The organism is Rhodococcus sp. KRD175, from assembly GCF_017168275.1.
Lineage (GTDB): Bacteria > Actinomycetota > Actinomycetes > Mycobacteriales > Mycobacteriaceae > Rhodococcoides > Rhodococcoides fascians.
Genome location: NZ_JABFAQ010000005.1, coordinates 656,813 through 702,253, shown reverse-complemented (window position 1 = coordinate 702,253; position 45,441 = coordinate 656,813). Strand labels below are relative to the sequence as shown.

The window sequence follows — 45,441 nt, the reverse complement described above, 5'->3', positions numbered from 1 at the left end:
GGTGGGGTACGTCCGAGCGGCGTCGGAGGCGGGCATGGTGGGCGCGCTGGCGGACTGGTTCGCAGTGACGGCCCTGTTCAAGCATCCGCTGGGCATTCCGATTCCGCACACGGCCCTGATCAAGAAGAAGAAGGACCAGCTCGGTGCCAGCCTGAGCTCGTTCGTCGGTAGCAACTTCCTCGCGCCCGAGGTCGTCTCGGAGAAGGTCGCGTCGGCTCAGGTGCCGTTGCGGCTCGGCACCTGGCTCGCCCAACCCGACAATGCGGAACGGGTGGCGGCCGAGGCGGCAACGGTGCTGCACGGCGTGGTCGACGTGCTCAACGACGAGGACATCACCGCCGTCATCGACAGCACCATCGTGCGCCGACTGGCCGATCCGCAATGGGGGCCGCCGATCGGCCGCATCCTCGACGAGCTGCTTCGCGAGAACCGTCAGCTTCCGCTGATCGACATGCTGGCCGAGCGGGCTCATCAGTGGGCATTGGGCAGCCAGGAAATGATCGATCGTGTGGTCGCCCGGGACTCGCCCAACTGGTCGCCGAAGTTCGTCGACACACTGCTGGGGGAGAAGGTCTACAAGGAACTCGTCGAGTTCACGTGGAAGATCCGCTCCAATCCCGAACACGAGGTGCGCCTGGCGGCGAACAAGTTCCTCGTCGACTACGCCAACGATCTGCAGAACGATCCGGCCACCATCGAGAAGGCCGAGAAGCTCAAGGCACAGATCATGGGCCGCGAGGAGATCACCGGGCTCGCCGCGTCGACGTGGAAGGTGGCCAAGCGTCTGATCACCGAGTCGGTGGACGATCCGACGAGTACTTTGCGCAACAAGATCAAGGAGAACACGGCCAACTTCGGCATTCGACTGCGCGACGACGACGAACTGCGCGGAAAAGCCGACGGATGGCTGCTGGGTGGGGCCCGTTACATCGCTGCCAACTACGCGGACGAGATCACGACGATCATCGGCGACACCGTCGCGCGCTGGGACGCCGAGGAAGCGAGCAGGAAGATCGAACTGCAGGTCGGACGGGATCTCCAGTTCATCCGGATCAACGGCACCGTCGTCGGTTCCATCGCAGGCCTGGCGATCTACACCGTCTCCGATCTGATCTTCGGGCACTAGTGCTAGCAGAGTGCTTGCAATAGTTAGCACCCTTCGGTACCGTCCAGTAGGACACCGAAACCAGGAGGCCGAGATGGCCGAGAACGAGGGGGATCTGGTCGCCAAAGCGACCGAGGCGACGCAGGTGGTCGCCGAGGCCGGAGACCTTGTCGCCGCAGTCGTCACGACTGCAGCCCAGGACATCGGAAGCTACATCCGGTCTCAGCGAGAAGCCGCACAAGTATCCATGCGGCAGCTCGCGAGCAGGGCCGGAGTGAGCAACCCGTATCTGAGCCAGATCGAACGCGGACTACGCAATCCGTCCGCAGAAGTGCTTGCGCAGATAGCCAAGGGTCTGCGCGTCTCCTCCGAGGTGCTGTACGTCCGGGCCGGGATCTTGGAAGCGCGTCCCCACGGTCCGGTGCGCGAAGCTCTGCTCGGCGATGAGCACATCACCGAACGGCAGAAGCAAGTGCTGATCGAGATCTACGACTCGTTCTGTCGTGAGAACGAGTCGACGCAAGAGCCCGAAACCGACGAACAGGAGACACCAGATGTCTGATTCCAAGAACTTCGAGAACGTCAAGACTCCGATTTACGCAGCTGTCGGTGCCGGCGACGCAGTCGTCCAGGCCGTCGCAGATGTCGTGGCACAGGTGCGCTCGCGCGCCGAGAGCCGGACCAGCGAGGTCAACGCCCGCATCGCAGACCTCTCCGACGAGGTCACCGAGGGCGTCGAGTCGCTCCGCGAGCGCCTGACGAACCTGCCCGCAGAGCTGCCCGACGAGATCGCCGAGCTCCGCGAGCGCTTCACCCCGGACGAGCTTCGCAAGGTAGCCGAGGCGTACCTCAAGGTCGCGTCCGACCTCTACACCTCGCTCGCCGAGCGCGGCGAAGAGACCGTCGAGCGCATCCGCCGCACCCCGGCAGTCGAAGAAGGCTTCGAACGCGCCAACTCCGCCGCCAACGACGTCGTCGACCTCACCGAGCACGCTCTCGGAACTGTCGCATCGCAGACCCGCGCGGTCGGCGAGCGCGCCGCAGCTTTGGCCGGCATCGCGTCGGACAAGGTTCGTGAAGGTGCCGACGAGATCTCCGAGGCCGCCGACGAGCTCGCCGAGAACATCGACGAAGCCGGCGACGAAGCCAAGGACAAGGCCGTCGAGGCGTCCGACAAGGTGAGCGGCGTGGCAGGCAAGGTCGAATCCAAGACCCGCGGCACCGCCGACGCACCCATCAAGAAGGCTGCTCCGGCACCGGCCAAGAAGACGGCACCGGCACCGGCCGCCAAGAAGACCGCACCGGCACCGGCTGCCAAGAAGGCTCCGGCCAAGAAGACCACCAGCTAAAGCACTCGTAAAGAAAACGACCCCTGCACCGCACGGTGCAGGGGTCGTTTCTCGTACACTGGGCGACGTGATTGCGAGCAGCTTCTCCCAGACGATCTTCCTGATCCTGCAAATCATCTCGATTGCAGGGGCTGCGTACGCAATCTTCCACGCGCTACGCCAACGTGCCGACGCTTTTCCGGCCACCGGCAAGCTGACCAAGAACGCCTGGCTGGGCATTCTGGCCGTCGGGCTGCTGCTGACGCTGATCGGCCCGATCGTCATCATGTTCTGGATCATCGGAGTCGTCGCGATCGCGGTGTACCTGGTGGACGTGCGTCCCAAGATCGACGGAATTCAGCGCGGACCGCGCTGGTAGAGGGGCTTGAAGCACCCGTTCGGCGCTGGGCGTAACCTCTACCGCACCCGCTCGGGGGTCACAGGTAGAGGGGAATATCAGTGGTTTCACGCAAGGTAATCGAACGTTCGCTGCTCGGAGTCGGAGGCATCGCCGCTGCCGCGAGCATCGGGGCCTTCGTCGTTCGGCGACGTCGACTGCATTCGTTCACCAAGACCACGGACGTGCAGCCGGACGAGTTGCTGCAGCATCCCACGGCCGAGCCGACCGTCACCGAAGTCGTCACCGACGACGGCGCACACCTGCACGTGCGCAGCTACGGTGACCCCGATGCCGAACCCGTCCTGTTCAGTCACGGTTGGACCTGCTCGGCCGATTATTGGTTTCCGCAGATCAATGCGCTCGCAGGTCGCTACCGCGTCATCGTCTACGACCAGCGCGGACACGGGCGCAGCGACGTCGGAACGCGTCCGCTGAGCCCTGACGTACTGGCCGACGACCTGTCGGCCGTTCTCTCGGCCACCGTCACCGAGGACAACAAGACCGTCCTGGTGGGGCACAGCATGGGCGGCATGTCGATCATGGCGTGGGCCGGAAATTACCCCGATCAGGTCGACCGCCTGGTCAGCGCCGTGCTGCTCGCCAGCACGGCGACGGATTCCCTCGTCCGAGAGACCACCGTCATCCCGTTGCCGCAGCGCTTCCCCCGGGTGCCCGCCCCCGTGGGACGCGCTGTGCTGAGTTCCGCGCTACCGCTACGGCCGTCCCCGGTGACCCGCCAAGCCATCAAGTACATTTCGATGGCCCCCGGTGCCACGCCCGCCGAGGTAGCGTTCTGCGAGAAGATCGTGCTCGAGTGCGCGCCGCGTACCCGGGGTATCTGGGGCGCTGCGCTGAGCGACCTCGACATCCGCGAGGCGCTCGAGAACATGTCCGTGCCCACCAGCGTGCTCGTCGGATCTGCGGATCGACTGACCCCGCCCGTGCATGCGCGCAAGCTCGCCCGAGCACTCGACGACCACGACCACCTGAGCCGACTGATCGTGATCCCCGGAATCGGCCACATGAGCTCGGTGGAAGCGATCGACGACTTCAACGCCGAAGTGGTTCGTCTGCGGAACCTGTGACCCGAACGGTCTAGCTGAACACCACGGTCTTGCGTCCGTGCACCAGGACGCGATCCTCGAGGTGCCAGCGCAGGCCGCGGGAGAGCACCAGCTTCTCGATGTCGCGCCCCTGACGCACCATGTCGGTCACCTCGTCGGAGTGGTCGACGCGGATGACGTCCTGCTCGATGATCGGACCTGCGTCGAGCTCGGCCGTCACGTAATGGCACGTCGCGCCGATGAGCTTGACGCCACGGGCGAACGCCTGGTGGTACGGCCGAGCACCGACGAACGACGGCAGGAAGCTGTGGTGGATGTTGATGGCGCGACCGGCCCAGTGCTCGCACAGCGACTCGGGCAACACCTGCATGAAACGCGCCAACACGACCGCGTGCGGGTCGTAGGAGTCGACGAGCGACCGAACTTCCTCGAAGGCCGGTCCGCGCTCGGACGGGTCCTTCGCGAACTCGACGTGATGGAAGGGTGTTCCGTGCGCCGCAGCGACGGGCTCGAGCGACCTGTGGTTGCCGATCACCGCCGAGATCTGAGCGGGTAGCTCCCCGCCGGCCGCGCGGCCCAGGAGATCGTGCAAGCAATGCGCTTCCTTGCTCACCAGCAGTACGACTCGCTTGGGTGCGCCCGAATCATGCAGTGCCCATTCGGTTTCCGGGCCGAGCTCGGCAGCCACCTCGGCGAAGCGGGCACGCAGATCCTCGACACTCATGCTCACCGACGAGGCCCGCACGGCCTGACGCGTGAAGAACCAACCGGTATCGGGATCGGCGTGATAGGCGGCCTCGACGATCCAGCCGCCGACCTCGGCGAGAAACGTGGAGATACGGGCGACGATGCCCGTCTTGTCTGGGCAACCGAGGGACAGAACGTAGCGGCGATCCTCGGACACGGAAGAACTCATGAGGGCAATTCTCTCAGGGCGCTCGCAACCCGGTTGCCACCAGTGTCCCGAGATCGATCGAATCGATGCCGCGCTCGGTCAGCGACGCGAACAAGTCCGCTCGAATCCGCCCGACGGCTGCCTCGTCGAACGGGGTGAGGGCACCGCGCAGAGCACTGCCCAACACGAAGCTCCACACGAACGACTCCGTGGCGGGTACATGATTGCTCAGCTCGGCCACCCGGACGTCCGTCGTACCCGCCGCCGCAAGCCACTCACCGAGCAGATCGGCCGTCTCCATCCGCCGGATCGGGTGCTTGTCGTACCCCTCCTGCGCGAGGCGGCCCACCTGCTCGGTGGACGGTGAATGTGCTGCGATCACCTCGAAGTACGCACGGGAGAACGCCTCGATTGCGCCCTGACGCCACACCGTCACCCCGACGCCGCCACCAGGCCGGACCAGCGACACCAGACGCGAGAAGTCCCGCTCGGGATTCGGCAGGAAGAAGATGCCGTACGAACACGTCAGGGCGTCGTATCCGGCGTCGGGAACGGTCGACGGCGGTTCCCAGGCCGTGGCGTCGGCGACGACGAAGTCGATGTTGCGCAGGGCGCGCTCGGTGGCGTTCACCCGGCCCACCTCCAGCAGGTCGTCGGCGAGGTCGACGGCATGGACCAGGCCGTCCGGGCCGACGGCTGCCGCGGCGGGGAGCGCGGACGCCCCCGTGCCGGAACACACGTCCAGTACGGCGTCGCCGGATCGCAGCCCGAGAGCGAACGTCAGCGACTGCCCGGCCGGGCCCCAGACCAGCGGCGTCACCGCGTCGAACTCCCTGCTGGTGGCGTTGAACGTGTCGGCGAGCGAGGCTGCGTCCATAGCCGAGAATGGTAGACCGACAGGGCCGCGACATGCGGTGCTGTGTAAAGCTGGGTTCATGACACTCACCCGCGCCGCCCTCGCCGGAATGGTCGATCACACCCTGCTCAAGCCGGAGGCCACGGCCGCCGATGTGGAGGCCCTCATCGAGGAAGGCCGCGAGCTGGGAGTGCTCGCCGTGTGCGTCTCCCCGTCGATGCTGCCGATTCGCGCCGAGGGAATGCTCACCGCTGTGGTGGCCGGATTCCCGTCGGGTAAGCATCATTCGTTGATCAAGGGATCCGAGGCGCGACTGGCGGTGCAGCAGGGGGCCGACGAGGTCGACATGGTGATCGACGTCGGCGCGGCCATTGCCGGGGACTACAACGCCGTTCTGGCCGACATCGTGACCGTTCGCGAAGGCATCGGCGACGCGGTACTCAAGGTGATCATCGAATCGGCAGCGCTGTCCGACGAGGCGATCGTCGAAGTGTGCCGCGCCGCGGAGAAGGCCGGAGCTCACTTCGTCAAGACATCCACCGGATTCCATCCCGCTGGCGGCGCGAGCGTCGAGGCGGTGCGGCTGATGGCCGAGACCGTCGGCGGACGTTTGGGCGTCAAAGCCAGCGGCGGCATCCGCACCACGGACGATGCCCTGGCCATGATCGACGCCGGTGCCACGCGGTTGGGGCTATCGGGTACCCGCGCGGTACTCGACGGTTTGAACTAGAGCGACTGCGTCGCACGTGCACGGAAACTCGTAGTGGGCTACGAGTTTCCGCTCAGGTGGGTTACGCGACCAGGGAGCAACCCTCAGGCGTCTGCTGATTCTGGTTCTGCTGGGTGGCCGGGATGGTGTACTGGCCACCTTCGAGGGCGAGCTCGATGCCGGAGTCGGTGACGGTCAGCGACGTCGGAGCCATGTCCAGCGGGTACGCCTGCAGGCTGTCGGTGAGCACGCCGACGACGGAATCGACCAGATCGGTGGGGATTCCCAGGCCCAGAATCGATGCGTCGACGGTTTGGACGTCGACCTTGCCGCCTGTGACCTGGGGCTTGACGGTCAGCTTCGCAAGCGCGCCGACGGCGAACTCCAGGGTGCCCGCCGACGCGTCGGACGTGACCCCGGAGACGATGGCACCGATGCCCTGGCTCTGCAGGGTGCGGGTGATGCCGTCGGTCGACCACGAGATGTCGGCACTCGAGCTACCGATGGTGCCGCCGGAGTCGGCGCTCTGGGTCAGATTCAGATCGTTCGCCTCGGCGTGCACGACCATGCCCTCGGCAGGGCCGAATCGAGCATCGTCGCTGTCGACGGTCACCGACGAAACCTTCTTGTCGACCAAGGACAGCAAGACCGGCTTGAAGCCGAGACCCACCTCCACCTGGCTGCCCAGCTCGGACTCGAGCTGGCCGGCGAGGCAGGATTTGATCTGCTGCCGAACGAACAGTTCTCCGCCGATGACGGCAACGAGGAGGACGACAACAACGGAGACTGCGATCAGCGGTACTGTGCTGCGCCTGGCTGAGGATGTCATTCCCGGCAGTCTTCCCGAAGTTTCTGAGCAAGCTCTGTGAAACTCGCCGAGTCCGGGGATTCGATTCGAAAGTTTGTGATGTGTAACACATTCTGACGTACTCTTGCTGAATGAGCACGATAGGACCGAGTGTGCAGGAGCTGCACTCGCTCGCTACCCGGCAGGACGGCTACTTCACCGCCGAACAGGCCGGTGAACTCGGCTTCGACTCTGCGATGGTGCGCGTCAACCTGGCCACGTCCACGTGGACTCGCGTCGAGCGCAATCTGTTTCGGCTCGGGCAGTGGCCGCACAGCGAACTCGAAGTGTTCGCCATGTGGTGCGCGTGGTTCGGCGGCGAGGCAGTGATCTCACACCAGAGCGCCGCCGAATTGCACGGTTTCGGACACCTGCACCCGCAGTTCGTACATCTCTGCGCGTTCGGAGACCTACGACTCACCGACACTCGCCTGGCAGTGCATCGACTGCGGCTCGAGCCGCGTGACGTCGAATCGGCCGGCACGTTCAACATCACCACTCCCGTACGCACGGTCCTCGACCTCGCCGCAGGTGGCATCTCGCAGATCACCCTCGACGAGGTGGTGGGCGACGCCGTGGCCATCGGTCGCGTCGACCCGCAGGCGCTGTACTCCGAGGCCGGCAGCAGCACCGATCGAGTGGCCGAACGCGTCGAACTGGCGCTGTCCGCCTGTACGTGATCGCTAGCCCGCGTGCACGATGCGGGTGCGGGTGACGACGAAGCCTGCGCGCTCGAAGGCTGCTCGCATGGGTGCGTTTGCTGCATCGGTGGTTCCGACTATGCGGTGCTGCCCGTCGTCGTGGTGTATCCGGACCATCTCGGACAGTAGATCGTCGACATAGCCCTGACCACGATGCTCGGGGAGCACCCCGAGATAGCTGATGGCCGCGTCGTAGGCATTTCTCGTCGGCACGACGAAGCCCACCGTCGTGCCGTCCAGTCGGCCCGCGATCTGCCAGGACTCCCGCCGCCCCGGTAGCGAACCGTAGAAGGCGAGATCGTCCGCGGCGAGTGCGGCGACGCCGTGCTCGGCGACCATCTCTCGAGTGTGGGAGTCCAGGCTTCCGGCTGCGACGGCCTCGAACACTTCGAGGAACTCTGCATCGGTGCCCGCCGAGAAGCGCAGGCGGGTCGACGTCTCGGGCCGCGGGTTGTCGGCCGTCCGGGCGAACGAAACGCGTTCGGTCGTGCGGGTGAAACCGCCCCTGTGTGCAGCCGATGCGCGCCACTCCAACGCCCGGGACAGAGAGTGGTCCATCGAGTTCCCCACCGGCACATCGACATTGAACTCCAGTGCGGTGCTGTGATCGAACGCTGCACGGGCGGCACCGACCAGGGCAGCGCCGACGTCGTCCGGTCTCTCCTCGTTCGGGGCGACCGACAGGCAGTCGAGGGTGACCGGGCTGGTTGCGTCGGAACGGCCCCACCACACCGCGCGCCCGACCGGACGGCCGGCGCGTTCGGCCAGCCATATCCACTCGAACCGGTAATTGCCCGATGCCATGTCCGCGCGGAGGCGAGCTGAATCGACCCACTCGACTGGTTCCGCAGTGCGCCACTGCTCGAGGACCTCGAGGTCGCCGGGCTCGCACGGCCTCACAGTGAGAAGATCAGGGACGTCCATGCGGATCTCCTTCGCAGCAGGATCGGTCACGTCGGGGCGACCGTGGACCAGGGCACCGTGAGCACGTTGTCTCGCATGCGGCGGCGGGGGAGTGCAACCGGGAGTCCTTGCTCGGCAAGCACTTTCAAGGCCGCCCGCCACCGCAGTCGGGGTCCGAACGGTGCCAGTGGTGCCGAGACCGACCACGCGCGGTCGGCGCGGCGGAGCACATCGTGGATCAGCTCGCCCTCGATGTTGCGGTGTATCAACACTTTCGGAAGCCGCTCCGCGATGTCCGACGGCATCTCGACATCGAACGGGTCCCAGGCCAGAGTCAGAGATCGCGGCCCGTCGGCGTCGAGCAGCACCCATGCGCAGCGTCGACCGAGTTCGTCGCACGTGCCGTCGACCAGCAGGCCGCCGGGTGCCAGGCCCGACAGAATGCGGTGCCAGGCACCAGGAACCGCGTCCTCGGGATATTGCCGCAGCACGTTGAAGGCCCGCACCAGATTCGGTCGCAGTCCGGCCAACTCGAAACCGCCACGGGCGAATTCGACGCCGTCGCTTCCTTCGACGACCCGCGCGGGATCGATTTCGAGACCGGTGACGCGAACATCGGGCCGAATCGTGCGGAGGCGTCCGGCGAGTTCGAGGGTGGTGTTCGGCATCGCCCCGTACCCGAGGTCGACGACGAGGGGATCCGGTGACTCGAGCAGGACGCGTCGCACATCGGGATCGTGCATCAACCACCGGTCGCTGCGACGCAACCGGTTGATGCCGGTGGTGCCGCGAGTGATGACGCCTTCAGCAGGAGTGGAGCCTGCGGAACGACCCGGATGGGGAGTGGAGCCTGCGGAACGACCCCGGTGAGGAGGCTTCAGTGGGCTAGGCGTTCTTCTCGAGCCAGGTCGCGGTCACTTCGCCCTCGCCGCGCCACAGGTCGATGAGGTTGACGAGCATCAGCTGTTCGAGTTTGCCGCCGATGAACGGCAGGAACACCTTGGCCTCGGAGGACGTGCGCAGCGTCGAGCCACCGTTGGTGGGGAACAGCGAGGTGGTGCCCTTGAGTGAGCCGGGTCCGGCCGGAATCGACGCGTCGTAGTGCCCCGCCGTGGTTTCCCCGTACGCGTCGAAATGCACGTTGCGGGTGATGACCATGTCTTTCTTCATTACCGTCTGTGCGATGTCGGGCAGTTCGGTACGGGGGATGACGTGGTGCATCACGATGTCGATTCCGGCGTCGGACACCTCGAAGCTCTTCAGCTCGTTCTCCGAATACTTACGCATCTCCTCGATGCGCGCGTCCCAGTGCTCGCGACTGGACAGCGCTGCATAGACCTGCTGCGTCGAGTGGGTGAACCGGGCGGAGTAGTTCATTCGGCGAGCCATAGTGCGCCAGGTTACCCAGGAGTGGAGCCTGCGGAACGACCAGGCTCAGCTGCTTGCTTGCGCGGCGATCCAGTTACCGGTGAAGTCCTGCTCGTTGTCGATGAGCGAGAGGACCTGCTCGCTGATCATCGCTTCGATCTTCCCGCCGAAGATGGGGACCTTGACCTCGGTGGTGCCGGCCAGAGCGACGGTGGTCGTCTCGCCCTTGCCGTCGAGGGTGGTGGTGCCGGTGATGCGTGCGGGTGCTCCTTCGACGGTGGCTCCGAAAGTGCCCGCGGCGTGGGTGCCGTCGAACTGTCCCCAGCTCTCGGTGCGTTCGATGATGAGGTCGCCCTTCTTGAAGGCGGTGACCGCGGACGGCAGCTCTTCTTCGGGGACCGACTGGGTCATGACGACGTCGATGGTGCCGTCGCCGACGGTGACGCTCTTCAAGCTGGCACCGGGGCCGCCGATCTGCTCGATGCGGTCCTTCCAGTACTGCTCGGACGTCAGCGCTGCGTGGACCTTGTCGGCGGAGGCGGGCACAGTCGAGCTGTGCTCAATAGGGCGAGGCATCCCCGCAGGTTACCGGGTGACTGAGGACGTTCGTGCGCGACCGGTAGCGTGAGAGTCCGTGCCTACTGCAATTTCCGAACTCACCACCATCCGGGTGGGCGGCCCAGCCCGTGAATTCACCGTCGCGACGAACGCTGACGAGTTGGTCTCCCTGGTGCGTGACGCGGACCGTGCAGGGACGGATGTGCTGGTCATCGGCGGCGGATCCAACCTGGTCGTCGGCGACGACGGGTTCGACGGCCGGGTGGTTCGGGTGACTGGCTCGCGGTTGGAGATCGACGGCGAGCGGGTGACCGTGGACGCCGGTGTCGAGTGGGATGCCGTCGTACAGGCGACGATAGATGCCGGGCTGTCCGGGATGGAAGCGCTGTCGGGGATTCCTGGAACGACGGGCGCGACGCCCATTCAGAACGTCGGGGCCTACGGCGCGTCGACGTCGGAATTGCTGCACAGCCTCACCGTCTACGACCGGCAGACGCAAGAGACGGCAGTGTGGACGCCGGAGCAGTGCGGATTCGGAACGCATCGGTCGTCGGTGTTCAAGCGATCGTCGCGCTACGTGATTCTGGACGTGACGTTCGCGCTGAAGAAGACCACCGAATCGCTGCCGGTGCGCTACGCGGCGTTGTCGGAGCGGCTCGATGTGCAGATCGGCGACGTCGTTCCGGTACCGGACGTACGTGCAGCAGTGCTCGCGCTGCGCGGTGAACGTGGGATGGTGCTCGACGCGGCCGATCACGACACGTGGAGCGTGGGGTCGTTCTTCCTCAACCCGGTGTTGCCGGAGGTGCCGGAGCAGGCAACCCACGCGCCGAGCTTCCCCGATCCGGCCGGCACGAAGATTCCGGCCGCCTGGCTCATTCAGAACTCGGGATTCCCTCGGGGCTACGGCACCGAGTTCGGCCGCGGTACTGCGGCCCTGTCGACCAAACATGTACTCGCGATCACCAACCGGGGTGGGGCCACCGCGTCGGACATCATGGCTCTTGCCGCGCACGTCCGAGACGGTGTGCGAGAGAAGTTCGGGGTCACGCTGACCCCCGAGTGTGACCTCGTCAACTGCGCTCCGGGTTAGGGACGCTCGAAACGGCGCATACGATGGAGATTCGAGAGTTCGGCTCGTAGGAGGTAAGTCAGTGCAGGTCACCAGCGTGGGGCACGCGGGATTCCATATTCGGACCGAGGCGGGGAGCATCCTGTGCGATCCGTGGGTGAACCCGTCCTTCTACGCGTCGTGGTTCCCTTTCCCCGACAACTCGGGCCTGGACTGGGACGAGTTGGGTGATTGCGATTACCTCTACGTCTCGCACCTGCACAAGGATCACTTCGATCCCCGCAACCTGGCCGAACACGTCAACAAGGACGCGACGGTCCTGCTGCCGGACTACCCGGTGCTCGATCTCAAGCACGAGCTGGAGAAGCTCGGCTTCCACAAGTTCTACGAGACCACCGACTCGGTCAAGCACACGCTGACCGGGCCCAAGGGCGATCTCGACATCATGATCATCGCGCTCCGCGCGCCTGCCGACGGCCCGATCGGCGACTCCGGCCTGGTGGTGTCCGACGGGAAGACCGTCGCGTTCAACATGAACGACGCGCGGCCGGTGGACCTGGACATGATGACCGAGCAATTCGGTCCGGTCGACGTCCACATGCTGCAGTATTCGGGCGCGATCTGGTACCCGATGGTCTACGACATGGTCTCGCGTGCGAAGCGGAACTTCGGTATCCAGAAGCGTCAGCGACAGATGGATCGTGCGCGTCAGTACATCGAGCAGGTCGGCTCCACGTGGGTCATTCCGTCGGCGGGCCCGCCGTGTTTTCTCGATGACGAACTGCGCTCGCTCAACGACGTCTACGGCGACCCGGCCAACGTGTTCCCGGACCAGATGGTGTTTCTCGAGCAGATGCGCCTGCACGGTCACGACAAGGGTCTGCTGATGATTCCGGGCACGACGGCCACGTTCGAGGGTTCGGATCTGAAGTCCCACGAGCATCCCATCCCCACGGCCGACGCCGAAGCCATCTTCACCACCGGCAAAGCCGACTACATCGAGGCCTACGCCCAGCGTCAGGCGTCGGTGATCGCAGCCGAGAAGGCCGGCTGGGCACCGGCCGAGGGCGAGCCGCTGCTCGAGCCGCTGCGCGGACTGTTCGAGCCGATCATGGCGCAGACGGATCTGATCTGTGATGGCATCGGCTACCCCGTCGGGATCACGATGGGTGACGAGACGGTTGTGCTGGACTTCCCGAAAAGGATTGTCCGAGAGCCTATCTCGAACGAGAAATTCCGTTACAGCTTCACCATCCCGCCGGAACTCGTACGCACCGCAGTGCGTGATCAGGAGCCGGACTGGGTCAACTCGATCTTCCTGTCCACGCGGTTCCGTGCTCGACGGGTCGGCGGGTACAACGAGTTCCTGTACACGTTTTTCAAGTGCCTCACCGACGAACGCATCGCCTACGCCGACGGCTGGTTCTCCGAGGCGCACGACGACACGGCCACCATCACGATGGGCGGCTACGAAATTCAACGTCGCTGCCCGCACCTGAAGGCGGACCTGACGAAGTTCGGCATCGTCGAGGGCAACAAGCTCACCTGCAACCTGCACGGCTGGGACTGGAACCTGGACTCGGGCCGCTGCCTGACGTCGAAGGGACACGAGCTGCGCTCGCAGAAGCTCTGACTCGTCGTCGACGGTTCGCTGTGAGACTGCCCCCAAAAACAGTGGGAAAAGTGGGGTAGTTCGCAGACGCAGGTACGTTGGACAACGTGCATGAGCAGGTAGAACAGACAAAACGGACGCGCATGGTGTGGTTGGTCACCGTGCTCGTCGCACTGGTTGCGCTCGTGGCGGGCTGCACCGTCGGATCGGGCGACAAGAGCCCCGGTGCTTCGGCACCGACGACCGAGGCAGCGCCCGTCGCGCAGATCACGCAGAACCCGGCCGAAGGTGCCACCGACGTCAGCCCGGTGGCACCGATCTCGGTGTCGGTGACGAACGGAACGCTCACCCAGGTCGAGTTGACGAACCCGGACGGCAAGGTCGTTCAGGGGGCACTGGCACCCGACAAGGCGTCCTACGCCGTCACCGAGCCACTCGGGTACGGGGTGAAATACACGTGGTCCGGTTCCGCCGTCGGCGCGGACAACAAGACCGTGCCGATCGAGGGCAGCTTCACCACCGTCGAACCGGACAGCCGCACCTCGGTGAGCACCAACATCGGCGACGGCCAGGAAGTCGGCATTGCAGCGCCGATCATCCTGCAGTTCGACTCGGCGATCGAGGACAAGGCAGCCGTCGAGAAGGCGCTGACCGTCACCACCAACCCGCCGACGCCCGGTGCCTGGGCGTGGTTCCCCGACGACAACGGCTCGCGCATCCACTGGCGTCCCACCAACTACTGGACGCCCGGCACGACGGTCTCGGTGAACGCCAAGCTCTACGGCGTGAACTACGGCGACGGTGCCTACGGGGCCGACGACGTCACCCTCAACTTCAGCATCGGACGCAGCCAGGTCGTCGTCGCCGACGCCACCAGCCACCGCATGCAGGTGGTGCGCGACGGCGCGACGATCATGGACATTCCCGTCAGCTACGGCGAGGGCAACGAGGATCGCAACGTCACCCGCAGCGGCATCCACGTCGTCACCGAGAAGCACGAGGACTTCCTGATGTCGAACCCGCCGTTCTACGAGAACGTGCGCGAACGCTGGGCGGTGCGCATCTCCAACAATGGCGAGTTCATCCACGCCAACCCACTGACCACCGGCGTGCAGGGTGCATCGAACGTCACGAACGGATGTATCAACCTCTCGACCGAGGACGCGCAGCAGTACTTCGGCACGGCGATGTACGGCGACCCGGTGGAGGTCACCGGCACCCGCATCGACCTCTCCGCAGCGGACGGTGACCTGTACGACTGGGCCATCGACTGGCCGACGTGGGAGTCGATGTCGGCGCTCCCTGCCGGCGGGGCACCAGCTACGACGACGCCTGCGACAACGGCACCCGCGACGACAACGGCACCTGCGCCCGCTGGGTAGAGCGCTGCGCATGTGAGTGGAACCTCGTAGCCCACTACGAAGTTCCACTCACATGGGTTACTTACGGGAGAAGCGCCCCGGACCGGCCTGATCGCGTGGCTTGATGATGATCTGGTCGAGATTGACGTGCGACGGGCGGGAGGCGACGAAGCCGATCACTTCGGCGATGTCGCTTGCGACCAACGGCGTGATGCCCTGGTAGACCGCGTCGGCCTTGGCCGCGTCGCCGTCGAAGCGGACGAGTGAGAATTCGGTTTCCACGGCACCCGGTGCGACCTCGGTCAACCGCACCGGTTTGCCGAGCAGCTCGCCGCGCAGCGTCCGATGCAGTACGGCCTGAGCATGTTTGGCGGAGGTGTATCCCGAGCCGTTGTCGTAGGCCTCGAATGCCGCGACGGAGGTGATGGTGACGATCAGGCCGTCGCCGGAATCGATCAGCTTGGGCAGCAACGCTTTCGTGACGCGGAGTGTGCCGAGAACGTTGGTCTCCCACATCCAGCGCCAGTCGTCGAGGTCGGCGTCGATCACCGGGGCCAATCCCTTTGCGCCACCGGCATTGTTGATCAGGACGTCGACGCGGGGGATGACGGCGGTGAAGGCGGCCACCGAATCCTCGTCCGTCACATCGAGTTCCAGGGCGGTGCCGCCGATCTCCGAGGCCAGTTCTTCGAGTCGGTCGAGCCTGCGTGCGCCGATGACGACGTGGAATCCGTCGGCGGCGAGCTGGCGCGCAGTGGCCGCGCCGATGCCGGAACTCGCTCCGGTGACGACGGCGATGCGGGTATCGGGTGCGATGTGTTCGGGCGAGGTCATGGAGAAATTCTAGTTCGGGAGAAACAGCGCATCCGGACGGGCCCGACTGGACAATCGGGCTTCGAGTGCTAATTTTGGGTTCATGTCCGCCAGCGAGACCACCGCGATGCGGGTCACCTATGTGACCGCGTCCCTCGGGTCTCGCCTCCCGCTTCCTCGGGAATCGTGTTGTCTCGGCCAAGGAACCTGTCTCTAGCCTTCTCGCGCTACGGGCAGTCGATTCGCGTGACGTGGACCTCCCCGGTCTGCCTCACCCCTTGACCTGCATCACTTCGCTCTTTCGTCGACGTTGCACACGAGACGAAGGTTTTCACTGCTGAGGAACACGACGGATGTCCGTATCCACGCTGCACCACCACTCTCGCCCCACCGCGCTGCGCTCGCCGGCGCGGTCCACCTCCCACACCCCGCTGCGATCGCGAGTCCAGCTCGTCGCGCCCGATCTTCGGATTGCCGACAGTCCCGCGGCGTCGGTACTGCGGGTCGCATGCGTCGAGGGCCCGATCTCGCGTGACAGTGCCGCACGCACAACGGGTTTGAGCATTGCCACGGTCAATCGTCAGGTCTCTGCTCTGCTCGGCGTCGGATTGCTGCGCGAGCGCGCGGACCTCACGGCCGCCGGTGCGATCGGACGCCCCCGCGTGCCGTTCGAGGTCAATCACGAGCCGTTCTCGACCATCGGGATCCATATCGGTGCCGTCGTCACCGGGATCATCGTCAGCGACCCGCGCGGAAAGATCCTGGGGGCTGTGGAGATTCCCACGCCCAGCGGGTCCGCCGATGCGGCGCTAGCCTCGATCACCCGCAGCGCCGGGGCCTTCGCCGGCAGATGGCATCGGCGCACCCCACTGTGGGTGGGGGTTGCCCTCGGCGGCCGTGTCGACACGACGACCGGCACCGTTGATCATCCGCGTCTGGGCTGGGAGAACGCCCAGGTGGCGGGCGTCATCGGCGGTGGGTTGGGGCTACCGATCTCTGTTTCCGGCCACGTCGAAGCGATGGCGGCGTCGGAACTTCTGCTCGCGCCCCGCGTATTGGACGCCGCTGCTCCGCCGAGCAGCACCGGCACCTCGCTCTACTTCTATGCACGCGAAAGCGCAGGCATGGCGCTGACGATCGACGGCCGCGTGCACACTCCGTCCAGCGGACCCGGGTCGATCGCTCACCTGCCCACCGGCTCGTCGGTGCTGTGCAGCTGCGGCAACCGGGGCTGCCTCGAAGCGGCCGTCAGCGATCGCGCGATCGTGACCGCGGCGATCGACCGCAAAATTTTCGCGAGCGTAGCCCGCGGAGCGACCCATACGACTGCCCCGCAACCCCGGCCGACTATCTCCGCTGTGTACCGAGCCGCGACCGACGGCTCGGAGGCGGCCCGGGAATTGCTCGTCGAACGGGCCGTCACGTTGGGTCGGACGGTCGCCCTGTTACGCGACATGTTCAATCCGGATCGAGTGGTACTTGGTGGCCAGGCGTTCACGGCGTATCCCGCCGGGATTCCGCACGTGGGGGAGGCCTTCGCGGCCAATTCGACGTTGCCGCGCAGGGACATTCGGGTCACCGGATTCGGCGACCGGGTGCAGGAATTCGCCGCAACGGTGGTTTCGCTCAGTTCCCTGTACTCGGATCCACTGGCCTCGATGCGCCGAGCAGCCGCGTAAGTTGACCCCACATGAGCACCCCTGCAGCAGGACCGGTTCGGCAGGCCACCGGCATCGACGGAACGAACATCGTCTACCGGGTCACCGGTGACCCGGCGGCGAGACCGCTGGTTTTGCTGCACGGGTGGGCGCAGAGTTCGGCGTGCTGGGGCGACGGGCTGCTGGCCGATCTGTCCTCGCGCTACCGCGTCGTTGCTGTCGACCTGCGTGGCCACGGTTACTCCGATGCCCCCGAGGCCGGATACGACGACTCGAAGGTCTGGGCCGGGGACGTGGCCGCGGTGCTCGACGCCGAGAACATCACGGCAGGCGCAGTGCTGCTGGGGTGGTCATACGGCGGGCTGGTGATCTGCGATTATCTCGCGACCCACGGCTCGGACGCGATCGCGGGCATCGTGCTCGTCGGCGCGATCACGAGTATCGGCAGAGGCGAGGCAGGCGGACGGGTGGGTACGGCCATGCGGGCGGCGATCCCCGGGGCGATGGCCGAAGAACCGCGTATCGCGATCAAGGCACTGGGTAGTTTCGGTAACGCGTTGACGGGTCCTGTGGAAGGAAAAGGCACCGAGGCGCAGGCCCTGTTCGGGTTGACCCTGTCCACCCGGCCGCGGGTTCGCGCCGCGTTGTTCGATCGCACCGTCGGCCACGACGAGCTGCTGCGCAACCTCGATATCCCCGCCTTCGTGCTGCACGGAACCGACGACACCGTCGTCGATGTCTCGGCCGGTCGGCACGCCGCGGACCTCATTCCCGGAGCCGGCGCGTCGTACTGGGACGGCGTCGACCACGGCCCGTTCGTCGCCGATCCTGAGCGCTTTCTCGGCGAGGTGAGCGAATTCGTCGACGGTCTGGACGGGTGAGCAAAAGCGCAGGCCGTGCGAAGCGGCAGACGTGGCGACGTAATGTGGAGGCGTGCACGCTGAAGAAGTGACTGGACGCCGGCTGAACAGGGTCGCTGTGTTGTCCTTGCATACCTCCCCGCTGGCGCAGCCCGGAACGGGCGATGCCGGGGGAATGAACGTCTACGTACTGCAGAGCGCCAAGCAGTTGGCCGAACGCGGCGTCGAGGTCGAGATATTCACCCGCGCGACGTCGTCGAGCGATGCGCCGGTCGTCGAGGCCGCTCCCGGGGTGCTGGTACGCAACATCGTCGCGGGGCCGTTCGAGGGTCTGGACAAACACGACCTGCCCACTCAACTGTGTGCGTTCGCGGCCGGGGTGCTCCGCGAGGAAGCTCGGCACGAGCCCGGCTACTACGACCTGGTTCATTCGCACTACTGGCTGTCGGGTCAGGTGGGGTGGTTGGCGCGTGATCGCTGGGGAGTGCCGTTGGTGCACACGGCGCACACCCTCGCCGCCGTCAAGAACGCGTCCCTGGCTCAGGGCGATGCACCCGAGCCCGCGGCCCGTCAGATCGGTGAGCAGCAGGTGGTCGCCGAGGCCGATCGATTGATCGCCAACACCACCGAGGAAGCGAAATCGCTCGTCGAGATCTACGGGGCTCGGCAGGAGTCGATCGACGTGGTTGCCCCGGGAGCCGATCTGGCGCAATACAATCCGGGAGACAAGCGGGCTGCACGTGCCGCACTCGGACTCTCGCAGGACGAGGCCGTAGTCGCGTTCGTCGGGCGGATCCAACCGCTCAAGGCCCCCGACGTTCTGGTCGCTGCGGCTGCCGAAGTGCTGCAACGACATCGGAGCATGCCGCTGCGGATCCTGATCGTCGGCGGACCGTCCGGCAGCGGGTTGGACCGACCCGACAGTCTGATCGATCTGGCCGATACGCTCGGGATCACCCCGCACGTGACGTTCATGCCGCCGCAGCCGTCCGCTCGCCTGGCGCAGGTGTACCGAGCCGCCGATCTCGTGGCGGTGCCGAGCTACAACGAATCGTTCGGCCTGGTGGCGATCGAAGCCCAGGCCTGTGGAACACCGGTCGTCGCAGCAGATGTCGGCGGGCTCGGTGTCGCTGTGCGATCCGGTGAAACCGGGCGACTGGTGCAGGGACACCGCATCACGGACTGGGCCGACGCATTGGCGTCGATGCTCGTCGATCGAGCGGCGTTGTCCGAGATGGCAATTGCCGCACCGCTCCATGCGCGAAACTTCTCGTGGGAACACACCGCGGACGGCCTGATCGAGAGCTACCGGCAGGCCCGATTCCACTTCGATCGAGGCGAGGCACCGAGTGAATTCTCACCGCGACGAGTCCGAGGATTGTCGAAATTGCGCAGATCGGGAGCAGTGACCGCATGAGCGAAACCGCCGAACTGATCGACCGGGTCCTGAAGGATCGCGAACTGGACTACACGCGGCGCGGCGAGGTGTTCACCGTCGAACTGCCCGGCGAACGCAAACTGAAGACGACGACGATGTTGACCGTCGGACACCACGGGGTGCGCATCGAGGCGTTCGTCTGCCGCAAGCCCGACGAGAACTTCGAGGGCGTCTACAAATACCTGCTGCGTCGCAACCGCCGGCTGTACGGAGTGCATTACACGATCGACAAGGTCGGTGACATCTACTTGGTGGGCCGAATGTCGTTGCGCGCCGTCGACGGTGACGAACTCGATCGGATCTTCGGTCAGACCCTCGAGGCCGCCGACGGCGACTTCAACGTGTTGCTCGAGCTGGGTTTCGCGGAGTCGATCAAGCGCGAATGGGCCTGGCGTGTGTCACGCGGTGAATCGCTCGCGAATCTGAAGGCGTTCGAGCACCTGGTGGCCAGTGGCAGCAGCGACGAGCCGGAACATCCGTAACTCGCCGGAAACGGCTGGGTATTGCCCTTGGTAACGTCCGGTTCCTAGCCTGAGGTCATGACCAGGCCCGAGGACACTCGCCCGCCGCTGCTGCAGATGTTCGGTTACGGCATGCAGCACATCCTGTCCATGTTCGGCGGTGTCATCGCCGTCCCGATCATCGTGGGCGGAGCAGCGGGACTGTCCGGGGCCGATCAAGCGCTGCTCATCTCGTGCGCGCTGTTCGTCAGTGGCGTCGCGACCGTGCTGCAGACCGTCGGAGTGCCCTTCTTCGGCTCGCAACTGCCGCTGGTGCAAGGCATCTCGTTTGCATCGGTGTCGACGGTGCTGACCATCATCGGCAGCGCGGAGGACGGTAGAACCGGGCTCCGCACGGTCCTCGGGGCCGTCCTGGTGGCCGCGCTGATCGGTTTGGCCATCGCCCCGTTCTTCTCGAAGATCGTCCGCTTCTTCCCACCCCTGGTGACCGGAAGCATCATCACCGTCATCGGGCTGTCGCTGATGCCGGTCGCCGCACGCTGGATCACCGGCCAGGAAATGGTGGGCGGTGCGCCGAACCCCCAGTACCTGGACCCCGGCAACATCGGACTGGCGATGTTCACCCTGCTCGCGGTGCTGGTGATGACCAAGATCAAGGTGCTCTCGCGCCTGTCCATCCTGCTCGGGCTCGTCGTCGGGACGATCGCAGCACTGATCGTGGGCAAGACGGACTTCGGCGGCGTCGGGGATGCCGCGGTGGTCGCGGTGCCCACCCCGTTCGCCTTCGGCTCGCCGATCTTCGCCGTCGGCGCGATCGTGTCGATGACGATCGTGATCCTGGTGGTGATGGTGGAGACCACGGCCGACATCCTGGCCGTGGGAGAGGTCGTCGGAACCGACGTCGACTCCCGACGTGTAGGCGACGGATTGCGCGCAGACATGGTCTCCTCGGCCGTCGCCCCCATCTTCAACACGTTCCCGGCGACGGCGTTCGCGCAGAACGTGGGTCTGGTGGCGATGACCGGTATCAAGAGCCGCTTCGTCGTGGCCCTGGGCGGCGGCGTGCTTGCGCTGCTGGGCCTTTCGCCGATTCTCGCGGCGGTCATCGGTGTCGTGCCGCTGCCGGTACTCGGAGGTGCCGGCATCGCGTTGTTCGGAACGGTCGCCGCCAGTGGAATCCGCACTCTCGGCAAGGTGAACTACGACAACAACTCCAACGTGGTGATCGTGGCGGTGACCTTGGCGTTCGGCCTGATTCCCGTTGTTGCGAGCGATTTCTGGGACGAATTCCCGGACTGGTTCGTCACCGTGTTCCACTCCGGAATCAGTGCCGCAAGCATTGTGGCAGTGGTGCTCAACGTATTCTTCAACGTATTCAAGCCCGGTGCGCCGTCGAATCCATCGGTGGTGGCAGCGGGCCCAGCAGTGATGGTGCGCGAGGACGAGGCCCGGGTACTCGGCGACGGCGGGACCTTGCCCGGCAAGGCCGCGCCCGACGAGAACACCTGAGTGAAATCCTGCGCACCCAGGTTCGCGCGGGTACCGTCCCGAAACAGACGAAACACATCGATATTGGAGGACATCTTGTCATTCGTTACCCGCACGAGTACGCGGAAGGCAGCACTCGGCGGCGTCGCGTCGCTCGGTGCCATCGCCCTCATCGCAGGCTGTGGATCCGCACCCGAGAACGAAGGATCGGGCGGGAGCGGCTCGAGTGACTTCCTGCCCTGCATGGTCTCCGACAGTGGCGGATTCGACGACAAATCCTTCAACCAGCTCGGATTCGAGGGACTGACCGAGGCCGCAAGCGAGCTCGGCGTCGAGCCGCGCACCGTCGAGTCCGCGTCGCCCACCGACTACGCCCCCAACATCAACAATCTCGTGGATCAGGGCTGCAACCTGATCGTCACCGTCGGATTCGACCTCGCCGACGCCACCAAGGTCGCGGCCGAGGCCAACTCCGACATCGATTTCGCGATCATCGACGACTCCACGATCGACCTCCCGAACGTCAAGCCGCTGACCTACGACGCGTCGCAGTCGGCATTCCTGGCCGGCTACGCCGCCGCCAGCTACAGCAAGACCGGAGTGGTCGGCACCTTCGGCGGCTCACAACTGCCGACCGTCACCATCTTCATGGACGGTTTCGCCGACGGCGTGAACTACTTCAACGAGCAGAAGGGCAAGGCGGTCCGGGTCATCGGCTGGGACGTGCCGTCCCAGAACGGCTCGTTCACCGGTGGATTCACCGCCAACGAGGTCGCCAAGAACACCGCCCAGGGCCTGATCGACCAAAATGCAGACGTTATCTTCCCGGTCGGTGGACCCATCTACCAGAGTGCGGCACAGGCCATTCGGGATTCCTCGCGTCCGGTGGCACTCATCGGTGCCGACGCGGACGTGTTCGAGTCGGACCCGTCGGTCGGCGATCTGCTGCTCACCTCGGTGACCAAGGGCCTCAAGACCAGTGTCGACGAGGTAGTGGCCAACTCCGGTGCAGACAAGTTCGACAACAGCCCGTACGTGGGCACGCTCGAGAACGACGGCGTCGGCATCGCGCCGTTCCACGACTTCGAGTCCCAGGTCGACCCCGCGCTGCAGGGCGAACTGGACACGATCAAGGCCGGCATCGTCGACGGGTCCATCACCGTCGAATCGCCGTCGGCACCCAAGTAGCCTCGGTCGTAAAGGGATATGAAGCTCGAACTTCGCGGTATAACCAAACGATTCGGCTCGTTGATCGCCAACGATCACATCGATCTGACGGTCGAATCCGGCGAGATCCACTGCCTCCTCGGTGAGAACGGTGCAGGCAAGTCCACGTTGATGAACGTGCTCAGCGGCCTGTACCGCGCCGAGGAGGGCCAGATCCTGCTCGACGACGTCGAGCAGAACTTCGCCGGACCGGGCGAGGCGATGACTGCAGGAATCGGCATGGTGCATCAGCACTTCATGCTCATTCCGGTGTTCACCGTGGCCGAGAACATCGTGCTCGGCAACGAAACCACCTCGCTCGGTGGACGACTTGACCTCGTGGCAGCACGAAAGCTGGTACGAGAAATATCCGCGAGGTTCGGCTTCGACCTCGACCCCGATGCTCTCGTCGACGATCTCCCCGTCGGCGTGCAGCAGCGGGTCGAGATCGTCAAGGCGCTCTCTCGAGAAGCCAAGGTGCTCGTGTTCGACGAGCCGACGGCCGTGCTGACGCCGCAGGAAACCGACGATCTGATGCGGATCATGCGGGAACTTGCGGCGTCGGGCACCACCATCGTGTTCATCACCCACAAGCTCCGTGAAGTACGCGAAGTAGCAGACAAGATCACCGTCATCCGGCTCGGCAAGGTCGTCGGCGAAGCGAAGCCGACGGCAGGCAACACCGAACTCGCCGCGTTGATGGTGGGACGTGATGTGCAGCTGACCGTTTCGAAGGAACCGGCCGAGCCGGGTGCTGCAGCATTGGTCGTCGAGAACCTGTCGGTGTTCGACGCCCAGGGCAACAAGACCGTCGACGACATCAGTCTCGAGGTCGCCGCGGGAGAAATCCTCGCCATTGCCGGCGTGCAGGGCAACGGGCAGACCGAATTCGTCGAGGCGCTACTCGGCTTGCAGGAGAACGTATCCGGAAAGATCGCCCTCGACGGTCGCTCTCTCGTCGGGGCGACAGTTCAGCAGGTGCTCGACGCCGGCGTCGGGTTCGTGCCCGAGGACCGGACCGTCGACGGCCTGGTGGGGGAGTTCTCGATTGCCGAGAACCTGATGCTCGACCGCTCCATCAGCGAGCCGTTCGTGCGGCGCGGAGCGGTACAGCGGGACTATCTCGACACGTTCGCGTCGGAGAAACTGACCGAATTCGACGTGCGGGCACCGGGAATCGGAACCGCCGTCGGACGCCTGTCCGGTGGTAACCAGCAGAAGGTGGTACTCGCACGCGAACTGAGCCGCGATCTGCGACTGTTCGTCGCCGCGCAGCCCACTCGCGGAATCGATGTGGGATCCATCGAATTCGTACACAAGCGCATCGTCGCCACCCGGGATTCGGGGATCCCGGTCATCGTGGTGTCGAGCGAACTGGACGAGGTCGCCGCACTGGCCGACCGCATAGCCGTCATGTATCGAGGAGCAATCGTGGGAATCGTCCCCGGGGATACGTCCCGCGAAACACTCGGATTGATGATGGGCGGCGAGCGCGGTGAGTGAGACCGAGCAGCCGTCGAAAGCTCATGTCGTACTTCGGCAGATCTTCACCGGCAGTGCCATCATCTCGGTTCTCGCGGTCCTGCTTGCGCTGATCGTCGGTGCCGTCCTCATTGCCGCGACCAATTCCGGCGTCCAGGAATCGGCAGGCTACTTCTTCTCCCGTCCGTCGGACATGCTGACGGCGATCTGGGATTCGGTGTCCGGCGCGTATTCGTCGCTGTTCCAGGGGTCGGTGTACAACTTCCGTCGTCCCGGGTTCGAGAACGGCATCCGGCCGTTGACCGAGACGTTGACGTTCGCGACACCGCTCATCGTCGCCGGACTCGGTGTGGCCCTTGCCTTTCGGGTCGGTATGTTCAACATCGGTGGTCGTGGCCAGATGCTGATCGCCGCCGCATGTGCGGGCTGGGTCGGTTTCGGGGTGAGCCTGCCCGCCGGCATCCATCTGCTGGTGGCCGTTGTCGCAGGCGTTGTCGGCGGCGCGGTCTGGGGTGGCATCGCCGGATTTCTCAAGGCCCGCACCGGTGCCCACGAGGTGATCGTCACGATCATGCTCAATTACGTTGCGTTCTATCTCATCTCGTACCTCCTGCGTACTCCCGGTGCGCTGCAGGCTCCGGGATCGAACAACCCCAAGACGGCCCCCATCGAATCGACGGCCGTGTTCCCGAAGCTGTTCGGCGACAAGTACAACCTGCATCTCGGATTCGTGCTGGTGATCCTCGTGACGGTCGCGGTGTGGTGGCTGCTCGAACGATCGAGCCTCGGATTCCGGTTCCGTGCCGTCGGTGAGAACCCGCACGCGTCACGCGTCGCCGGAATGAACGTCAACCGCATCTACCTCTACGCGATGATCCTGTCCGGAGCTCTCGTCGGCCTGGCCGGTGTCGCTCAGGTGCTCGGTACGGTCACCACCGGCTTCAGTGCCGACATCGACGCCGGTATCGGATTCGACGCCATCACCGTGGCCCTGCTCGGGCGATCCAAACCGTGGGGCGTCTTCTTCGCGGGAATCCTGTTCGGCGCGTTCAAGGCCGGCGGGTTCGCCATGCAGGCGGCCGAGGGCGTACCCATCGACATCGTGCTCGTCGTGCAGTCGGTGATCGTGCTGTTCATCGCCGCACCGCCGTTGGTGCGAGCGGTGTTCCGATTGCCCAAACCCGGTGAAGAGAAACTCGCCAAAGCCGAGACCGCGAAGGTGGGTGCACTGTGACCACCTCCGTCGACTCACCCGCAGAGACGGTCCTCGGTCGTAGTTGGAAGGTGCCCACGATCCTCGGGGTCGTGACACTGCTGGCGTTGGTGCTGTTCGTGGTCCGAAAAGGCTCAGGAACCAGTACATTCGCGCTGGCCTCGGAAGACGACTTCTTCGCCCTGCCCGCCGTCGGCGTACCGTCGTACGGTGCAGGCCTGGTCGTGGTCGTATTGCTGGCCGTCATCACCGGCTACGCGGCCCTGTTGGCGTCGCGTTACCGGTCGACGCCGCTGTGGCTGCTCGCCGTGTTCGCAGTGTTGTTCGTGTTCGGATTTCTCGCGTGGGCCGCGGACGGGGAGACGATCCCCGTACCCGGATTGCTCATCGGCGCAGTCGCTTTGAGCACACCGCTGATCTTCGGTGCGATGGGCGGAGTGATCTCCGAGCGTGTCGGCGTCATCAACATCGCCATCGAGGGGCAGCTGCTGGCAGGGGCTTTCGTCAGCGCCGTCGTCGCGTCGATCACCGGTTCGACCTACGTGGCCTTGCTCGCCGCTCTGGTCGCAGGCGCACTGACGGCGTCTCTGCTGGCCGTGTTCTCGATTCGCTACTTCGTCAATCAGGTCATCGTCGGTGTGGTGCTCAACGTGCTTGTCGTCGGACTGACGAGCTTCCTGTACTCGGTGGTGCTCACCAAGAACGCCGAGACGCTGAATTCGCCACCGCGCTTCGCGCGCATCGACATTCCGGTGCTCTCGCAGATTCCGATCCTCGGTCCGGTGCTGTTTCGACAGACACTGATCGTCTATTTGATGTACATCGCCGTGGCCCTGGTGTTCTTCGGTCTGTTCCATACCAAGTGGGGTCTGCGACTACGTGCCGTCGGTGAGCATCCGCAAGCCGCCGACACCGTCGGAATCAACGTGGCCCGAACGCGGTTCTGGAACGTCTGCCTCGCCGGTGCCATCGCCGGGCTCGGCGGTGCGTATTTCACGCTCGGGTCCGTCGGAGCCTTCGGCAAGGAGATGACCGCAGGTGCCGGCTACATCGCACTCGCCGCGGTCATCTTCGGCCGATGGGATCCGGTGCGCGCCACCCTGGCCGCATTGCTGTTCGGATTCGCGTCGAATCTGCAGAACGTACTGGGCATCATCGGGTCCCCGGTGCCGAGCGAGTTCATGCTGATGCTGCCGTACGTGGTCACCATTTTCGCCGTCGCCGGCCTGGTGGGCCACGTGCGAGGACCGGCCGCGGCGGGCAAACCGTACGCGTCCAGGAGTTGACGGTTTCGCCATCTGACTCAGCGGTAGGGTCGTAAGTCTGATGTGACCGCTTTCACTGTAAGGTTCGATCATTGTTGCCGCAGTTTTTCGAAGGAGAGCCATGAGCTTCCGCAGTCCCTTTCCCGACGTCGAGATCCCGAATCTGAGCGTCTACGACTTCCTGTTCGGGTCCATCGCCGAGTCCGATCTGGACAAGCCTGCGCTCATCGACGGCACGTCGGGTGACGTCACCACCTACAAGAGCCTGATCGGCCAGGTCGACGCGATCGCCGGGGCGCTCGCTGCCCGTGGGCTCGAGGTCGGCGACGTCGTCGGACTGCATTCGCCGAACGTCCCCGCATTCGCGTCGGTGCTGCACGGCATTCTGCGTGCCGGCGGAACTGCGACGACGATCAATGCGCTCTACACCGCCGAGGACATCGCCAAGCAGCTCACCGGCTCGGGCGCGAAGTTCCTGTTCACCGTCTCCCCGCTGTACCCGCAGGCCAAGGCCGCCGCGGATAAGGTGGGCATCGACGCCGATCACGTCATCGTGCTCGACGGCGCCGCGGGCCACCCGAGCCTGCGCGACCTGCTCACCCAGGGCGCACCTGCTCCCGAGGTCTCGTTCGATCCGGCCACGCACGTTGCCGTGCTGCCGTACTCGTCCGGCACGACGGGTGTGCCCAAGGGCGTCATCCTCACGCACCGCAACCTCGTCGCCAACGTGGCCCAGATGGAACCGCGCGTGGGCATCGACAGCAACGACGCGATCCTGGCGCTGCTGCCGTTCTTCCATATCTACGGCCTGACGGTGCTGCTCAACATCGCCCTCAAGCTGCGCGCGCACCTGGTGACGATGCCGAAGTTCGACCTCGTCGAGTTCCTGCGCATCATCCAGGACCAGAAGCTGACCTACCTGTTCATCGCCCCGCCGGTGGCCGTCGCGCTCGCCAAGCACCCGATGATCGATCAGTACGACCTCTCGAGCGTGCACACCATCTTCTCCGGCGCGGCCCCGTTGGACGAGGAGCTCGGCAAGGCCGTCGCCAAGCGCTTGAACACGCGGGTGCGTCAGGGCTACGGCATGAGCGAGCTCAGCCCGGTCAGCCACGCGATCCCGTTCGATCGCGACGACATGCCGCTCAGCTCGGTGGGCCAGCCACTGGCCAACACCGAGAACAAGCTCGTCGACCCGGGCACGCTCGAGGAAATCGAGCTGCCCACAGAGGGATTGAGCAAGCCGGGCGAGCTGTGGGTCAAGGGACCGAACGTGATGGCGGGATACCTGAACAATCCCTCCGCCACCGCGGAGACCCTCGACTCCGACGGTTACCTGCACACCGGCGACATCGCCGTCGCCGACCACGAGGGCGTCGTCTACATCGTCGACCGCCTCAAGGAACTGATCAAGTACAAGGGCTACCAGGTGCCCCCGGCGGAGCTCGAGGCGCTGCTGCTCACGCACGAGGAAATCGCCGACGCGGCCGTCATCGGTGTTCTCGACGACGAGGGCGAGGAAATCCCCAAGGCGTTCGTCGTCCGCCAGCAGGGTGCCACGATCGACGAAGAGGGCATCATCGCGTTCGTCGCCGAGCGCGTCTCCCCGCACAAGAAGGTTCGACGCGTCGAGTTCATCGACATCGTGCCGAAGTCTGCGGCCGGCAAGATTCTTCGTAAGGATCTGCGGGCAGCGGAGGCTGGAAAGTAAAACTCCGTTCCACGACAACACCCCGTCTCACACTCAGTGGGGCGGGGTGTTGTGTTGTGGCGCAGGGGTTTCGATAGTGCACACCCCTTTTTCCGACCGCGCGACCCTCCTCGGGCGCAAACATGGGCGCTCAGTCGGTAGCAGGGGCGTGAGGTTGTCGTGAAACCGCGCTCGAATCAGCCGGGTGCACTCATCGCCGGGCATCGGGTGAGGCGGTTGTATTCGTCCAGGGTGGTCAGTGGGGGACGGTCGACGAGAGACAACGGTGCCACGCTCATCGAGAGCTGAGTTCCGGTGGTGGAGAACGTGGTGAACCCGGCTCCGGAATCGCTCAGACCCAGGCGCGAGAACATCGTGGCGATGATCTGCCGACTCATGACAGCCAACTCCGACGTCGGCCGATTTCGATGCCGTCGGGTTCCCAGTCCGACCTGGCCGATCGCGCCGATACCCAACCGGTCGCACGTATCGAGCAGTACACCGATCTCGACTCCGTAGCCGGGGGCGAACGGAAGTGCTTCCAGGAGGCGACGAGTCGCGGCGTATTCCCCGCCCAAGGGTTGGAAGACGCCGGCGAGTTCGGGCCGAAGCGCCGTCAGCAGAGGACGTACCGTCAGCTGCGTGACGCGGCCGCCGCCGTCCTCATCGGTGGTGTCACCGATCGTCAGCGGCCGACGGTAGAAGCCTTTGACCAACTCGACGTCGTCGGACATGACCAGTGGACCGACGAGGGAGGGAACGAAGTGCGAACCGGGATCGACCAGATCGGAGTCGACGAACACCACGAGGTCGCCCGAGGTGGCGGCCACTCCGCGCCACAGCGCTTCACCCTTGCCGCGAACCACGGGTGTGCCGGGTAGGGCGTCCTCCCTGGAGACGACGGTGGCACCGGCGCAGCGGGCCCGCGCCGCGGTGCGGTCGGTCGATCCCGAATCCAGCACCACCAGCTCGTCGATCAGGCTGCCCAGATGGGGAGTCATCGAGGCGATGACGCCGGCGACGGTCTCTTCCTCGTCGAGAGCGGGCAGCACGACCGAGACGGTCCGGCCACGTTGGGCCCGGATGATGTCTGCCAGTGGCCACGGTGAGCGGGCCCAGGTGGCAGCCAGAGCCGGAGTGCCCGCAACGTCGGTTCGGTTCATCGCTTTTCCTTCGTCATCGCTCGAGGAGTGCACGGCTCAGGACGGGCCGGTCGGCAGCCCCAACGACGGTGCGATCACCGACCACGAATCGTGCAGATCCTGTTGCCAGTAGGCCCAGGAATGGGTCCCGTTGGGTCGGAAGTTGTAGGTGGCCTCGATGTTCAACTCCTGCAACCGTTTCTGCATCTGTTGCGAGCACACATCGGTCGTCGCTTCGATCACTGCGCCGACGGCGAGTTGTTGGGCGAGCTTGCCGTAATCGCTGCCGATACCGGGGCCGCCCGGCACGTCGAACGCACCGGGCGCTCCCGTTCCGGACGAGATGTAGACGGCCATGCCGCGCAGCCCCTCGGCATTGACGTAGGGGTCGTTGGCAATCCAGTCGGCGCTGCCCTGTGGTCCCCACATGTTGGCGGTCGACCCACCGCCGCGGGCCTCGACGACGGACCTGACGTACATGGCACCCACCGGGTCGCTGGTGCGTGCGCATCCACTGAACGCGGCGACGGATCGATACACCGAGGGATGGGCGATGGCCAACTGCAGAACGGACGTGCCTGCCATCGATATACCGGCGACCGCATTGGCCCCGTTGCCGTCGAGCAGAGCATCCATCACCGGAGGAAGTTCGCGACCGAGAAAGGTGGACCACATGTTTCGGCCCAGTACCGGATCGTCGTGCAACCAGTCGGTGTAATAGCTCGCAGCGCCGCCCCGCGGAACCACCACGTTGACGTTCTTGTCTCCGAAGAAGCCGGCGATGTCGGTCTGATCGAACCAGCTGCTTCCCCCGTCACCGCCCGCCGCTCCGTTGAGTAGATAGAGCGTGGGTGAACCGGGCTGCGCCGACCGAAATACGTCGAGCTGGATATCGCGGTCCATGGCTGCCGAATGCACCCATACGATGTCTCGTCGGTCGGCAACTCCCTCGACGCCGACCACCGACGAGACGGTGTCGGCGGAAGCCGACCCCGCCGTAGTCGATAGGAGAACGACGACGGTAGCGAGCACACTCAGCGCCGACAAGGTCGCCTGACCGAGGCGAAATCGACTGGGCATCAACGGTTCCTGACATTGTGGGAGCCACGCACGACTAACCTCCGGCGAGCGCGATGTGCCTTTGGACGGTAATGCGAATCACTGGTGCCGACAACAATGTTGACGATCCTTCAGTTCTGACACAGATATCCCGCGAATCGTTGTCAATTTTCCAAAATGCTCGTCGACGGGGTTTCTCGGCCTCTGCCCGGGTGATGCACTGGCCCCTCCGACGCACCTCGCCGCGTCGAATCGCTCTGTCTCCTTCGAAAGGTTGTGTCGTGGTCGCATTCGGACTCATCGACGAGTGGAAGCCCGCTCCAGGACCGCTCACCACGTGGTCACCCACCGTCGCCTCACGAGCTGCTGCCGCGGCTGCGCCCGTTCACCCGGCACCGCCCTCGCACATCCAGCAGGCGTATCTCGAAGCCGCCTACCGCAACCGGGGATCGTCGTTCCGATTCTCCCGGCTGTGCCTGGTGACGTTCGAGATCGAAGGCGCACTGGACCGCACCGCGATGGGACGAGCATTCAACACGTTCGTCACCCGACACGATTCGTTCCGCAGCTGGTTCTCGACGACGGCCGAGGGTTCGACGCGCCACCTTGTCGACGTCGCCGACATCGCGCTCGAAGCGACCGATTTCGGAACGCCTGCGGACTCCGAGGCCATTCGGCGTCACGTGCAGGACAGCACGCCCGGTCCCGAGAGCTGGGACTGCTTCTCGTTCGGAACGATCGAACACGACGATCACTTCGTGGTGTACGCGGCGGTCGATCACCTCGACACCGACGGCATCTCGCAGGCCCTGACCTACTACGAACTGCGCCAACTATATCGCAACGCGGTGACGGGGGAGTCCGACGGCCTGTTCACCCCGGGCAGCTACCTCGAGTACTGCCAGCGTGAACGTCTCGAGAGCGACGCGACGACTCTCGAGAGCCCTGCGGTTCGGACGTGGATCGACTTGGTCACCGACAACGGGGGAGATCTGCCGACGTTCCCACTTCCGTTGGGACGCAACAGCGCCGACTACACGCGGACCTCGCACAGCTCGTTCCCGTTGTTCGACGGTGCCACCGCGCAGGCAGTCGACGAGGCGTGTGCAGCCGTGGGAGTCAAGTTCATCGGCGGAATCTTCGCCGCCGCAGCGCTGGCGGAGTACGAGCTCGCCGGCCGGGGCAGCTACCTCGGTCTGACGCCCAAGAGCACGCGGGCGACCCCGGGCGAATTCGCGTCGATCGGGTGGTATTCGAGCCTGATTCCGGTGCAATTCGACCTCGGTGAGCAGCCGACGTTCCGTACCCTCGCAGTGCTCGCACAGGCAGCATTCGACTCCGGAAAGTTGCTGGCGAACACCTCGTACCACCGGGTGCTCGAGCTGGCCTTGCCGGACCACGGAATCACGACCCAGCCGGGATGGACCGCGCCGATGATCTCGTACGTCGACGTTCGCAAGTTGCCGGGCGAAGCCGAATTGGATGCGGCGGGAGCGGGTCTCTACGGCAACCGCGGCAGTTCCGAGGAAGTCTTCATGTGGATCAACCGCTTCGAGGACCACACCGGCGTCGAGTTCCTGTACCCGGGCACGGACGAGGCCGATCGTTCGATCGACCTGTACTTCTCCAAGATTTCCGAAATCTACGCTGCCGTGGTCGACAAGGGCGACTACATCCCACAGCCACCCGAGGCTCACGTGTTGGCCCACGAGCTTCCGGACGTCAGCAGGGTATGACGCTCCCTCGCCGCGGGTCGTGGCTGACGCTGGGTGCCTGCCTGCTGGCCGTCACGATGCAGATGATCGACGTCACCGCCGTCACCGTGGCGTTACCGACGATCGCGCGTGACCTCGACGCGTCGGGCACCCAGCAGGTCTGGATCCCGACGGCGTATCTGCTCGCCTTCGCCTGCGCGCTGCTCACGATGGCGCGCGCAGGTGAGGTGTTCGGGCGCAGAACGGTATTCGTCACCGGCACTGCGCTGTTCGCCGTGACATCGGTGCTCTGCGCCTACGCGCCCACGGTCGAACTGCTCGTCCTCGCTCGCGTGCTGCAGGGGCTCGGGGGAGCGGCGATGTCGGCGCAGACGGTGGCGATCGTGACAGCGGCCTACTCCGGCACGCGGCGCACCACCGCGTTCGCGCTGTACGGTGGCACCGCGGGGCTGGCTGGACTCGCCGGGCCGTCCATCGGCGCAGCGCTGCTGCACCTCGACATCCTCGGAGCCGGTTGGCGAGCACTGTTTCTGATCAACGTCCCGATCGCGGCGGCGGCGATCGTTCTCGGCCGTAGGTTCGTGGCACCGGGTACCGAGCAGGTCCCGGCCGGACACGGCGGGCGGTTCGACCCGGTCGGTGCCGTCCTGTGGTCGATCGCGGCCCTGCTGATCGTCTGTCCCGTCATGATCAGCTCGAGTGTCGCCGCAGCGTTGCCCGCGGTTGCGCTCGGTCTGACGACACTGGCCGGGTTCGCGATGTGGGAGCGTCGCCGACGTGCTGCAGGAGCACACGTCATGGTGAACATCGGCGTCTTCGGTGAGCGAGGATTCTCCGTGGGATGCGCCGTATCGGCTCTCGTGTACGGGACCTTCACCGGGTTCGTTCTGACGATGTCGGTGACACTGCAATCCGGACTGGGTGAGAGCGCGTCGACGGTGGGAGTGATCACTGTTCCCTTCGCGCTCGGGGCGGTGCTCGCTTCGGTGGCCGCGCCGATCTCGTTCCACCACTGGGATTCTCGCGTCGTTGCGGCCGGCGCGGCTGCCATGGGAATGGCTCTGCTCGTTCTCGGCGTCACCACCGGAAATCTGGGCCGTGCCGGCTTTCCCTGGTGGGCGGTCGTGCCGCTCGGGGTACTGGGAGCGGGTCTCGGGTCGGTGATCGCGCCGTTGCAGAGCACCATCGTCGCGGGGGTAGCCCCGCACGCTATCGGCTCGGCCTCGGGAATTCTGCCGACCGTCCAACAAGTGGGATCGGCTGTGGGAACCGCGGTGACCGGGGCCCTGTACTTCGGTCTGCTTCCTGCGGAGCCGGTTGCCGCGGACTATCTGGCGTCTCAGCGGACGGTGTTGTTCGGGCTGGCCGCGACCATGGTGGTGGCCACCGCAGTCGCGGCCGCGCTGCCCCGCGGCGTCGTCGAACGCAGCTCGTCGATGGTCTCCCAGGGTGTGCCGTGAATATTTCTAAGTGATTGTCCCGCAACAGCATCCGTCAATATCTCACCCGGACCAGGAGTTCGGGCCGATCGAAATCGAGAAGAGTTACACCATGCTTCGCACCCTCGTGACCTCGACACTCGTCGTCGGGCTGATGTCGCTGTTGTTCGTAGCTGCTCCCCATGCGTCGGCCGCGCCCGGTGATCCGGCCCCGGTACCCGGCACGTTGTATGCGGCGGCTGCGGACCTGAACGGGAAGAACAACGGCGATGTCGTTGCCAGTCGGCGGTTTTCGAGCCCCCTGTATCCCGGTGCCGACATCTGGCAGCTCCAGTACCGGTCGTCCGATTCCCGAGGCGACGCCATCGCCGCAGTGACAACCGTTCTGGCACCGACGAACCGCGCACCCGGTGGGCCTCTACTGTCGTATCAGCCGTTCGTCAATGCGCTCGGATTGCAGTGCGCACCGTCGGAGTCCCTGTTCGGTGCCGACCCGACGACCGGTGTGCAGGAACGTGAATTTCTCAACCTCGCGCTGATGCGTGGATGGACCGTGGCGGTACCGGACCACCTCGGGCCCAAAAGTGCTTACGGCGCAGCCAAGTTGGGCGGACAGATCACGCTCGACGGCGTCCGCGCCGCACAGCGCGTGCCGGAACTGGGTTTGGCAGCGAGCCCGGTAGGTATGGCCGGTTACTCCGGCGGCGGTATGGCGACGGCGTGGGCCGCGGCGCTCGCTCCCAGCTATGCACCCGAGCTGAACATCGTGGGTGCCGCAGCCGGAGGTGTGCCTGCGGATCTGGACAACATCGCTCGCGCGTTGGGTTTTCAGCCCCATCAGGCATTCGGTCTCGCGTTCGCGGCCGCCCTCGGACTCGAACGCGAATACCCGGATCGCCTGCCGATCACCGCGCAGCTCAATCCCACCGGTCTGGCGTTGAAGGATCAGGTGTCGAATGCGTGCACGCCGGTGATTCTTGCGACCGGAGCCTTCAAGAGTGCGCTGGCGGTCTCGACCACTACGTCGTTGGTGGACAGCCCCGAGGCGCAGCAGATCATCGACGAGAACAGTCTGGTCAAGTACGCCGGTGTGCCGACGGCACCCACGCTTCTGTGGGGAAGCGACAACGATCCGCTCATTCCGATCGGTGCGTTGCGTGACACTGCTGCTCGGTACTGCGCGAGTGGTGCCACCTTGCAGTTTGACGTCGTCCACGCACCGCAGCACATCCAGGCGGCGTTCGAGGGTCTTCCCGCGGCACTGACATTCCTGGACAACAGGTTCCGGGGTGTCGCACCGCCTACGAACTGCCTCCGATGAGAAGACTGGCAACCGTCGTCGCTGCTGTGACGACGGCTCTGGTCGCGGCTTCCGCGCCCGGATATGCAGCAGAGCTTCCGGTCCTGGCACCGCAGACGCTCGGCGACTTCTCGGTGCAGACTCGATACTTCGACGTCGCAGTGGGGTCCGAACGCGACCAGCACTGCACCGTCGTCGGAGATGTGTACGTTCCTGTCGGGCTCGGACCGGACCACCGAGCTCCAGCCATTCTGACCAGCAACGGTTTCGGCGGATCCAAGGACGACCAGGCCGGTGCCGCTGCCAGATTCGCCACTCACGGCTACGTGGTACTGACGTACTCGGCCCTGGGTTTCGGCGGCTCGACATGCAAGATCTATTTCGCCGACCCCGATTACGACGGCATGGCCGCGTCGGCCCTCATCGGCTATCTCGCCGGTGAGAGCAGCGGGGTGTTCACCGATCCCGCACGGACGGTGGCCGCCCCGGCGCTGGATGTGGTTCGCCTCGACGCACCGGGTGACCCGCGCGTCGGCTACCTCGGCGGTTCCTATGCCGGCGCAACGGGATTGGCGACGGCGTCGGTCGATCGACGATTGGACACCGTCGCGTCGATGATCACCTGGAACGATCTGGCGCGGTCGTTGGCACCGGACGGGGCCGGCCGCAGATCCGTCGGGCCGGTCAAGAGCGTGTTCGGTTCGGCATTTCTGGCCGCCGGTGCCGTTCTGACCGGACCGGGCGGATACGCCGTGGATCCGGCACGGGCACAGGGGTGCCCGAACTACGCCCAGTGGGTGTGCGACGCCGCGTCCGCCTTCACGGCCAATCGCGAACCCGACCCGGGAACTCTGGCGGCGATGCGTCATGTCTCACCGGTGGACTATCTCGATCGAGTCGATGTGCCGGTGTTGCTCACGCAGGGGCAGAAAGATTCGCTGTTCAGTCTCGACGAGGCCGCAGCTACATTCGAGGCCCTGCGGGCGCGGGGAGTGGAAACGTCCATGGTCTGGCACTCGTGGGGACACAACGATCGCAAGGGTTATCCGGGTGAGTTCGACATCAAGGCCCCCGACCCGTTCACTCAGCACGAAGCGGCACTGGTGGGCAATTGGCTCGACCGACACCTCAAGGATCGTGACGTCGACCCAGGACCGGCTTTCACCTACTTCCGGGACTGGGTGCCCTACACCGGCGTCGCGTCGCCGGCCTACGTCGAATCCGAGACATTTCCCGTCGGTGCTCGCCGCACGTTCCGTTTGTCGAATGAATCACTGGCGGAGGGGGATTCGTCGAACGAAGTGTGGACGCAGACGATTCGGGGTGCAGGTGCGTCGATGCCCACCACGTTCGGACTGCCGAATCTCGCGGCCGAGTTGCCCGTGCCGCGGGTCTCGCTACCCGGCTCTGCCGCGAACTGGACGACGCCGCCACTGACCGAACCCATCGACGTCGTCGGCGCACCGGAACTGTCGATCGGTCCCACGGTGTCCGGTCCCGCGACCGTCTTCGTCACCGTGCTCGACGTAGCACCCGACGGTGCGCGGAGCCCGATTCACGGACTCCTTGCACCCGCCGTACTCACCGGATCCGTTGAACCGGTGACCATCTCGCTGCCCAGCATCGTCCATCGATTCGACCGCGGTCATCGCGTCGCCGTCGAGATCACCGCGACGGATCCGTCCTTCGCAGGTGGGCCGGGCCCAGCGGACGTCACCGTGTCCTCGACGGATCCGATCAACCAGTTCTCTCTTCCCGTAGTCCCGTGATCTTCGACTTTGCTCACCCGAAAGGCTCGCTGTGATCCGAAAATTCTTTACCCTGGGGTCCATCCTGGTGGCGCTCTGCGCGTCCCTGTTCGCAGTGGGCACAACAGCTTCGGCGGCTCCCGCGCCGACGGCCCCGGATCCGGACGTCTTCTACGCGGCACCGGCCGACATCGCCGATCACGCGCCAGGTGACATCCTGGCCAGCCGACGGGCCGACGCCTGGATGTACCCCAACACCGACATCTGGCAACTCAAGTATCGGTCCACCAACTCCGCAGGTGCACCCGTCGCCGCGGTGACCACGGTGCTGATGCCCCGAGGCAAAGGCGCGGGAACCCCACTGGTGTCTTATCAGGCCGTCATCAATGCTCTGGGCGTCAAATGTGCACCGTCGCATGGTCTTTTCACATACGAGATCGGTGAAGCGCCGAGCCTGTACGTCGGTATGGTCGCCCGCGGGTGGGCGGTTGCGGTGCCGGATTACCTCGGCCCGACCGGAGCCTACGGAGCCGCGGAGTACGAAGGTCGTTTGACGCTCGACGGTGTGCGGGCCGTGCAGAACTTCGAGCAGTTGCCGCTGAAGGACAGTCCCGTTGCTTTGCTGGGTTACTCGGGAGGCGCACTGGCGACCTCGTGGGCCGGTGCCATGGCACCCACTTACGCGCCGGAGCTGAACATCGTGGCCAGCGTGCACGGTGGAACCCCGGCCGACCTGGGATTGATCGCACAGAACCTGGGCTACAGCGCGATTCCGCACCCCGCCTTCGGAATGGCACTCGCGGCATCACTCGGACTCGAACGTGAATACCCGACCGAATTCCCCGTCTCGGAGAACCTGAATGCAGCGGGCCTGGCCCTGCGAGATCGCGTGAGCAACGAATGCAGGCGCCCCATCATCATCGGCGGAGCGTTCAAGAGCGCGAGAGATCTGTCGAACGTCGACATCGCGTCCCTGCCCTCTGCGCAGGCGGTACTGAAGAAGAACAGTCTCGTCGACTACGACGGCGTCCCCACGGCCCCGGTGTACATCTGGCACGGCATCAACGACTTCATCACCCCGTTCGCGCCGGTGAAGGAGACGGTCGACCGCTACTGCGCAGCCGGGGCGACCGTGCAGTTCCGGGCGTATCCACTCGCCGAGCACTTCAGCGGATCGATCGTCGGACTGCCCGAGGCCTACGCCTACGTGGACGCACGATTCCGGGGAGAGCCAGCACCGTCGAACTGCGGCTGATGCCCGCTTGGTGGTGACCTCACACCGCATTTGTCGACTGCGCGACCTTGCTCTCGAGTGAGCGGGGGCGCGCAGTCGGTAGTAAGGGTGTGAGGTTGCCGGGGAACCGAGTCGGGGCTCGCCGCGTCCAACCAGTTGTGAGAGCAACGGGGCGCTGGGTGACGGGTGTGGTCGGACTGATGATGCTGGTCGCCGGATGTGGTGAGTCGACGCCGAGTGCACCGAATGCTGCGTTGCCGACGTCGACCAGCGTTGCGCCGATCGCCACCGAGCCCTGGGACCCATGCACCATCCCGGACAACGCCGTCGAGGCCGCGGGATTGGATGTGGAAAGCAAAAGCTCGAACTTGTTCGGAGACGCCCCGCTGTCCAACGACTGGAAGACGTGTATCTGGACAGACCCTGACCCTGGATCGTGGTACTTCCTGGGCGCGTTCTCGGGCTTCCACCCGCTGGAAGATCTGGAGGCGAACGACCGCTTCAATCAATTCTCGAAAGTCGACGGTCTCGGCGGATACCAATTCCTCCGCGCCGATCGCCCCGCCGGACGAAGTTGCGGCATGGCGTTCGAGGTGGAGAAGGGTCTGGTGTATTTCGTCCTCGACACAATGGGTTCCGAAGACCCGCAGGGTGACCCGTGCGTGGAGATCATGCGGATCGCAGGCTCTCTGCGTTCGTCGCTGCCTCCGGCAACAAATTGACCGATGGGGGATCTGGTGGGGACTAACGTCAAAAGTCTTGCAGTGTCGATGCAGCAGTGGCGCAACCTGTCCGAGCAGGCGGCCGCGGGGGCGCTCGAGATTCCGGAGGGCGTGGCGTTCCAGTGCGACCAGGCGTGCGCCGAATATCTCAGACACCTGAATGGCATGTTGCAGAAGACGGAGTTTCTCGTCGATCTCGACGCATTCGGAACGCTTCCTTCAGCTCGACAGCTGGGTCGCAAGTTCAAGCGACTGGCCGATGGTGAGGAACGGTCGGCGGCTGTTGCGATCAGGCAACACATCGAGGTCATCGAATTGATGCGCTCGGTGTTTCGTCGCTATTTCGTCGACACCGAAGAGATCGATCGGAGCGTGGGCGCTCGGGTCGGCGAGATCGGGGCGGCGCTGGGGGAGTAGTCCCGCAACCTCACACCCTTTCTCCGGACCTCTCACCCCCGCTATGCGCGCAACCCCGGCGCGCGGTCGCCCAAAAGGGTGGGAGGTTCCGTACATTGCCAACGCCATACCGTCGACCCTGCCCGAAATGTCCGTAAAGGCAACTACGGCAACGCAATCACGACAACATTCGCGAATCGGATGCCTTACTCTGCCTTCGTGAATCTTTCCACGGCCCGGCTGGTACAGATGCGTCCGCGCGATCCGAACGAACCGCATCGCGCGGCGAGTCCACTCGAATTGTTCTTCGACCTCGTGTTCGTCGTGGCCGTCAGTATCGCGGCGGTGCAACTCCATCACGCGCTCACCGAGAACCATGTCGCCGACGGCCTGCTCAGTTACGCGCTCGTGTTCTTCGCGATCTGGTGGGCGTGGATGAACTTCACGTGGTTCGCCACCTCCTTCGATACCGACGACTGGCTCTATCGAACGCTGACCGTCGTACAGATGGCCGGCGTGCTGGTGCTCGCCGCCGGAGTCGAATCGGCGTTCGTGGACAAGGATTTTGCGGTCGTAGTGCTCGGCTACGTCGTGATGCGCGTGGCGATGGTGACGCAATGGGTTCGAGCGTCTCGGACCGGTGACTACAAGAAGACCGCACTGACATACGCGACAGGCATTGCGGGCGTTCAAGTTCTGTGGATTCTCTGGCTGGTGCTGTTCGACGGCACAGCCGCCGTCGTCTTGTTCTTCGTGTTGGCAGCCGCGGAAATGGCGGTTCCGTTGATCGCCGAACGCAGCGGGTCGACGCCATGGCACCCGCATCACATCACCGAACGCTACGGGCTGTTCACGCTGATACTGCTCGGCGAGAGTCTGCTCGCATCGGCCAACGCCATCATCGAAGCGCTGCACGACGAGACGGCGCTGGCACCCTTGATCTCGATTTCCGTCCTCACCCTCGTCGTCACCGCGAGTCTGTGGTGGATCTACTTCTGGCCGCCGCATCACCGGGCCATCGGAAAGTTCGGCAACTCGCTGATCTACGGCTACACGCACTACTTCATCTTCGCCGCGGCGGGCGCGTTCTCGGCCGGCATCGAGGTCGAGATCGATGTGCTCACCGAACACAGCAAGCTCGGGGACGTCGCCGCGTCGTTCACCGTCACGGTGCCGATTGCGATATTCGTCCTCGGCGTCTGGCTGATCGCCATCCGCGCCCACGCGGATCGCGTCGTTAACATCGCGGTTCCGGTCGGTGCCGTGCTCGTCTTGTTCGACCCGATCATTCCCATCCCGATCACCCTCACCGCGGTCGTCATGATCGTCGTCGTCGGCGTGCTCGTCGCACGCGGGCCACGACCCCCAGCGTTAGGTCGTTCCGCAGGCTCCACTCCCCAGCGTCCCGCATGAGAAACTGACCACATGAGTATCGGAACCCTGATTCTGCTTCGTCACGGCGAGAGCGAATGGAACGCGTCCAACCAGTTCACCGGCTGGGTCGACGTGCGACTGACCGAGAAGGGCGAGGCCGAGGGCAAGCGCGCCGGCCAGCTCCTCGCCGAGGCGGGCGTCCTGCCCGACCTGCTGTACACCTCGCTGCTGCGCCGCGCGATCAGCACCGCGAACCTCGCGCTCGACGCGGCCGAGCGGCATTGGATCCCCGTCGTGCGCGATTGGCGTCTGAACGAGCGGCACTACGGCGCACTGCAGGGCTTGAACAAGGCCGAGACCAAGGACAAGTACGGCAACGAGCAGTTCATGCTGTGGCGTCGTAGCTACGACACCCCGCCACCCGCCATCGAGGTCGGCAGCGAATTCAGCCAGGATGCCGATCCCCGTTACGCCGACCTGGACAGCGTTCCGCTGACCGAATGCCTCGCCGACGTCGTCGAACGGCTCATCCCGTACTTCGAGGAGACGATCGTCGCCGATCTGAAGGCCGGCAAGAACGTGCTCGTCGCCGCACACGGCAACTCGCTGCGTGCACTCGTGAAGTACCTCGACGAGATCTCCGACGCGGACATCGCCGAACTGAACATCCCCACCGGCATCCCACTGCAGTACGACCTCACCGAGGTCGACGGCAAGCTGAAGCCGACCAATCCGGGTGGCACCTACCTGGATCCGGAAGCAGCGGCTGCGGGTGCGGCTGCCGTGGCAAACCAGGGCGGTAAGTAACTCCGCCACGCACAAACCGGCAGTTTGTCGAAACTGCAGGTGAACGAACGAAGAACACTGCCGACGAGGGCTATGACGACCAGGGAAATGCCTGCACCCTGCGTATGTGAGCCGTCCATCGAACGTACGATTCCGGTGTGAGTGTTGCATCGGCCGTACTACTGGCAATTGCCGCGGCCTTCGTGGGATACCTCGTCGGCGGTGTTCTGATCCCGTACCTCAACACTCGACACTCGGAGCGCCGCCGCGCCACCTCCGGATTGACGATGTCGCAGGTACTGGACCTGATCGTGCTGGCGTCGGAGAGCGGTATTGCCGTCGTCGATCAATTTCACGACGTGGTGCTGTCGAATCCTCGGGCCGAGGAGCTCGGCCTGGTGCGTAACCGTTCCATCGACGAGCGGGCGTGGGCCGCGGCGACGAAAGTACTGTCCGACGGCAATCCCGTCGAAGTCGATCTCAGTGCCAAGGCCCCCCGGCCCGGCCGCGACAAGATCGCCGTCCGGTGCGTCGCGAGACTGCTCAGCAAAGAGGACCGACGGTTCGTCGTTCTCTTCGCCGACGACGATTCCGAGCAGGTACGGATGGAGGCCACGCGTCGCGACTTCGTGGCCAACGTCAGTCACGAACTGAAGACACCGGTCGGTGCGATGAGCCTGCTGGCCGAGGCGCTGCTCGAATCCGCGGACGACCCGGACTCCGTCCGGCACTTCGGCAGCAAGGTCGTCGCCGAATCCAAACGCCTGGGCAACATGGTGACCGAGCTGATCGCACTGTCGCGTCTGCAGGGGGCCGAGAAACTGCCCGACCTGGAAGTGGTCGACGTCGACACCGTCGTCAACGAGGCGATGGACCGGTCCAAACTCGCTGCCGAGAACGCGGGCATCTCCGTCACCACCGACCACCCGAGCGGGCTCGAAGTACTCGGCGACCAGGCGCTCCTGGTGACGGCCCTGGCCAACCTCATCCAGAACGCGATCGCGTACTCCTCCGACGGTTCACCCGTCTCGGTCAGTAGGGCACTGCGCGGCTCCAACGTCGCGTTCGCCGTCACCGACCGCGGAATCGGTATCGCCAAGGCGGACCAGGAACGCGTCTTCGAGAGATTCTTCCGCGTCGACAAAGCTCGGTCGCGGGCCACCGGCGGCACAGGCCTGGGCCTTGCCATCGCCAAACACGTCGCAGCCAACCACAACGGCAGCATCTCGCTGTGGAGCAAGCTGGGCACCGGATCCACCTTCACCCTCCAGATCCCCGCGTACTTCGAAGAAGAAGACGACGCCGCGGTTACAGAAAGAGAGAATCAGTGACCAACGTTCTGATCGTGGAAGACGAAGAGTCGTTGGCCGATCCACTGGCCTTCCTGCTCCGCAAAGAGGGGTTCGAGGCCACCGTCGTCGGCGACGGACCGTCGGCTCTGGCCGAATTCGATCGTGCCGGCGCGGACATCGTGCTGCTCGACCTGATGCTTCCCGGAATGAGCGGCACCGACGTGTGCAAGCAATTGCGCTCGCGCTCAGGCGTTCCGGTGATCATGGTGACCGCGCGCGACAGTGAGATCGACAAGGTCGTCGGGCTCGAACTCGGTGCCGACGACTACGTCACCAAGCCGTATTCGGCCCGTGAGCTGATCGCTCGTATCCGCGCCGTACTGCGCCGCGGCAGTGACGCCGAGGTCGATGGCGGCACCGACACCGGAGTGCTCGAAGCCGGTCCGGTGCGGATGGACGTCGAACGCCACGTGGTGATGGTCGGATCCGATCAGATCACGTTGCCGCTCAAGGAGTTCGACCTGCTCGAATACCTGCTGCGCAACTCCGGCCGGGTACTGACCAGGGGCCAGTTGATCGACCGGGTGTGGGGTGCCGACTACGTGGGCGACACGAAGACTCTCGACGTGCACGTCAAACGACTGCGGTCGAAAATCGAGACCGACCCGGCCAAGCCGGAACACCTCGTCACCGTGCGCGGTCTGGGCTACAAGCTCGAGGGGTAGAGCCTGCGGCATGTGAGTGAAAACTCGTAGTGGGCTACGAGTTTCCACTCACGTGCGGCGCCAGCCGCCCTACCGGCGCTGGGCCTCACGAGTGGCCGGATGTACGGCAATCAGACCGAGGCCACGGCGACGCTTGCACAGGGACGCCAACTCCTCGTACGCAGCCTTGCCGAGCAGCTCGGTCAATTCCGGCTTGTACGACTCGAACACCTGCTTGGCTCCGACGTGCGCGTCGGGTGAGCCGGAGCAGTACCAGTGCAGATCGAGTCCGCCTTCGCCCCAACCGCGTCGGTCGTACTCGCCGATGGTGGTCTTGAGAATCTCGGAGCCGTCGGGACGCGTCACCCAATCCTGGGTGCGCCTGATGGGCAACTGCCAACACACGTCGGGCTTGACTTCGAGCGGCTCGATGCCTTTGCGCAGCGCCATCGAATGCAATGCGCACCCGATGCCACCCTCGAACCCGGGTCGGTTCTGGAAGATGCACGCACCCTTGTACCGCCGCGTGCGCAGAGATTGCTCGTCGTCGAGATCGTCGTGTTCGACGTATCCCTTCTTGCCCAGACCCTTGTCCATCAGCTGCCAGTCCTGCGGCGTGAGCAACTTCACCGACTCGTCGAGCTTGCGTTTGTCGTCCTCGTCGGACAGGAACGCGCCGTGCGAACAGCATCCGTCGTCGGGGCGACCCTCGACGGTGCCCTGGCAGGCGGGGGTACCGAACACGCAGGTCCAGTTGGACAACAGCCACGTCAGATCGGCGGCAATGACATGTTCGGCATTGTCGGGGTCGGGAAACTCGACCCATTCTCGCGGGAAATCCAACTCGACCTCTGCAGCGAACGACTGCTGCTCACGACCTGCTGTCACAAACGACGACGGTAGACCCAGTACCGTGGGGTTGTGCGATTAGGGGTGCTCGACGTCGGTAGCAACACGGTGCATCTGCTCGTAGTGGACGCACACCGTGGCGCACACCCGACGCCGATGAGCTCGAGCAAGGCGACGTTGCGCCTGTCGGAGAACACCGACGCGTTCGGCAACATCACTCCTGCGGGTGCCGATCGGCTCGTCGACGAGGTGCGTGAGTTCGCCGCCATCGCCGCCCGGTCGGGTTGCAGTGAACTGATGGCGTTCGCCACCTCTGCGGTGCGCGACGCCTACAACTCCGACGACGTTCTCGCGCGGGTTCTCGCCGAGACCGGAGTGGCCCTGGAAACCCTGTCGGGCGTGGACGAGGCCAGATTGACGTTCCTGGCCGTGCGCCGCTGGTACGGCTGGAGCGCCGGGCGCATCCTCGGACTCGACATCGGCGGCGGATCGCTGGAACTGACCAGCGGCAGCGACGAGAATCCCGACGTGGCGTTCTCCCTGCAGCTCGGTGCCGGCCGCCTCACTCGGGACTGGCTCGACGAGGATCCTCCGGGAAAGCGTCGTATCGCCGTGCTTCGTGACTGGTTGGATGCCGAACTCGCGACACCGGCCAAGGAACTGTTGGCTGCGGGCGATGCAGACCGCGCGGTGGGAACGTCGAAGACATTTCGTTCGTTGGCTCGCTTGACCGGTGCTGCGCCTTCCGCAGCCGGTCCGCGAGTGACGAGAACGCTGACGGCGAGCGGTCTGAGGCAACTCATCGCGTTCATATCGCGGATGACGGCCGCCGACCGTGCAGAATTGGAAGGCATCAGTGCCGACAGGTCACCACAACTGGTGGCCGGGGCGCTGGTAGCGGAGGCGAGCATGCGGGCACTGTCGGTGGAATCACTCGAGATCTGTCCGTGGGCGCTGAGGGAAGGTTTGATTTTGAGGAAGCTGGACACCGAAGCCGACGGCGATCTGGTGGGGAGTTCGAGATGAGCGACGCCAACCCGGAAGACACCGGGCAGATCTCGGTCGCCGAGCTGTTGGCCAGAAACGGCCAGAAGACCAACCTGACGGCAGGAGGGCGACGCCGGCGAGGCGTCAAGGGCGGCATCTCCGTGGCCGAACTGACCGGGGAGATTCCCGTCGTTCGTGACGAACCCGGCGACCGCAGCGCACCCGTCGTCGACGAGCCGCAGGACGAAGCTCCCGATACCGCTGCGAACGAGCCCACGAGCAGTGCATCCGACGGCAACACGACCACGTCGTCCAAGCCGCAACCGGCCCGGCCCCAGAGC

The 45,441-nt window shown here is 65.1% G+C and carries 43 protein-coding genes and 1 pseudogene; 33 read left to right on the top strand and 11 right to left on the bottom strand.

Annotated elements, in window-relative coordinates; translation table 11 throughout:
- From J1M81_RS11525 to J1M81_RS11505, 5 genes are all read left to right on the top strand, one after another.
- Window positions 1-1,126, top strand: a 1,126-nt coding sequence (locus J1M81_RS11525) for a DUF445 domain-containing protein (RefSeq protein WP_206498044.1), incomplete at its 5' end; no start/stop codon positions are given.
- 73 nt (window positions 1,127-1,199) lie between these two features.
- On the top strand, window positions 1,200-1,667 hold the full coding sequence (locus tag J1M81_RS11520) for a helix-turn-helix domain-containing protein (RefSeq protein WP_027498394.1): 468 nt from the start codon (window positions 1,200-1,202) through the stop codon (window positions 1,665-1,667).
- Window positions 1,660-2,454 carry a heparin-binding hemagglutinin gene (locus J1M81_RS11515; RefSeq protein WP_032373735.1) on the top strand — a complete coding sequence of 265 codons (795 nt, stop codon included), beginning with the start codon at window positions 1,660-1,662 and terminating at the stop codon, window positions 2,452-2,454. Before J1M81_RS11520 ends, J1M81_RS11515 begins: the two co-directional genes overlap by 8 nt.
- Before the next feature lie 67 nt (window positions 2,455-2,521).
- Window positions 2,522-2,812: a DUF2516 family protein gene (locus J1M81_RS11510; RefSeq protein WP_027498392.1), complete on the top strand. Its 291-nt coding sequence runs from the start codon at window positions 2,522-2,524 to the stop codon at window positions 2,810-2,812.
- Between the two features lie 80 nt (window positions 2,813-2,892).
- Window positions 2,893-3,918: an alpha/beta fold hydrolase gene (locus tag J1M81_RS11505; protein ID WP_080731889.1), complete on the top strand. Its 1,026-nt coding sequence runs from the start codon at window positions 2,893-2,895 to the stop codon at window positions 3,916-3,918.
- Window positions 3,919-3,928: 10 nt separating this feature from the next.
- On the opposite strand, the gene purU is transcribed toward J1M81_RS11505, so the two are convergent.
- Together purU and J1M81_RS11495 are read right to left on the bottom strand one after the other, a co-directional pair.
- Window positions 3,929-4,813, bottom strand: a complete 885-nt coding sequence (gene purU / locus J1M81_RS11500) for a formyltetrahydrofolate deformylase (RefSeq protein WP_032365183.1) — start codon at window positions 4,811-4,813, stop codon at window positions 3,929-3,931.
- Window positions 4,814-4,826: 13 nt separating this feature from the next.
- On the bottom strand, window positions 4,827-5,669 hold the full coding sequence (locus J1M81_RS11495) for a class I SAM-dependent methyltransferase (RefSeq protein WP_032373736.1): 843 nt from the start codon (window positions 5,667-5,669) through the stop codon (window positions 4,827-4,829).
- A 58-nt stretch (window positions 5,670-5,727) separates the two neighbouring features.
- On the opposite strand from J1M81_RS11495, the gene deoC reads away from it, so the two are divergent.
- Window positions 5,728-6,378: a deoxyribose-phosphate aldolase gene (gene deoC / locus J1M81_RS11490; protein ID WP_094715092.1), complete on the top strand. Its 651-nt coding sequence runs from the start codon at window positions 5,728-5,730 to the stop codon at window positions 6,376-6,378.
- 61 nt (window positions 6,379-6,439) lie between these two features.
- On the opposite strand, the gene J1M81_RS11485 is transcribed toward deoC, so the two are convergent.
- Window positions 6,440-7,186 (bottom strand): DUF2993 domain-containing protein, encoded by a 747-nt coding sequence (locus J1M81_RS11485; RefSeq protein WP_027498387.1) that lies wholly within the window; start codon window positions 7,184-7,186, stop codon window positions 6,440-6,442.
- A gap of 110 nt (window positions 7,187-7,296) precedes the next feature.
- Between J1M81_RS11485 and J1M81_RS11480 the strand changes: the two genes are divergently transcribed.
- Window positions 7,297-7,884, top strand: a complete 588-nt coding sequence (locus J1M81_RS11480; RefSeq protein ID WP_027498386.1) for a type IV toxin-antitoxin system AbiEi family antitoxin — start codon at window positions 7,297-7,299, stop codon at window positions 7,882-7,884.
- 3 nt (window positions 7,885-7,887) lie between these two features.
- Here the strand turns inward: J1M81_RS11480 and J1M81_RS26815 are convergent, their stop codons facing one another.
- The 4 genes from J1M81_RS26815 to J1M81_RS11460 all read right to left on the bottom strand — a co-directional run bounded on the left by J1M81_RS26815 (window position 7,888) and on the right by J1M81_RS11460 (window position 10,752).
- Window positions 7,888-8,859 (bottom strand): N-acetyltransferase, encoded by a 972-nt coding sequence (locus J1M81_RS26815; RefSeq protein WP_052062814.1) that lies wholly within the window; start codon window positions 8,857-8,859, stop codon window positions 7,888-7,890.
- Window positions 8,856-9,551, bottom strand: a complete 696-nt coding sequence (locus tag J1M81_RS11470) for a methylase (protein WP_032372340.1) — start codon at window positions 9,549-9,551, stop codon at window positions 8,856-8,858. Before J1M81_RS11470 ends, J1M81_RS26815 begins: the two co-directional genes overlap by 4 nt.
- A 142-nt stretch (window positions 9,552-9,693) precedes the next feature.
- Window positions 9,694-10,197 (bottom strand): DUF2505 domain-containing protein, encoded by a 504-nt coding sequence (locus J1M81_RS11465; protein ID WP_032365187.1) that lies wholly within the window; start codon window positions 10,195-10,197, stop codon window positions 9,694-9,696.
- A 45-nt stretch (window positions 10,198-10,242) separates the two neighbouring features.
- Window positions 10,243-10,752, bottom strand: coding sequence for a DUF2505 domain-containing protein (locus J1M81_RS11460; RefSeq protein ID WP_032386177.1), 510 nt, complete (start codon window positions 10,750-10,752; stop codon window positions 10,243-10,245).
- Between the two features lie 58 nt (window positions 10,753-10,810).
- Here J1M81_RS11460 and J1M81_RS11455 point away from each other — a divergent pair, with 58 nt between their 5' ends.
- The 3 genes from J1M81_RS11455 (at window position 10,811) to J1M81_RS11445 (ending at window position 14,800) form a co-directional block, all read left to right on the top strand.
- Entirely contained in the window at window positions 10,811-11,827 is a 1,017-nt protein-coding gene (locus J1M81_RS11455) for a UDP-N-acetylmuramate dehydrogenase (RefSeq protein ID WP_206498043.1), read from the top strand.
- 61 nt (window positions 11,828-11,888) lie between these two features.
- The gene (locus J1M81_RS11450; RefSeq protein ID WP_027498380.1) at window positions 11,889-13,439 is read left to right on the top strand and encodes an MBL fold metallo-hydrolase; all 1,551 of its coding nucleotides are present in this window, start codon (window positions 11,889-11,891) and stop codon (window positions 13,437-13,439) included.
- An 86-nt stretch (window positions 13,440-13,525) separates the two neighbouring features.
- Window positions 13,526-14,800 (top strand): Ig-like domain-containing protein, encoded by a 1,275-nt coding sequence (locus J1M81_RS11445; RefSeq protein ID WP_371831577.1) that lies wholly within the window; start codon window positions 13,526-13,528, stop codon window positions 14,798-14,800.
- Between the two features lie 57 nt (window positions 14,801-14,857).
- Here the strand turns inward: J1M81_RS11445 and J1M81_RS11440 are convergent, their stop codons facing one another.
- The gene (locus J1M81_RS11440; RefSeq protein ID WP_027498379.1) at window positions 14,858-15,613 is read right to left on the bottom strand and encodes an SDR family NAD(P)-dependent oxidoreductase; all 756 of its coding nucleotides are present in this window, start codon (window positions 15,611-15,613) and stop codon (window positions 14,858-14,860) included.
- Window positions 15,614-15,945: 332 nt separating this feature from the next.
- Here J1M81_RS11440 and J1M81_RS11435 point away from each other — a divergent pair, with 332 nt between their 5' ends.
- The 10 genes from J1M81_RS11435 (at window position 15,946) to J1M81_RS11390 (ending at window position 28,374) form a co-directional block, all read left to right on the top strand.
- Window positions 15,946-17,271: an ROK family transcriptional regulator gene (locus J1M81_RS11435; RefSeq protein ID WP_027498378.1), complete on the top strand. Its 1,326-nt coding sequence runs from the start codon at window positions 15,946-15,948 to the stop codon at window positions 17,269-17,271.
- 11 nt (window positions 17,272-17,282) lie between these two features.
- Window positions 17,283-18,131, top strand: a complete 849-nt coding sequence (locus J1M81_RS11430; RefSeq protein ID WP_037219556.1) for an alpha/beta fold hydrolase — start codon at window positions 17,283-17,285, stop codon at window positions 18,129-18,131.
- 67 nt (window positions 18,132-18,198) lie between these two features.
- Entirely contained in the window at window positions 18,199-19,527 is a 1,329-nt protein-coding gene (gene mshA, locus J1M81_RS11425; RefSeq protein ID WP_027498376.1) for a D-inositol-3-phosphate glycosyltransferase, read from the top strand.
- Window positions 19,524-20,030, top strand: a complete 507-nt coding sequence (locus J1M81_RS11420; RefSeq protein ID WP_032365194.1) for a YbjN domain-containing protein — start codon at window positions 19,524-19,526, stop codon at window positions 20,028-20,030. The genes mshA and J1M81_RS11420 overlap by 4 nt, the downstream gene beginning before the upstream one ends.
- Window positions 20,031-20,087: 57 nt before the next feature.
- The gene (locus J1M81_RS11415) at window positions 20,088-21,518 is read left to right on the top strand and encodes a nucleobase:cation symporter-2 family protein (protein ID WP_051365276.1); all 1,431 of its coding nucleotides are present in this window, start codon (window positions 20,088-20,090) and stop codon (window positions 21,516-21,518) included.
- Between the two features lie 75 nt (window positions 21,519-21,593).
- Window positions 21,594-22,685 carry a BMP family protein gene (locus J1M81_RS11410; RefSeq protein WP_237606398.1) on the top strand — a complete coding sequence of 364 codons (1,092 nt, stop codon included), beginning with the start codon at window positions 21,594-21,596 and terminating at the stop codon, window positions 22,683-22,685.
- Between the two features lie 18 nt (window positions 22,686-22,703).
- Window positions 22,704-24,206 (top strand): ABC transporter ATP-binding protein, encoded by a 1,503-nt coding sequence (locus J1M81_RS11405; RefSeq protein WP_027498373.1) that lies wholly within the window; start codon window positions 22,704-22,706, stop codon window positions 24,204-24,206.
- Window positions 24,199-25,419 (top strand): ABC transporter permease, encoded by a 1,221-nt coding sequence (locus J1M81_RS11400; RefSeq protein ID WP_032365197.1) that lies wholly within the window; start codon window positions 24,199-24,201, stop codon window positions 25,417-25,419. The genes J1M81_RS11405 and J1M81_RS11400 overlap by 8 nt, the downstream gene beginning before the upstream one ends.
- The gene (locus tag J1M81_RS11395; protein ID WP_027498372.1) at window positions 25,416-26,684 is read left to right on the top strand and encodes an ABC transporter permease; all 1,269 of its coding nucleotides are present in this window, start codon (window positions 25,416-25,418) and stop codon (window positions 26,682-26,684) included. Before J1M81_RS11400 ends, J1M81_RS11395 begins: the two co-directional genes overlap by 4 nt.
- Window positions 26,685-26,784: 100 nt before the next feature.
- Window positions 26,785-28,374, top strand: a complete 1,590-nt coding sequence (locus tag J1M81_RS11390) for an AMP-binding protein (RefSeq protein WP_027498371.1) — start codon at window positions 26,785-26,787, stop codon at window positions 28,372-28,374.
- Between the two features lie 176 nt (window positions 28,375-28,550).
- Here J1M81_RS11390 and J1M81_RS11385 read toward each other — a convergent pair whose 3' ends face one another.
- Both J1M81_RS11385 and J1M81_RS11380 read right to left on the bottom strand, forming a co-directional pair.
- The gene (locus J1M81_RS11385; RefSeq protein WP_206498042.1) at window positions 28,551-29,516 is read right to left on the bottom strand and encodes a glucosyl-3-phosphoglycerate synthase; all 966 of its coding nucleotides are present in this window, start codon (window positions 29,514-29,516) and stop codon (window positions 28,551-28,553) included.
- A gap of 36 nt (window positions 29,517-29,552) precedes the next feature.
- Entirely contained in the window at window positions 29,553-30,575 is a 1,023-nt protein-coding gene (locus J1M81_RS11380; protein WP_027498369.1) for an alpha/beta hydrolase family protein, read from the bottom strand.
- Between the two features lie 260 nt (window positions 30,576-30,835).
- Between J1M81_RS11380 and J1M81_RS11375 the strand changes: the two genes are divergently transcribed.
- The 11 genes from J1M81_RS11375 (at window position 30,836) to J1M81_RS11325 (ending at window position 43,285) form a co-directional block, all read left to right on the top strand.
- The gene (locus J1M81_RS11375; protein ID WP_206498041.1) at window positions 30,836-32,290 is read left to right on the top strand and encodes a condensation domain-containing protein; all 1,455 of its coding nucleotides are present in this window, start codon (window positions 30,836-30,838) and stop codon (window positions 32,288-32,290) included.
- Window positions 32,287-33,729 carry an MFS transporter gene (locus tag J1M81_RS11370; protein ID WP_206498040.1) on the top strand — a complete coding sequence of 481 codons (1,443 nt, stop codon included), beginning with the start codon at window positions 32,287-32,289 and terminating at the stop codon, window positions 33,727-33,729. The genes J1M81_RS11375 and J1M81_RS11370 overlap by 4 nt, the downstream gene beginning before the upstream one ends.
- Window positions 33,730-33,820: 91 nt before the next feature.
- Window positions 33,821-35,029: a lipase family protein gene (locus tag J1M81_RS11365; protein WP_206498039.1), complete on the top strand. Its 1,209-nt coding sequence runs from the start codon at window positions 33,821-33,823 to the stop codon at window positions 35,027-35,029.
- Window positions 35,026-36,777, top strand: coding sequence for a CocE/NonD family hydrolase (locus J1M81_RS11360; protein WP_206498038.1), 1,752 nt, complete (start codon window positions 35,026-35,028; stop codon window positions 36,775-36,777). Before J1M81_RS11365 ends, J1M81_RS11360 begins: the two co-directional genes overlap by 4 nt.
- A 34-nt stretch (window positions 36,778-36,811) precedes the next feature.
- A complete protein-coding gene (locus J1M81_RS11355; protein ID WP_374223898.1) occupies window positions 36,812-38,011 on the top strand; it encodes a lipase family protein in 1,200 nt (399 codons plus the stop codon).
- Between the two features lie 158 nt (window positions 38,012-38,169).
- Window positions 38,170-38,712 (top strand): DUF3558 domain-containing protein, encoded by a 543-nt coding sequence (locus tag J1M81_RS11350; protein ID WP_206498037.1) that lies wholly within the window; start codon window positions 38,170-38,172, stop codon window positions 38,710-38,712.
- A gap of 48 nt (window positions 38,713-38,760) precedes the next feature.
- A complete protein-coding gene (locus J1M81_RS11345) occupies window positions 38,761-39,129 on the top strand; it encodes a hypothetical protein (protein ID WP_241257961.1) in 369 nt (122 codons plus the stop codon).
- Between the two features lie 228 nt (window positions 39,130-39,357).
- Window positions 39,358-40,521: a low temperature requirement protein A gene (locus J1M81_RS11340; protein WP_051365418.1), complete on the top strand. Its 1,164-nt coding sequence runs from the start codon at window positions 39,358-39,360 to the stop codon at window positions 40,519-40,521.
- Window positions 40,522-40,533: 12 nt separating this feature from the next.
- Entirely contained in the window at window positions 40,534-41,289 is a 756-nt protein-coding gene (locus J1M81_RS11335) for a phosphoglyceromutase (RefSeq protein ID WP_032365206.1), read from the top strand.
- Window positions 41,290-41,426: 137 nt separating this feature from the next.
- A complete protein-coding gene (locus J1M81_RS11330) occupies window positions 41,427-42,599 on the top strand; it encodes a cell wall metabolism sensor histidine kinase WalK (RefSeq protein ID WP_045840643.1) in 1,173 nt (390 codons plus the stop codon).
- Window positions 42,596-43,285 carry a response regulator transcription factor gene (locus J1M81_RS11325; protein ID WP_027498361.1) on the top strand — a complete coding sequence of 230 codons (690 nt, stop codon included), beginning with the start codon at window positions 42,596-42,598 and terminating at the stop codon, window positions 43,283-43,285. Before J1M81_RS11330 ends, J1M81_RS11325 begins: the two co-directional genes overlap by 4 nt.
- 69 nt (window positions 43,286-43,354) lie before the next feature.
- Here J1M81_RS11325 and J1M81_RS11320 read toward each other — a convergent pair whose 3' ends face one another.
- Complete coding sequence (locus J1M81_RS11320) at window positions 43,355-44,152, bottom strand: hypothetical protein (RefSeq protein ID WP_206498035.1); 798 nt, start codon at window positions 44,150-44,152, stop codon at window positions 43,355-43,357.
- Between the two features lie 33 nt (window positions 44,153-44,185).
- Between J1M81_RS11320 and J1M81_RS11315 the strand changes: the two genes are divergently transcribed.
- Entirely contained in the window at window positions 44,186-45,139 is a 954-nt protein-coding gene (locus tag J1M81_RS11315) for a Ppx/GppA phosphatase family protein (RefSeq protein ID WP_032365208.1), read from the top strand.
- Window positions 45,136-45,441: pseudogene (locus tag J1M81_RS26315) on the top strand (hypothetical protein); the annotation flags it as partial. The gene J1M81_RS11315 and the pseudogene J1M81_RS26315, both read left to right, overlap by 4 nt.

Bases quoted from the DNA above. Each gene is read 5' to 3' on its own strand.
- J1M81_RS11335 (WP_032365206.1), top strand. From the start codon at position 40,534: ATGAGTATCGGAACCCTGATTCTGCTTCGTCACGGCGAGAGCGAATGG.
- J1M81_RS11415 (WP_051365276.1), top strand. From the start codon at position 20,088: ATGACCAGGCCCGAGGACACTCGCCCGCCGCTGCTGCAGATGTTCGGT.
- J1M81_RS11465 (WP_032365187.1), bottom strand. From the start codon at position 10,197: ATGGCTCGCCGAATGAACTACTCCGCCCGGTTCACCCACTCGACGCAG.
- J1M81_RS11385 (WP_206498042.1), bottom strand. From the start codon at position 29,516: ATGAACCGAACCGACGTTGCGGGCACTCCGGCTCTGGCTGCCACCTGG.
- J1M81_RS11420 (WP_032365194.1), top strand. From the start codon at position 19,524: ATGAGCGAAACCGCCGAACTGATCGACCGGGTCCTGAAGGATCGCGAA.
- J1M81_RS11485 (WP_027498387.1), bottom strand. From the start codon at position 7,186: ATGACATCCTCAGCCAGGCGCAGCACAGTACCGCTGATCGCAGTCTCC.
- J1M81_RS11515 (WP_032373735.1), top strand. From the start codon at position 1,660: ATGTCTGATTCCAAGAACTTCGAGAACGTCAAGACTCCGATTTACGCA.
- J1M81_RS11405 (WP_027498373.1), top strand. From the start codon at position 22,704: ATGAAGCTCGAACTTCGCGGTATAACCAAACGATTCGGCTCGTTGATC.
- J1M81_RS11480 (WP_027498386.1), top strand. From the start codon at position 7,297: ATGAGCACGATAGGACCGAGTGTGCAGGAGCTGCACTCGCTCGCTACC.
- J1M81_RS11365 (WP_206498039.1), top strand. From the start codon at position 33,821: ATGCTTCGCACCCTCGTGACCTCGACACTCGTCGTCGGGCTGATGTCG.
- J1M81_RS11520 (WP_027498394.1), top strand. From the start codon at position 1,200: ATGGCCGAGAACGAGGGGGATCTGGTCGCCAAAGCGACCGAGGCGACG.
- J1M81_RS11460 (WP_032386177.1), bottom strand. From the start codon at position 10,752: ATGCCTCGCCCTATTGAGCACAGCTCGACTGTGCCCGCCTCCGCCGAC.
- J1M81_RS11470 (WP_032372340.1), bottom strand. From the start codon at position 9,551: ATGCACGATCCCGATGTGCGACGCGTCCTGCTCGAGTCACCGGATCCC.
- J1M81_RS11390 (WP_027498371.1), top strand. From the start codon at position 26,785: ATGAGCTTCCGCAGTCCCTTTCCCGACGTCGAGATCCCGAATCTGAGC.
- purU (WP_032365183.1), bottom strand. From the start codon at position 4,813: ATGAGTTCTTCCGTGTCCGAGGATCGCCGCTACGTTCTGTCCCTCGGT.
- J1M81_RS11430 (WP_037219556.1), top strand. From the start codon at position 17,283: ATGAGCACCCCTGCAGCAGGACCGGTTCGGCAGGCCACCGGCATCGAC.
- J1M81_RS11495 (WP_032373736.1), bottom strand. From the start codon at position 5,669: ATGGACGCAGCCTCGCTCGCCGACACGTTCAACGCCACCAGCAGGGAG.
- J1M81_RS11380 (WP_027498369.1), bottom strand. From the start codon at position 30,575: ATGCCCAGTCGATTTCGCCTCGGTCAGGCGACCTTGTCGGCGCTGAGT.
- J1M81_RS11370 (WP_206498040.1), top strand. From the start codon at position 32,287: ATGACGCTCCCTCGCCGCGGGTCGTGGCTGACGCTGGGTGCCTGCCTG.
- J1M81_RS11440 (WP_027498379.1), bottom strand. From the start codon at position 15,613: ATGACCTCGCCCGAACACATCGCACCCGATACCCGCATCGCCGTCGTC.
- deoC (WP_094715092.1), top strand. From the start codon at position 5,728: ATGACACTCACCCGCGCCGCCCTCGCCGGAATGGTCGATCACACCCTG.
- J1M81_RS11360 (WP_206498038.1), top strand. From the start codon at position 35,026: ATGAGAAGACTGGCAACCGTCGTCGCTGCTGTGACGACGGCTCTGGTC.
- J1M81_RS11340 (WP_051365418.1), top strand. From the start codon at position 39,358: ATGCGTCCGCGCGATCCGAACGAACCGCATCGCGCGGCGAGTCCACTC.
- J1M81_RS11345 (WP_241257961.1), top strand. From the start codon at position 38,761: ATGCAGCAGTGGCGCAACCTGTCCGAGCAGGCGGCCGCGGGGGCGCTC.
- J1M81_RS11435 (WP_027498378.1), top strand. From the start codon at position 15,946: ATGTCCGTATCCACGCTGCACCACCACTCTCGCCCCACCGCGCTGCGC.